Raw genomic sequence first — 57671 nt, 5'->3', positions numbered from 1 at the left:
CGGTGTGCGGGATCCCGGTTACCGGGGGTATCTGACGTGCCAGCTGGCCGGCAAATACATGGCGCTTGATGAGTATGAACAGGCCGAGGTCGTGCTTTCCGATTTCATGGAAAAATTCCCGGGCAACCCGTATACCGGGCAGGCCCGGGACCTGTTTGAGCGGATCGCAAAGGAGTCGGTGTACGAACGTTATACCATCGGGTGCCTGCTGCCCCTGACCGGCAAATATCGCCGTTTCGGGGAACGGGCACTCAAAGGGGTGCAGCTTGCGTTTCAGTCCTTTATGGCCGCTTACGGCACGCAAAACGCGCCGCCTGTCCGTCTGCTTGTCCGCGATACCGGTTCCGACCCCCAACTGGCCCTGGCCGCAGTGAAGGAGCTTGCGGAAAACCGCGTGGCGGCCATCATCGGCCCCCTTGTTTTTTTTGAGGAGGCCATTGTCGAGGCGCAAAACCGCCATATTCCCATTATCACCCTGACCCAGGAACCGGATGCGCCTGGCCTGGGAGGATGGGTGTTCCGCAACTTTCTGACGTCGCGCATGCAGACCCGCGCCCTTGTTTCTCATGCCCGGGATGTGCTGGGCATTGACAGATTTGCCGTGCTCTATCCGGACGAGCCCTACGGCAGGGTCTTTGCCAATGCCTTCTGGGACCATGTGGAAGAATCCGGCGGACAGGTTGTCGGATTTGAATCCTATGATCCTCAAGAGACCGATTTTGCCGGCCCCATCAAAAAACTGGTGGGCCTCTATTACGACGTGCCTGAGGATCTTCAGGAAACGGTTGACGCCCAGCGGGAGTTCTGGGCCCGGGAAAGAGGATTGTGGGTGGAACCGGAGCCCGGTATGGATATGCCGGAAGCGGATCAGGCAACAGGCAGGCAACCGGAGGAGGAGAAAGAGGAAACGGCCATTGTGGATTTTGACGCTCTTTTTATTCCCGACGGTCCCTCAAATGCAGGGCTGATCATTCCGCAGCTGGTCTATCACGACGTGGTGGATGTGCTGTTCATGGGTACCAACCTGTGGCACTCCCCCGAGCTGGTGAATATGGCAAAAAAATATGTCAACGGCGCGATACTGCCCACCGGGTTTCCGGAAACAGGCAGCAATCCCGAGGTAAGGCGGTTTTCAGAGGGGTTTGAAAATCTGTTTGGCGAAAAACCCGATTTTATTGCGGCAGTGGCCTATGATACGGCAAACCTGCTGTTTCCCATCATCACCGATTCCGACCTTCGGTATCGCAGCTCCATCAAAAGAAGGCTGGGCCAGTTGACGGGATTCCCCGGTGTGACCGGTGTCACCGCGTTTGACGAAACCGGAGAGGTCCACAAGCGGCTTCCCCTGCTGCAAATCCAGGGACGCCGGTTCGTGGAAATTCCGCCATCGGCCCCTTCACAGAAAGATCACTGACCCGATGCATCCGGCCTATTTCCTTTATACCCTGGCGGGCACATCCCTGTTTCTGCTGCTGTTTCCCCTGTTTCTGTTATACAGCCGCCTGACCGGAAAACACAGGTATGGCCTGGACCAGCGGCTGGGCCGCTATTCCGGAATCGTCGATTTGCCGAAAGGTCCCACCCGCATCTGGATTCATGCCGCCTCCGTGGGCGAGGTACGGGTGGCCGAGGCGGTGATCGATGAGTTTCGCCTGGCCATGCCCGGCTGTACCATTGTGCTCTCGGTGATGACCGCATCGGGTCATGCCGTGGCCGAGACGGCTTTGGCCGGCAAAGCCGTCTGTGTTCTGGTGCCCCTTGACTTTATTTTTACCGTTCGGCGGGCCATGAAAACCGTGCGGCCGGATATTTTTGTCTGCCTGGAAACCGAAATATGGCCCCACCTTATTCTTGAGGCAAAGCGGTTCGGGGCTGTCACCGCCATCCTCAACGGCCGGATTTCCAGGCAGGCCTGCCATCGATACCGGTTCATCGCCCCCCTGGTCGCGGAGACCCTGCGCCACGTGGACCTTTTCAGCATGGTCAGCCGGGAGGATAGCGATCGTATCATCTCTCTGGGAGCGCCCGGGGACCGGGTGTATGTCGGCGGCAATGCCAAGTTCCGGTTCCTGGCGGACCTGGGAAAGCCGGCGGTGCGGGACCGGATGCGGCAGGTCTTTTGCGTGAAAGAGGGACAGCCGGTGCTGGTGGCGGGCAGCACGCGAAAAGAGGAGGCCGGCATCGTCATTGATGTCTATCAGGCCCTGCGGGTCGAGTTTCCGGAAATGGTGTTGGTCCTTGCGCCCCGGCACATTGAAAGGGTCGATGCCGTTCTTGCGCTGCTGCGGGAGCGGGGCGTGAAGGCTGAAACAAAGCGCGACCTGGAGAAGGCGACGGCTTTTCGGCAATGCCCGGTGGTGGTGATCGACACCATGGGAGAGCTGCCAAATATTTACAGCGTGGCCACCGTGGCCTTCTGCGGAGGCAGCCTGGTGCCCCTGGGCGGACAGAACCCGCTGGAGCCGGCGGCATGGGAGGTGCCGGTGCTGTACGGGCCTCACATGGATGATTTTATAGAGGCCCGGAATGCCCTGGAAGTGGCCGGGGGCGGAATGTGCGTGACCGGCCGGGAATCACTGGCCCAGGCGGTGGCCAATCTTTTTCGCTTTCCGGAAAGAGCGGCGGCCATGGGCCGTGCCGCCGGAAAAACGGTGTCGCTCCATTCCGGAGCGGCCAGGCACCATGTGGACCTGGCGCGAAACGGGTTTTCGGCCTTACGCGCAGGCAGAAGATAGGTCAACAGCGCCCCGTCGTTCAAACACCTTGCGTCCGTGGGCCGAGAGAATGGTTTTTCTCAGCCGAATGCTTTTCGGGGTCACTTCAATCATTTCATCGTCACCGATAAACTGAATGGCCTTTTCCAGGGTCATGGGCGTCACCGGGGTCAAGGTGACGGCCTCGTCCTTGCCCGAGGCCCGCATGTTGCTAAGCTGTTTGGTCTTGCAGGGGTTGACATTCAGGTCGGTGTCCCGGTTGCGCTCCCCGATGATCATGCCCTCATACACCACCTCGCCGGGCCGGGTAAACAGCTTCCCCCTGGCCTCCAGGTTGAACAGGGCAAAGGCAACGGCCTTTCCCTGGCGGTCCGATACAAGGCTGCCGGTAAACCGCCCGGGAAAGTCGCCCCGGTAAGGTTCGTAGCCCGCAAGGGCGCTGTTCATGATGCCCGTGCCCCGGGTATCAGTGAGAAACTCGTCCCGAAACCCGATCAACGCCCGGGAGGGCACTGAAAAAGCCAGGCGGGTCCGGTCGTTGTCCTGGCGTTCCATGCGGACCAGGGTCCCTTTCCGCTGCAGAAGTTTTTCCGTCACAATGCCGCTGTAGGCGGCCTCACAGTTGACCAGCAGGTCTTCAATCGGCTCCAGTCGCCGGCCGTTCTCATACCGGTAAATCACCTGGGGCCGGCCCACGCAGAGCTCAAACCCTTCGCGCCGCATGGTCTCAACAAGAATGGCCATCTGGAATTCCCCCCGGCCCTTGACGATAAAGCTTTCCCTGTCGTCACCGGCCTCCACCCGAATAGAGACGTTCATGAGGGTTTCCTTGACCAGGCGGGCATAAATCCGGCTGGCCTGTACCAGCTTGCCCTCCATGCCGGCCAGGGGAGAGGTGTTGCCGGCAAACCGCATGAAGACCGTGGGTTCATCAACCCGTATGCGGGGCAGGGCAATGGGCGTTTCATCGGTGCAGATGGTGTCGCCGATGTGTACATTTTCGATGCCGGACAACACGACAATATCGCCGGCATCGGCCCGCTGGGCATCCTTCAGGCCCGGGCCGCTGTATACCTGGAGCCTGGAAATTTTTAAAGGGGCCTGCTCTCCGTCTTCCTTCAGGCAGACCAGGTTTTTTCTGGATTCCACCGACCCGTTGACCACCCGGCCCACGGCCAGGCGGCCCAGGTAATCCGAATACCCCAGGTCCGATACCAGCATCTGAAAGGGGGCTTCCGGATCGGCCGACGGCCCGGGAATTTCGTCTATCATCATGTCCAGCAGCAGGTGCAGGTTTTCTCCTTTGTCCACCGGCGACTTCATGGCAATACCCTGCCGGCCCACGGCATAGAGGCAGGGGCACTCGATCTGCCGGTCTGTTGCGCCAAGGTCGATGAGCAGGCTGTATATCTCGTCCAGCACTTCAGCGGGACGGGCATCGGCCCGGTCGATTTTGTTGATGACCACGATAATCGCCAGCCCGCTTTTCAGGGCCTTGTCCAGAACAAAACGGGTCTGGGGCAGGGGACCTTCGGAGGCGTCTACCAGGAGAATGGCGCCGTCGGCCATGGAGAGTGCCCGCTCCACCTCTCCGCCGAAATCCGCGTGGCCCGGCGTGTCAATGATGTTGATCTTGGTGTCTCTCCAGTGGATGGCGCAGTTTTTGGCGGCAATGGTAATGCCCCGCTCCCGCTCCAGGTCCATGCTGTCCATCAGCCGCTCATCCACTGCCTGCCCCTCACGGAACAGGCCGCTCTGCCGGAACATGGCATCCACCAGTGTTGTCTTGCCGTGGTCTACATGGGCGATGATAGCGATGTTTCTGATGGGAATATTGTTTGTCTTCTTCATTTTTACAGCCGCCGTTGTGTCTCTGTTGTTTATTGAAATAACAAAACCCGTCATGGCCACATGACGGGCTGTTTTTAACCTGCGCGATTTTGTTCATGGGCGGTGTTGCCGCAGCTTTTAAGAACCGCAAGCACCGCCCGAACTGCTCTTTCCATGCTTTGTAAAATGGAAAATGTCCGGGTTAAAACAGGTAAGCGCCTCACCAATACGCTATTTTGTTAAAAAAAGAAACCTTTTTTATTGCGGAAGTCTTTCGGGTCCCCGGAATTTAAAGTTTATCCTCAAAAACATTGACATATCATTCATCTGTTGTACAATTGTCATACTTACAACACGGAAAGGGAAAATGGATATCGTAATTGATACGTCCGCACTGATTGCGGTGATTGTGGGTGAGCCCGAACGCAAACGAATCATCGAAAAGACAAAGGGGAATATGCTTATCGGCCCTGGTTCAATCCCCTGGGAAGTGGGAAACGCCTTTTCAGCGATGTTCAAACAGAAACGGTTAACGCTTGAAGAAGCGAAAAAGGGGCTGTCGATTTTCAAGAGCATTCCCCTCCGGTATACCGAACCGGATTTTACCGCCGCATTAACGCTTTCAAGACAGGCCAATATTTATGCATATGACGCCTATTTTCTGGACTGCGCAACCAGACACAAGTCGCCTTTATTAACGCTGGATCTGCGATTAAAGGCCGCGGCCCAAGCCCTGAACATTGAAACCCTGGAGGTCTGACATGCAGGTTTATACATATTCCGAAGCCCGGCAGAAACTGGCCATGGTCCTGGAGCAGGCGGAAAAAACCGGCAAAGTCCTGATTCGAAGAAAGGATGGCAGAACCTTTTCCATGGTTCCGGAAAAAATCACCGCCTCTCCGCTGGATGTTCCCACCATTAGAGCAAAAATAACCTCTCAGGAAATCGTGGATATTGTCCGGGAGGGAAGAGAACGGTGATTAACGCCTTTCAGGCTTTTGTTTTTGGCAGATAGAATAAAGACATTGGGACCGGAGCAGGAGACAGGCGTCTGTCTCCGGAACCTCCCGTGAGACCTGACCGGACAGGTGTTTTCCCTTTATCGAAATCGCTATCGGGATCGGGATCGGGATCGAAACTCGGTGGTGGCAAAAAGCTTAAAAGCACCTTTTGATGCCTCAAAAGGCCCTTTTAAGCCTGTTTTAACGGTGTTATTTAAACCTTTAGTCTATCTATTCAGAATGTTAGCGTGGGCGACCCCAGCGCACCCCAGCGCTAGCTCGCAGCAGCGCTCGGCAGCGCTCCAGCGCCATCTGTTGTATCCCGCCTGTCCGCTTTTGCCGCCTTTGACAGATGTACGCGGGCATTCTTGTCCACCAGGATGCCGAAAAGCTTTTCCCTGTCCAGTTCGTTTAATGCCTCGTCAAGCGGCAGGCACATCAGAAAGGTGCCCCACATGTCGCAGAACTCGCAGGTTTCACCCTGGACCGTGGCGGCCATGACCTCCTGCCGGTCGGACAGAATATGCCCCTTTTTTAAATAATTGCCGCTGCTGGCCAGGGCATTCTGCCGCATCATCACCATGCCGATCTGTTTTTGCGGATCAAAGGGGTTCTGTATGCCCATTCGCCAGGGCCGGGGCGCGTTGGGCAGGGAGTGGACCCGCAGGTCGCCGGAACCGTTGACCATGAAGTTGACCAGCCCGTTTTTCCGCAGAAACCCAAAAGCCTGGTCCACGGCATACCCCTTTCCGATACCGCCCAGGGAGATGCGCATGCGCCGGTCCGGCAGAAAGATGGTCCGGGCCGCCTCGTCCAGCTCGATGTTGCGAAAGTCCGCCAGTTTTTTGAGCGCCGGATCGTCCGGGGTTTTTGATCGCATCACCGTTGCAAAGGCGATGTTGAACACGCCGTTGGTCCGGCGGCCGAAGGTGATGGCCCGCTGCACGATTCCCCATATCTCCTCGTCCACGGCCACCGGTGTGATGCCGGCCTGGTCGTTGATGCGGTTAAACGGGCTGGCCGCAAACTCGGTCAGTTTCGTCTCAATCGCCGTCACCACTTCAAAGGCTTTTTTCATCAGGGCTTCGGCGGCGGCCAGGTCCCGGTCCGGCTGGGGAAAGCACTTCATCTGCCAGGCGCAGGCCATGTGTTTTTCGCGAACCAGTGCGTGCATGGGGGCAGCCTCCGGCTTTGTAAAAAGCCGAATCAAAACGGATTGTAAACAAAAAAGGAGGGCCTGAAAAAGGCCCTCCTTTTTGTCATATGGTCTTTCCCGGCCTTACCGGATCAGGGCCGTTACCGCGTCATAGACCCGTTTTGCGGCCCGGGTAAAAACGCCGGGAATCGTATCGGACCGGGTGGTGTCGATAAAACAGGCATCACCGTCGGTCTCGGAAAGGCCCAGGTCGTCGGCTGTAGTGCCGCCCCCCGATGCCGGCTCGTTGGTGTGGTTTTCAAAAAAGAGGAACCGGCCGGATTCCTCTCCCATAAACACGTCCAGGTCACCGTCACCGTCGATGTCCACAAACACCGGGGTCAAGTCGTAATAGGGCTCTTCCTGGTCAGCCAGTGCATCAAATGTGTTGTCATCCTCCACCAGTGTAAAAACCGGGTCGGTATCACTGCCGGTGTTTTCATAGAGCCGGAGGCCGTGTACCCATCCTTCGTTGTAAGAGGACTCACCCACAATGGCGTCCATGTCGCCGTCGCCGTCAATATCCGCAAAAGCCAGGCTGTAGACATTGGAATTGGAGGTGCCGGCCAGGACCATGTCCAGGGGGTTGTCACCGGCCGGAGTAAACCGCGGTGAGGTTTCCGTGCCCACGTTTTCATAAAAATAGACGCCACCGCCGGTATAACCGTATCTGCCGGTAAAGGCGTCCATATCGCCGTCGCCGTCAATATCCACAAACTGCAGGGCGCCCCGCAGCCATGCATCCACAAAAAAGAGGGGGTTGTTCCCTTCGGCCTGTTTTTCAAACACCGGGTTTGTGGCGCTGCCCGTATTTTTGTAAAAGGAGATGGCATTGTCATCATACTTGGAGTATGCAAACAGGTCCAGGTCCCCGTCACCGTCAATATCCACCAGTGCGGCCACATCCTCCTCGCCTGTTACCACCCCGTCAAACGGATTGTCTTCTCCCATCCGTTTTTCAAATACCGGGGCAGAGGTGGTGCCGGTGTTTTCAAAAAAGTCCAGGGATTGGCCGATCTCGCCGCCCACAGCGCCTTCGCCCAGTTCGTTGGTATTGATTTCACCGCCGGAGACCATGTCCATGTCACCGTCACCATCAATGTCGGCAAACACAGGCTGGCTGCTTTCGCCGATGTCAAATCCGGTAAATGGGCTGTTGGCGCCGATTCGTTTGGCAAATACCGGGGCCGCGTTGGTGCCGAAGTTTTCAAAAAAGGTCAGGCTTCCTTCACCGCCGCCGATGATCCCGTCCAGGTCACCGTCATTGTCCAGATCGGCAAACGCAGGCGCCGGATAGTAGTATGGCACATCGGCCATGTAAAAGGGGTTTTCCGTGTCATATAGATTATAGACGGTAAACGTGGGGCCTTCAGGACCCGGGGTTGTCCCCAGGTTTTCCAGCAAACTGATGTGGCTGCTGTTCTCGCCGCCGAACAGGTCGATGTCACCATCATTGTCAATGTCGGCAAAGGCCGCCGGGGTGGTGTAAGAGTCATCATTGGTCATAATCTGATAAAACGGGTTGGCGTCATTGTTCGGTGCAAAGTGGTCGAATACCGGCATGGTATCAGTCTCTGTGGTGACGTTTTCAAAATAGTGAAGGCTGCCGTATCCGTATCCGCCGTCTTCCCCCTTTTCCCCAACGATGGCGTCGATATCGCCGTCGCCGTCAATGTCGGCAAAGGTGGGTGCCATGTTGTAGTACCCGGAGGCAGCCGCGTCAAAGGGGTTGGCGGTGCCGTTTTGCAGGGTAAACACAGGGGCCGAGGCGGTACCGGTGTTTTCAAAATAGGCAAGTCCCGGACCGCCGTCACCATCGCCGCCCACCAACGCGTCCATGTCGCCGTCGCCATCCACGTCGGCAAAGGCCGGGGCAGCGTATTCCGCCAGATCCAGTCCATAGAAGGGGTTGGCCGTGCCAATGCGTTTCACGAACTCAGGCGTGTCAGCATCCCCGATGTTTTCAAAATACGCGACAAAGCCCTGTCCGTCGCCTCCGTATGAACCGCCGATGAAAATGTCGATGTCCCCGTCGCCGTCAATGTCCACCAGCGCGGGTTTGGCATACTGCCAGTCGGACAGGCCGATGGGCGCCTTGAGCGGGTTGTCCTTGCCGAAAGTAAGGGTAAAGGGATTGTCGGCAGCCACTGCCTGGTGGGCTGGGGATGCCAGAAAGACCAGGCCGGAAATTGATGCCGCCATCGCGCCCCGGGCCAGATGACCAGCGCATGCGCCGCCTTTTTGCCGGTTTGGCGCCATTTTATCTTGAGTCGTCATATTCTCCTCCATCCTGTGTAAGGGTTGGTTTTATATTTTATCGCAAAAAAGAGACCAGCGACGCATAGATGTTTTTTACCGTTTGAAGGGGCGAAAAACCTGCTTTTGACTGGCTGGCCGTCTGAATAAAACAGGTGTCGTCATCACTGGCAACCGCAGGTGTGGTGCCGCCGCCCGTCCCTTCGATCTCCGTGTTTTCAAAAAACAGAAATCGGCCGTAGGCTTCGCCCACAAACAGGTCCATGTCCCCGTCTCCGTCGATGTCCACAAAGGTGGGGGCAGTATCATCCACGCCTTCTTCCAGGTACAGAAGATAGTCGGCAAGGGGATGGTCAGTGCCGGTCAGTTCGGTGAAAAAGGGCTCGTCCGCTGTGCCGGTGTTTTCAAAATAGTGAATTGCGCCTTCAGGCGTTCCCACAACCAGGTCCAGGTCCCCGTCACCATCGGCATCCACAAAAGCGGGGAAACCGTACTCGTCGCCCGTGGTAACCTCGGCCAGCGGCAGGCCAAAGGTAAAGTCGGGCGCCGTGGCAGTGCCGATGTTTTCGTAAAACACCAGTGCATCATAAAAATTGAAGGCGTCCATGTCGCCGTCACCATCAATGTCGGCAAAAACCGGTGCCCAGCGATAGGTGTCTGCGGCATAATCGGCCAGGGGGTTTTCAAGGGGCATTTTGACAAAGTCCGGGGCAGAGGCTGTGCCGATATTTTTAAAATAGTTTACCGAATTGTTAGCAGTCCCCACAAAGGCGTCCATGTCGCCGTCACCGTCAATATCCACGAACGCGGGCGCAGAATCCCAGTTGTCATCCACACCGTAAAAAGGATTGTCCGGGTTGTCAAAACCGGCCGGGGCGTTAAACACCGGATCGTTCGCCGTGCCGGTGTTTCTCATAAAATAGATATACCCCTGATCCGAACCGGCAAAGGCGTCCATGTCGCCGTCACCGTCGATGTCAACGAACGCGGGCGCGCTTTCACCCCCGACGTCAAACCCCCAGGTGGGGCTGGCCTTTCTTTGCAGTTCGGTAAAGGCGGGGTCATCGTCGGTGCCGGTGTTTTTCATAAAATGTACAAACCCTTCGCCGTTACCGATCAGGGCGTCCATATCGCCGTCACCGTCCATGTCCCCAAACACAGGCGCGCTGTAGCTGCCTGCATCAAAGTTGTCCAGGGGATGGCCGTCGTCGCCCCCCTGCTCTTCAAATTCAGGAGACTGGGCCGTACCGATGTTGCGATAGAGGTATAGAGACCCACCATCACTTCCAACAAAGGCATCCATGTCGCCGTCACCGTCGATATCCACAAACACGGGAGTGGGGCTATAGTCTCCTGAATAGCCGTCAAGCGGGTTCCCGTCGCTGTTGTATTCCACAAACGCCGGTGCCGATGCAGGGCCGGTGTTTTCAAAAAAGAGAATCTCACCACTACTAATAGAGATCTCTTGCCCGCTCCTGGAGCCTCCGCGGCTGACACCGACAAACAGGTCCATATCGCCGTCGGCATCAATATCTACAAAGGCCGGCGTGGTTTCACCGCCCACAACAGCCTGATTATAATCAGTGCTGGTGCCCACCTGCACCCAAAAGGGAGACGGGGCGTCGCTGCCGGTACGCTCGGTAAACAGAGGGGCCGAGGCGGTGCCGGTATTTTCAAAGTAGTTGATAACGCCATAACCCTCCCCAACAAAAGCGTCCAGGTCGCCGTCGCTATCCAGGTCGGAAAAGGCCGGAGACGGCATGGAACCTATATTATAAGGAAGGTAGGGGGCCTCAATGGTAGTGTCGGTGTTGGCATACCAGAAGGGGTTGTCTTCTCCGATGCGCATTTCAAAATCGGCGGCTGTGTCGGTGCCGATGTTTTCAAAATAGTAGATCGTGCCTTCGTAGGTGCCCACAAAAAGATCCAGGTCCCCATCGTCGTCGATATCGGCCAGAGCCGGGCGGCTGTAAGAATCAGCCCCGGCCGGAAGCATCAGGGGGTTGTCCTGCCGGAATTTTAACTCAAAGGGGCCGATGTCGGCCACCGCTTCATGGGCCGGCGAGGCCGCAAATACAAGGCCGGCCAGGGAGAGCGTTGCCGCGCTTTTTGCCATAAATGAAAAAGGCATGAAATTCTTGTCATGCCCGGTGATGGCGTAAATTCTGGGTGTGGTCTGTTTCATGGTGTCCTCCCTCAAGGATGTGGGTCGGTTTTGGTTAAAACGTTATGGGCTTATCGGTCGTTGTTGTAAAGGCTTGAAAATGTGGTACCCCTTGTTCACATTTCGGGTGTTTGGATTCTTTGCTTATATAAAATGCAGGCCTGATTTGTCAAGTAAATTTATGGTTAGGCCGGTAAATAGAAGAGGGGAAAATCCGGGTGTATTGACGAGACGCCATACGGGTATGGACAGGTTTAAACGCCTGACGGCGTCACTACAAACCGGAGGATGAAAAATCCGTTTATCGTGCGCCCGAAAGGGCATCACAGCAGGGTAAAGCAGGAATGATGAGTGCGGAATGATGAATGATGAACAGGATGAGGTAGTTCGTCATCGTCCAACCCCCTCCGTCATCGCCCAACTTGATTGGGCGATCCAGACCAGGAATAACACAATATCCTGTTATGCCGAGTAGGCTGCTCCAGTGTAAGTCGCGCCCGGGGCGACCGTTTCTTCGGCACGCAGCAGGCGCACCGAGTGGCGCAGCTCGGTCATGGAGACCAGGTATTTCTTGAGGTGCCGTTCGGTAAACTTTCGCATGGCCGTGTTCTGGGTGTCGATCATCCAGATGCCGTTGGGCACACCGGCCTGGATCTGGCGGGTGACCGCCTCGACGATTAAAGGAAAAACAGCCCTTTTGCTCCTCAGGTCCGGCTCCACAAACAGGCTGGTGTACTGAATGGTGTCCGCCGTGGTCCGGTGGGTGATCATCCAACCGGCCACCTGCCCGTTTCTGCGCAGCCCCACGCTGTTGGCATGTTCCAGGCTGGCCTCCTCCTGAAAAGGGGTGAGTACCGGCGGAAACCAGTTTTCCTTTTCCTGGCGGTTTCGGATATAGTTTCTGTCCGCGTCGGTGAGTTCAGACCAGGGGAAAAGGCCCAGTCCATCGGGCAGGGTGGTGTGTTTCATCCAGGGGGCGCCGGTGATCCGGTCGATGCTGGATTTGCAAAGAATCCGGGGGGTTTTCGGGGGCAGCCACCCCTGCTGGGCGATGATTTTTTCCACCGGAGCACATCCTTCCCAATCGGTGCGGAAATTGATCTCAATGGAACGGCATTTTTTGTGGGCCAGGGCGCTTTCCATCAGGCTCACCAGCCGGGCGCCGATGCCCTGTTTGCGAAATTCCGGCGCTACATAAAGGGAGAGAATCTCGGCGTGCTCCCCGTTTTTTCGGATTTCCGCCACTGCCGCGGCCACGGGGCTGCCCTTTAAAGAGGCGGTGACCAGCACCAGGGGCAGGCCGGCGGGCTTGACCTGCCACCGCTTCTGCACATTTGGAAAGGTGATACCGCTGATTTTAATGATGTCCACAGCTGTGGCATCCGGGTTGATTTTGAATTCAAATTCATTGGCCGGCGGTACTGCCGAAGACGGTGTATTTCCCGCCGGAGGAGGGGCCGGACTGGAGACCGCCGGATTGTTGGCTGCCCGGTGGTCCGGTGGCAGGGTGATGATGGTCTTGATCTCGTCAGTTTTATGGCCCAGGGCCATGGGCCGGTGAATACCGGGCAGCACCTGGACATCGTAAAGCTCTGTGGTGACCCCTTCCAGCATCATCCAGTGGACCGTGTCGCCGGTGTTGATGTCGATCACCATCAGGCCACAGCAGGGTTCGGTCTCCTTGGTTGCCAGCCGCTCGTCCAGGGGCAGGCCGGTAAAGGTTCGGTTGGCCCTGGGTTTGGAAAGCCCTACAATGGCGTAATTTTCGTAAAAGGCAAGGCCCCGGGTGTATCCCCGGCAGAAGGCCACCGGCTCGAAAGCGCCTTTCTGTGTGTCCACATATCCCAGTTCACCGGTGCCGGAATTGAGCAGCCAGACCCGTCCCTGATAGATACGCGGGGAGTGGGGCATGGACAGGCCGGTGACCACCGGCTCACCGGAAGGAATCTCCATGAGGAGACCGCCGGAGGACCGTTTTTCCCGCCACCCCTCGAACATGTCGGACCGGCTCACCGCCGTGACATAGCGGGGCCGCCGGTTTTCGTCCACGGCCAGGCCGTTTAAGTGGCACCGGTCTTCCGGGGCCAGCTTGGTGATAAAGGGCGGCTTCCACAGGGGGGTGAAGCTGTAGGTGTCGTGAAGGGTGGCCAGGCAGCTGTAGAGGGTGTTGACAAACATCACCCGGTTGGTGTCGTCCACCACGATGTCATGCACGTCCAGGTCCCCGGTGGTAAATCCGATGCGGGGCACGTAAAGCCGGTCGTATCCCTTGTAGGTTTCTCCCTGTGCCAGCACGTTGTCAAACTGCCAGATCTGGTACCGGGAACTCATGTAGAGCCGTTCCGGGGAGGTGTAAAGACCCATGGCCCGGTCAAAGAGCCGTTCAAAGGCCGACAGGGTGCCGTCGGGTTTCAGGCCGATAAAAAAGAGGCGGCATGACTGGTAGGTGGTAAAGGCCAGGCTGATGCCATGTTCATGAAGCCACGGCAGAAAGTGGCGGGAGCAGACGATTTCAAGGGGCGGTTTTTTCTGGGCGGCATTCATGCAGCGGCTCCTCTGTTTCCAGTAATGGTGTTGATGAGGAAAAAGAGCATAACGCTTTTTACCGGTCAGTTCAACCCCTGATTCCAGCCCTGCCTCGACCTTTTTTCAAAAGAAGGTTTCTGCCTGTTTTAACCGAATGCCGGATCAGGGGCGGCATTCGGAGGGCTAAGAATGATGAATGATGAGTGGGAAAGAAAAAAAACGTTGCCAAGACACAAAAAGGGAGGGGCAAAGCGCCCCTCCCTTTTTGAGGTTGTCTGTTTCTGCTCTATCTGAACAGGGATGTCATGGCATCATAAACGCGCCTGGCATTTCGGACGATGAACGACGGGTTGCTATCGGCCCGGGCCGCCTGAACAAAGCAGGTGTCGTCATCCTCAACAGGCAGCACCGCCGGAGTATCGTCATCATCGTCAGCCGGCGTCTGGTTCTCGATAAACAGGAACCGGCCCATGGCCTCACCGGCAAAGATGTCGGTGTCACCGTCGCCGTCAATGTCGGCAAAGGCGGGAGAAAGCGCCATGTAGGGGCTGTTTTCCGTCATCCGGGCAAACAGGTCATCGACCTTGGGCACCGGCGCAAAGGCCGGGGCCGTGGCACTGCCCACGTTTTCATAGTACGTAATGCTGTTATCCGTATCGTCATCATCATCGACAACAGATGCGGAGAATTTTGCCCGGCGTATGTAGTCCCTGTACTCGCCCACCACCGCGTCCATGTCGCCATCACCGTCGATATCGGTAAAGGCCAGGCTGTAGACCCCGCTATTCGGCGTGTTTTCGAGAACAAACCCCAGGGGATTATCATTGTCATCCAGCGTAAACACGGGGTCCTGGGCGGTGCCGCTGTTCTTATAAAACTGAATGGGCGCGCTTTCTTCGCCGATTTCTCCGTCCTCATATCCTTCGAAGTATTTCCGGCCGACAAAAGCGTCCAGGTCGCCGTCACCGTCGATGTCGACAAAGGCAATGGCCCGGGGCAGGGTGGTTGTGTCGCTGTTGACCGCGGCCAGGGGGTTGTCTTCCTCGGCCCGCTGGGACATCACAGGAGCCGCGGCAGTGCCGGTGTTTTCAAAAAAACGCAGAAAGGTCTCAAAAGACTCTCCCTCCTCAAATTTTGTAACTGTGACGAAATCATCCGTGGGCACGCCGCCGACAAAAGCGTCCATGTCGCCGTCGCCGTCGATGTCGGCAAAGGCCACAAAACTGCCTACCCCCGGGGCCACCTCAAAGAAGGGGTTATCGACCTGGTCACTGTTGTCCATAAAGGTCGGGGCCGAGGCAGTGCCGGTATTTTCAAAAAAGTGGATGCCGTCATTCACGGAAGGCGTCTCTTCAGCGAGTGTTGGACGCAGGAGGCTGCGATAGTCAAATCCCAGCTTGCCGGAAAAGGCGTCCAGATCTCCGTCGCCGTCGATGTCCACAAAGGCCGGGGTGCTGAGGTATCCAACGTCAAACCCGCTAAACGGGCTTTTCGCGCCGGTCCGCAGGGCAAAGGCCGGGGCGTCGGCATCACCGACGTTCTGATAGTAAGTCAAAGACCCTGCCGAACTACTGGCAGTGACGTCGCTAAAATCGTCGTCATCATCACCATAATCGTTGTAAGCGCCGACAACCATGTCCATGTCGCCGTCGCCATCGATGTCAACAAAGGCAGGGGAACTGTAATAGCCGGGATTCTGGCCGTAGAGGGGGTTGCCTGTGTCAGTCGGGTAGAACTTGGTAAAGTCTATTGATTCGCCGCCCACGGTGTTGTTTTCAAAAAAGTTCAGATACCCTTCGGCTTCTCCCATCACCGCGTCCATGTCACCGTCGTTGTCAATGTCGGCAAACGTCGGTGTGCTGTAGGGCCCGCCTTCATACAGATCAAAAGGGTTGTCCACGGCCGAGTTGAACGCCGGGTCCGTGGCTGTACCGATATTCTCTGAAAAACCGAGGCTGCCTGTGTTGTATTTTCCGAAAATCAGGTCCATGTCGCCATCGCCGTCGATGTCAACAAAGGCCGGCGTGGCGTACGTGCCAAATGGATCAAGGAAGGCAAACGGATTTTCAATTACGGAGATATACGGGTAGTAGGCGGTAAAGGCGGGAGCCGAAGCTGTACCCGTGTTCTGAAAATAGATAAATCCCTCATCCCCTTCACCACCGATGGCGTCCATGTCGCCGTCACCGTCGATATCGGCAAAAGCCGGGGCCGGGCCATATCCTACATCCATGCCATAAAAAGGATTGCCGCCCGGGCCGGAGCCGGTGCGTTCCACAAAGCCGGGGTTGGCGGCGGTGCCGGTGTTTTCAAAAAAGCGGATTTCACCTTCATCACCGTAGCCTTCACCGCCGATGAACATGTCATAATCGCCGTCCCCGTCAATATCCACAAAGGAGGGATGAATCAGCAGATACTGGCTGACATCCACCGGGGCTTTGAGCGGGTTGTTTGCGCCGAACTGCTGGACAAAAGGGCCTGCGGAAAGGTCGCAGTGGGCCGGGGAGGCGGCAAAGACAAGGCCGGCCATGGACGCGGCGGCCACTCCCTTTACAAGGCAGGACGCAACGGGAAAAGGCTTTCCTTCGTCTGTCCGTAGGGTCTGATGTTTCATCATTATCGATCCTCCATCACTTTTAAGTAAGGGTATTGGTTCTGTTTTTACGGCCGGAGCATGGAGCGCACGACTCCATATACCTGACCGGTTATTCTGGAAAAAAGACCCGCCTGCCCGCTGTCTTCTGCTCCGGCAGCGCTGTCGATAAAGCAGGTGTCGTCATCATCGGGCACAACCACCGGGGTGTCGTCATCATCATCATCCGGCGGCGCCGGAACGATGGCCCGGTTTTCAAGAAATCCGATGCGGCCATAACGTTCACCCACAAACAGGTCCATGTCGCCGTCGCCGTCAATGTCGGCAAAGGCCGGGGCCGCGGCATAGATGCCCGACACCTCGTCACCGTAATAGCCAAAGGGGTTGTCTTCTCCTGTGCGCTGGGTGAATACCGGCTCGGTATCCGTGGCTGTGGTGGTGTTTTCAAAGTAGTATATAATACCGCTCTCGTATTCGACGTCGGCCATTCCGCCGTATTTCACACCTACCACCGCGTCCATGTCGCCGTCACCGTCTACATCGGCAAAGGCCGGGTTGGCACCAGCAGGAAAAGGCCCGAGGCCGAAGGGGTTTTCCACCGGTTCTTCAATAACAGAGGCGGGCACAAAGCTCTCGAATTCGGGGGCCGATGCAGTGCCGATGTTTTCAAAATAGAAAATGTCGCCGGACGGGACGCCAACAAACAGATCAAAATCCCCGTCAATGTCGATATCAACAAATGCGGGGGAGACGCTGTCGCCGTCGCCGTAGGGGGGAATATCCGCCAGCGGGTTTTCCCCGGGCATGGCAACCAGGTCGGGGGATGTGGCAGTGCCGATATTCTTAAAGTACTGCATTGCAACCGGCAGAGCCGGCTCTTCCAGGCCAGTGGTGCGGGGGCCGCTGTACTTGGAGCTGATAAAGGCATCCATGTCGCCGTCGCCGTCAATATCAACAAACGACAGGGAACTACCCACCTCAAACAGGCCCAGGGCACCGCCTAAGGGGTTGCCCTCGCCTTCACGCTGCACAAAGTCCGGGTTTTCGGCTGTGCCGGTATTTTCAAAAAAATTGATGTTGCCGTAGAGTACGGGCATTGGCTCAGCCTCGGCCATTCTAATGGGGGCGTCGTAGGCAAAACCCGCTAAAATGCCGAACTCACCCACAAAGGCGTCCAAGTCCCCGTCTCCGTCGATGTCGACAAACGTCGGTTTGCTGTAAAAACCCACGTCCGCGCCCCAGGCCGGGTTGTTTTTGCCATGGCGTTCTGTCATGACCGGGCTGTCAACCGTACCGGTGTTTTCAAAAAATTCCAGGTTGCCGTACATCCCGCCCACAAAGGCATCCAGGTCCCCGTCGCCGTCAATGTCGGCAAAAGCCGGCGCACTGTATTTGTCTGTCTCAAGGCCGTCAAAGGGATTATCTGGATTACAGGAAGTAAACATGGGCGCTGATACGGAGCCCAGATTTTCAAAATATGCGATGCCAGCGGTGAATGAGTAGACATTGCCCAGGATGCCGGAAGAGACATCATAAGATTGGTATTTGCTTCCCACAAAAGCGTCCAGATCGCCATCGCCGTCGATATCGGCAAAGGCAGGGGCGCTGCTGTCCCCGACATCCACGTTCAGGGGGTTTTGAGTTCCCGTAAACATGGCCGCGGAGGCGGTGCCGATGTTTTCAAAGTAGGTGATTCCACCGGATTCGGATCCGATAAAGAGGTCCATGTCACCGTCGCCGTCAATATCAACAAAGGACGGAGTGGACTCTGAAGGAGACCATATACCAAAGGGATTGTTAAAGGTCTCGGTTCCGGCATAGGGGGTAAATTCCGGTGCGGATGCGGTGCCGATGTTCTCAAAGTATTCGATCGATCCGTATCCGTAACCGCTGCCCACAAAAGCGTCCATATCTCCGTCATTATCGATATCCACAAAGGCAGGGGCCGCATCTTCGTCAACACCATAGGGGTAGTAGGTTTCACACCCGGTATCGTAATACCAGAAGGGACTGTCCGCACCGGTTCGGATTTCAAAGGCCGGTGCCGAGGCGGTGCCGATGTTTTCAAAATAGTGAATGGAGCCTTCCTTGTCGCCCACAAAGATGTCGATGTCACCGTCGGCGTCGATATCAACAAGGGCCGGCCGGCTGAGCATGGGCGCTCCCACGGGCAGGGGCAGGGGGTTGCCCTGAATGCCGTGTGGCAGAAAGGGTCCGGGCGCGGCCAGTGCCTGGTGGGCCGGGGAGGCCAGAAAAACGCAGCCTGCCACGGAAGCGGCCAGTGCGCCGGTCTTCAACATGCCGGGCGAAAGGAACTGCCCTTTGATCATGCCGCCTGTTTGCGCGGCTGTTTCATTTAAACGATGAGTTACCATACACGCCTCCCTTAGGTTTTGAATAATCTTATGGTAAAAAAAATGAAATTCCCCTGTGTTTTTTTTGAGTGTGAATAAGCTTGTTTATAATACTGAAGGCTTTTTTTTGTCAAGATGTTTCTTGCGGCCAGGCAATACGCACATTATCGAAACCGGACAAGAGGTTCCGGCTGGTTTCCCGCCCCCGGTGGTTTTATTAATCCGAAAGTGAAATCAGGCTGTTCGGCGGACTGCCGGTGATTGTGGTCAGGGCGTCATTTATCTTTTTTAACAGATCCTCGCAATTGACACCCTTTTCGGCTGATTCCATAACCCCCATGCTGATGGTAACGGGCCGGCCGGTTTTGTCCGGGCAGAGGGCGGCTTGGGCTACTTTCTCCCGAAGCTGGCCGGCCACCAGCATGGCCGCGCTAAGCGGTGTTTCCGGTAGAATAACGCAGAACTCGTCGGCGCCGTACCGGGCGATGGTGTCCACAGTGCGCAGCCGTCCGGTGAGCAGGCCGGCAATCTCCACCAGGGCCGTGTCGCCGGCATGGTTGCCCAGGCTTTCGTTGATCGGTTTCAGGCCGTCGATGTCGATGACAATGACCGACAGGGCGCCGCCGTACCGCCGGTGCCGTTCCAGGTCTTCTTTGAGTTTTGTCTCAAAATAGTTCCTGTTGTAAAGGCCGGTCAGGGGGTCCCGTGTGCTGATAGCCAGAAGCCGGGTTTCAAGGGAAGCCACCTCTGTGGCGTCCTGGATCATCATGCAGATGTAATCCACCTTGTGGTCGTCTGAATAGACGGGGCCGATGGTGCAGTTCTGGCGCATGAACTTGAATTCCGGGGAGAGGTGATGGGCCGCGGTGATGGGCAGCACGTGGCGGTGGAGCTTATGGGAAAAAAAGGCCACATTGCCCAGGGTAAAAACGGTTTTGCATCCCCGCAAAAACCATTTCTGGTTCAGGTTGGGAAAATGATCCAGCAGCGGGGTGTTTTGAATCGTTTTTTCAGGAATGCCGGTGTGCATCTCCAGCCACCGGTTCCAGTGGCACACCCGCAGGTCCTTGTCCAGAACGGCGATACCGAGGTTGACCATATTAACGACTTGCGAAAAGATCATCGGGACCTCCTTGAAAAGAATGGTTGTACATATCATGGCGGGGCTTTTTCGTCAATTTCAATTCGTGGAACTGGTTATTAAACCGTTGCCCTTGAATTACTTTTCTGCAATAGTGGCGCTGTTGTTCAGACCTATACAGGCGTTTTTGGGAGGCGAAGCATGATCAGGAAGAGACAGATGGGGGTTCGGGCCAGGCTGATTTTTATCTCGGTATCCGGTGTGCTGATCATGGGCATGATCGGCATTCTGATTTCCGGGTCTTTTCTGTCCTCCCGGGGACGGCAGGAGGTCGCGGAGACGCGCCGAATGATGGTGGAAAACGAAAAGCAGAAACTGGCCGACCATGTCGGTATGCTTCACGCGTTTTTCTCCCGGCTGCATGCGACGGACGCCGCGGAAACGGTTCAAGGGCATGTGGACCTGGCCTGCGGTATGCTGGCCCATATCTATGAAACCGCGGGCATGCCGGCCGCGACCTCCCCGGATACCGCCGTTCCCCGAAAGCGGGCCCTGCCGAAGTCAGGATACGCTGGGGCCGATACCCGCATGGACCCGGGCCAGCTGCGGCAGGAGATGCTGTCGGCGGTGGAGCGGCTTCGGTACGGCGACAACGGTTATTTTTGGATCATGGACCTGCATCCCCGAATGATCCTGCACCCCGGCCGGCCGGAACTTGAGGGCCTTGACGTGACCGACTTTACCGGGCCTGACGGCACCAAGCCCTTTGCGGCCATTGCCGATATGTGCGCGGAAACGGATGAAGGCCGCCTGAGTTTTCTCTGGTCTGACGACGATCCGGCCAACGCCGTTCCCGTGACCGCCTATGTGAAACGGTTTACCCCTTTAAACTGGATCATCGGTACCACTGTGCCGGCAAACAGCCGAACCGGGACTGCGGCCATGCAGCAGGCACTGGAGACGCTTCGGTCCATGAGCGGTGATGCCCGGTCCCACTCCTTTTTCTGGGTGCTCGACGACCAGGGGGCAATTGTCCTGAACCCTTTTGGCGCCGGAAAAGAGACGGACACGCGGGCCGGCGGGCCGATAGCGGCCCTGGCCGCCATTGCCGAAAAGGCGGCGGAAAAAGGGCCTGTCACCGTTGAGCAGTTGCTGACAAGGCCGGGGGGAGCAACGCCTGACCCGGTGGTGATTCACGCCCGTTCCCTCGAGCCGTGGGGCTGGACCCTGGGGGCCGTGACCTGGCTGGACAGTGTTGAATCCGAGATGGCGGGCAAACGGTCCCAGATCATTGCCCAGAAGACCGGCCAGTTTTTGCGGCTGGCCGTGATTACCGTTCTGGTCTGCATGGCCATGATTCTTTTTGCCGTGATTGTGTCCCGCCGCATCGTGGCGCCCATGCGGCAGACCACGGCCATGCTGGAGGATATTGCCCAGGGCGCCGGAGACCTGACCCGGCGGCTGGAAGTGACCGGCACCGACGAGATGGGCATGATGGCCGTGTGGGTAAACCGGCTGATGGAACAACTGGCCCGGATCATGTCCGGTGTTACCCAGCGGGCGGAAACGTTCATCGGCTCCTCGGCATCGCTGCTGGACATCTCCAGGGAGCTGGAAACCGGGGCACGGCGCACGTCACGGCAGTTGAACACCATTGCCGCTTCAATGGAACAGTTGAGTTCCAATGCCCGCTCCATGGCTTCTGCCATGGAAGAGTCGGCCACCAACGTGGATATGGTGGCCACATCGTCGGAACAGATGACCGCCACCATCAACGAGATCGCGCAAAACAGTGAAATGGCCCGCCAGGATATCAGCCGTGCCGCGGCCCGGTCCAAAGAGGCTTTTGACCGGATCGCCGACCTGAGCCAGGCGGCCGGGGAGATCGACCGGATCACTGAAACCATCACCGAGATATCGGAGCAGACCAACCTGCTGGCCTTAAATGCCACCATTGAAGCGGCCCGGGCAGGAGAGGCGGGTAAGGGGTTTGCCGTGGTGGCCGACGAGATCAAGAAGCTGGCCGGCCAGACAGCGGACGCCACCGAGGAGATCAAGGACCTGATTCGAAACATTCAGACCGCCACCGGTGCCACTGCCGCGTCGGTGGAAGATGCCTCCAGTGTCATATCCGGGGTCCAGGAGGTGGTCTCTTCCATATCCGCGGCCATGGAACAGCAGTCTGTGGGAACCCGGGAAATCACCGCCAACATCGCCCAGGTGGCCCTGGCGGTGCAGGAGGTCTCCCGGAATGTGCAGCAGAGTTCCTCTACCAACGCCGAGGTGACCCGTGACCTGGCCCGGGTAAGCTTGTCCTCCGGTGAACTGGCCGACATCAGCACCAAGCTCTCTGGAAACGCTCAGTCCCTCTCCACGGTGGCGGAAGAGCTTAAACAGCTAGTAGACCAGTTCAAGGTGTAGCCCGAATATTTCATGAAATTTTTCAACATTGGTAAGTTTTTTATAATATACAGAATGTTGTAATAGATATCAGCCTTTTTTGAAAATACAAACTGTCATGAATGGCTTAAGGTATTTTGTGTCAATTTTATGTCGAAAAATTTCACCCTTCGGGCGAGTCACCTTGGTCCCGCCATCGGCGGGACTGTGTTGCGGAACATTCGCGGTAGATTGACTACAGCTTCATGTCCCGCGCCTTGCATCTGCGGCCAAATCAACTCGTGAAATATCCGGGCTGGCAAGTTAAGGGTTCGAGGAGTCGAGGATTCAAGGGTTCAAGGAACCAAGTGAAATACGATAAACAAAGACTTGAGGAAACCTCGAAAAATTAAATTTTTCGCAAAGACGCGAAGGCCGCAGAAGAAAATCAATTTTTAGAGATGCCCCTGATGAACCCCTTGAACCCTTGGCCCCTTGAATCCTCGAACCCTTTGATTGCCGTTCTTGTCAGCGGCGGAATAGATTCTCTGGTGGCGGCCCACCTGCTGAAACAGTCCGGGGCTGACGTGACGGCCATCCATTTTCTCACCGGGTATGAACCGGAAGACCGGGCAGGACGGCTTGAAAAGCTGTTTACGCAAATGGATATTCCGGTTTTCATTTTTGACTGCCGGACCGTGTTTCAATCCAATGTGGTGGACTATTTTACCGCTGCCTACCTTCGCGGTGAAACACCCAATCCCTGCATGGTGTGCAACAGCCGCATCAAGTTTGGGGCCTGCATGGACTACGCCCGTTCCCTGGGCGCCGATGCCGTTGCCACGGGCCATTACTGCCGGACAACCAAAGACCCGGACGGTGTGCGGCTCTGGAAAGGGGCGGACCCGGCAAAGGAGCAGAGCTATTTTCTTGCCTTTCTGTCCCAGGATCAGCTTGGCCGGGCCCGGTTTCCCCTGGAGCGGATGACAAAGGACCAGGTGCGGGCCCACGCGGCCCGGCACGGTCTTGTTCCCATTGAGAGCAAAGAAAGCCAGGATGTCTGTTTTATCAGGGGCGAAGAATGCGCCGATTTTATAGAGGCCCAGGTTCCGGCCATCCCGGGCCCGGGCCCGATTGAAGACATGACGGGCCGGTTGATCGGCACCCATTCCGGGCTGCACCGGTTTACCGTGGGCCAGCGCAGGGGAATCAACTGCCCGGCTGAACAGCCCTACTATGTGGCGGCCCTGGACATGGCGCGCAACTGCCTGAAGGTGGGGTTCCGGCAGGACCTGTTTGTCCCGGTCTGCCGGGTGGCGCAGGTAAACTGGATTCCGGACAGGCCGAAAGGTTCCATGAACGTGTCTGTAAAGATCCGGTACAATCAGACAGAAGTGCCGGCCCGGCTGACGGCCCTGGGCGAAACAGACGCGGTTGTTGAGTTTGTCACGCCCCAGTTTGCCGTGGCCCCGGGCCAGGGAGCGGTTTTTTATGACGGGGACGCTGTTCTCGGCGGGGGTATTATCAGGGCGGAATGAGAGCAAGATTAGGATTAGACGAAGGATTAAGGGTAAGATGAAGAGAAAGATGAACTGTATGTGGATACACAGGATTCAAGGATTCAAGGGTCCAAGGGGAAGAGTGCAAATTGCTCACTACCATCAATTGATGGATAAACGAAAGATTTGAATTATTTAATCATAAGTACCTGATGAAAAGCTTTATCATTAAAACCCTGGGGTGCAAGGTTAATCAATTTGAATCCGAGGCCATTGCAGCGGCCCTGATCTCCGAAGGATGGTGTCTGGCCGATGCCGGCGGCCCTGCTGATCTTTGCATTGTCAACACCTGCACCGTGACCTCCAGGGGCGCCATGCAGTCCCGCCAGCTGCTCCGCCGGCTCCGGCGCGAACACCCTTTTGCCATGGTCCTTGCCACGGGGTGCCATGCCACCCTGAACGCAGAGGAGCTGGCCGCCACCGGTGCGGTGGACTGCATCGTGTACCACTGCGCCAAGTACCGGATTCCTGAGACCGTCCGGTCCATGGAAGACGCTTTTACGCCTGGCGGCCCTGTTCGCATCGTGGACCAGGGGGAGCGCCGTGACCTGTTTACCCGGCTTTCCCCGGCGGCGGTGACCGGGTTTCGGACCCGGGCCTTTCTGCGCATCCAGGACGGGTGCAACGCTTTTTGCGCCTACTGTATCGTGCCCCATGCCCGGGGCCCCAGCGTCAGCATGACGCCGGACCGGGTGATGGCAGCCCTTGCCGCGCTTGACGCGGACGGCCGCCGGGAGGTGGTGCTGGCCGGCATTCACCTGGGCCTTTACGGCGCCGATCTGTCGCCCTCGGTCTCCCTTCTGGAACTGCTTACAACCGTTGTCCGGCGCCGGCTCGTATCCCGGCTGCGGCTCAGCTCCATTGAGCCGTGTGAGCTCACCGATGACCTGCTGGACCTGGCGGCCGGCACCGACATGATCTGCGACCATTTTCACCTGCCCCTGCAAAGCGGTTCCAACGATGTGCTGGGCCGCATGGGCCGGCCCTACACCGCTGAAGTTTATGCCGACCGGGTGGCGGCGGTGCGAAAACGGGTGCCCCATGCCGCCATCGGCGCGGATGTGCTGGTGGGGTTTCCCGGTGAAACCGCCGCCCTGTTTGAAGAGACCTTTTGCCTGGTTGAAACCCTGCCGGTGAGCTACCTGCATGTTTTTCCCTTTTCGTCCCGGCCCGGCACCCGTGCCGCGGCCATGGACAACCCGGTGCCGGCAGAAGAGATCAAGTCCCGTTGCGCCCGGCTGCGGAATCTGGGGGCGGAAAAGAAACGGATTTTCTGTCAAAATAATTACGAAAGAATGGTGCCGGCCCTGGTGGAGGAGACGCCGGACCGCAAAACCGGCCTGCTCAAGGCGGTTTCCACCAATTACCTGTCTGTTCTGGTCAAGGGGCCGGAAGCGCTTCGGGGGCAACTGGTGAATGTCCGGATCGGGGAGCAGGTGGAGGGGTTGCAGGTAAAAGGGGAAATCGCGACCCCGGCGCGTGCGGCACGGGAAGAAGCCGACAAATGAATATTTTTCGCAAAAAAATGTTTGGACCGGTGGTGGCGTATGAGGCAGGGTATGGCCCTGTGGGCCGCCCCCTGATGACTGTCCATTTTTACCGGACCGGCAATGTGCTGATCGACACCGGCCAGAACCACATGCGAAAGACAATTACCGCGGCCCTGGCCAAAGAAGATGTTTGCGCCATTCTGTTGACCCATTACCATGAAGACCACAGTGGCAATGCCCGGATTCTCTCCCTTCAGCATGGCGTGCCGGTGCTCGGCCATTTTCTGACAGCGGAAAAACTGAAAACTGAATATTCAATCTTTCCCTACCAGCGCCTGATCTGGGGAAAAACCGACCCGGTGGCGGTATCGCCCCTGCCGGCGGTTGTGGATGCCGGCGACTGCACCCTGACGCCGGTTCACACGCCGGGCCACAGCAAAGACCACACCGTTTTTCTGGATGCGGACAACGGCCGGCTTTTTTCAGGTGACCTCTATCTTGGGGACCGCATCAAGTATTTCCGGGCCGATGAAACCTTTGTCGACCAGCTTGCCTCCCTGCGCAGGGTGCTGACCCTGGACTTTGACTGGCTGCTCTGTGCCCACCGGCCCTGCATCGGCAACGGCAAGGCCCATATTCAGCGAAAGCTGGCCTTTCTGGAAGATCTGCAGGGCGAGGTCCTGGGACTGGTTGAAAAGGGGGATGACGCGGACGCTGTCATTCAACGGATGAAAGACCGGGAGGTGCGGTTTATCAAGTGGCTCTGCATGGGCAACGTGAGTTTTGCCAACATGGTCCGGGCCATTATACGGGAGGCCGGCCCGGCCTAGAAACCCCGCTCCCTGCGAATGGTCTCGTAGGCCTCGTGGATTTCGCGGAATTTTTCAGCGGCAAAGGCGGTAAACTCGTCGGGCAGGCCCTTGGAGGCGATTTTGTCCGGGTGAAATTCGGACACCAGTTTACGGTACTGCTTTTTTATCTCTTCATCGGTGTTGCTTCTTTCACTCTTGAGCACGGCATAGACCGAATCCGAGCTTTTCACGTATCGCTCTTTAATCCGGCTGTACGCGGCCTCGCTGTATTGAAAGATCCGGGCCGCGGACTGAATCAGGGCCTCTTCGTCCGGGCTGATATGGCCGTCGGCCAGGGAGACCCGCAGCAGGATATCAAGCATCAGGTCCAGCAGTTCGGGTTTGTCGGCAAATCTTTCGTGGAACTGGCGGGCAAACTGGTCAAACGTGTTGCTCGAGGCAGCGGCCTGGCGAAAGATGCGAAAGGCCACCTGCTGGTTTTTTTCGGTCATGGAAAGGTCCTGAGCCATGAAGCGCTGGACCGCTTCCATTTCTTCTTTCGTTACCCGGCCGTCCACGGCGGCCAGTTTGGCCAGCATGGAAAAACCGGCCACAAAAAAGGTCATCTGGGCCTCTTCCTCGGGTGAAAGCAGGGTGGGGCCGCCGCCGGAAAGCGCCCGCTCTTCCTTCGTGTCAAAGGCGTGGCCGAACACCCCGCCCAGAATCGCGCCCACCGGGCCACCCAGGGCAAACCCGAGGGTGCCGCCCACCATTTTACCGATCCAGCTCATTGATCCTGTCCTTTTTTGATTCTGATAAAAAAACACAAGTTAGAGGATGTGGCGGGGTTTGTCAATCCGGGCCGGCCGGCACGGTCATTACATCGGCCGGCGGTGGAGTGTCCGGCAGGAACCAGCCTTCCAGGGCCTGCTGATATCCCGGGGCATCAAGCGCGCCCATGGCGGCATGGTAAAATGCAAAGGTCTGTCCCGTGATGGCGTCGGGCTTTGCAAACCCGTTGTAGGCGGCCATATACCGGTCGGCCAGGGCGGGGGTATCTTTCATCTCCTGCCAGAACCGGTGCAGGGTTTTGCCGGTGAGGGGGCGGGGGCCCCATGCTGCGCCCCGCTGCCATTTCCCGGTGAGAAGGTCCAGAAACCACTCTTCCATGCCGGCAATGGTAAAACCGGCCGGATCAACCGTTACCACTCGAAACACCGGGTTGTTGTCAAATACCGGGGAGACCGCGGCCGTCACCAGCACCACTGCCGGCGGGCCGGCATCCGTGCGCAACAGGCGAAAGTCGTTCCGGTGAATGTGGCCTGCAAAGAGGGCTGCCACGGTATCTGGATATCGTGTGAGGATCTGTTTCAACGGTGCAAGGTACGTCTGATTGAGAAGCAAGACCGGTTTTTTCGGAACCGCGCGGCCGGGATTTTTTTGCAGGGTGGAATAGACGCTGATGCCCGGCGGTATGTGCATCAGCACCCAGACCTTTTCCTTGCGCCGGGCCGCATGGTCTATGCGGTCTTCCAGCCACGCCAGTTGTTCGGCGGCCGGACCGGGGCCGGCTTTCGACGTTTTTCTGGAGAAGAACGTGGTGTTGAGAGAAAAAACGCGAAGGTTTTTTCGGCCCAAAAGGCGGGTTTCAAAATAACCGCCCTGGCGATAGGTGGCGGCAAACGTTTTTTCGTCCTGCCCGGTCTTGAGAAACGCCTGCCCCAGAAGCGGGGCTGAGGCCTTGAAAAAAGGGCTGTGAGCAGTGGCGCGGTAGTCGCCTTCATAGCTGTCCGTGTTGCCCAGAGAGAAGAGAACCGGCGCATCCGGAAAATAGAAGGTAAAACGGGAGACGAGAAAAGAGAGGGTTTTGTCGATAAAGGCGGAACAGGCCGCCGGATTTTTTTCCCCTGTGATGGCCGCGTATTTTTCATTAAAACCATGGGCCAGAAAATCGCCGGAGCAGATAATAAATTCAGGCCGGGCAAGCCGGGCGCGCATCGCCTGCAGGGTGGACTCCAGAAGGGCAAGGCCGGTCTGTTCCCCGGCTTTTGGAAGACGGCCCTGAAGGGGGGAACCTGCCAGGATGGAAGGCCACTCTTTTTCGGGCCGGCGATTGAGCTCCGGCACAATGGCCGGATCGAAAAAGGGATCAAAGTGAATGTCCGAACACCACAGGCCCTGAAAATTCTGTCCGGCCCATACGGGGCAGGCCCATGGAATAGAGAGCAGCAGCAGAAAGAAAAGAACCGCCAGCCGTATCTGCCGCTGTTTTGGCGATTTCCGTCGGGTGCTGTGGTATGCGTTCGATTCCAAGCGCGTATCCGGTCCGGTGTGTGGAAATAAAGCCTGTGTATGGATAGCAATGGCGCAAAACCGTGTCAACCGGTTTTGACAAAAGGCGTGCCCGTATTTCGACAGTGTGCGTTTTTTTGCGCAACAGGCATAAAACACTGTTTATTATTTTACACTCTTATGGTATGTTGCCGAAACAGATCAATTTTCACATTTGAAAGTAGAAAGGGTTGGAATGCATATGCACAGGGTAGAGGCCAGGGATCTGCCGGATCTCTGGTTTCAGGCGGTTTACGATATTCTGGACCATGGTCGGCGGTTTACCATCGACCGGGGCTCTTTTGCCGGCCAGACCCGGCTGGAGTACGACTATTTTACCGGATATGTGAAGTTTCCCGGCACACCCCCCATTCTGCCTGATATTCCGGCCTCCTGCGGCATTCCCAATCCCGTGGAGGAGGCCTATGTTTACGGCGGTGACGGTTATGACCGTGCCTACATCGAATACCTGATGACCCCCCGAAAAGAGCCGGGGGAGTCCTACACCTACGGCGAGCGGCTGACCCGGGCCCCACTTTACGGCGACAAGCTGGCATGGTGGCACGAAAATGCTTCGGAAATCGTGGACCGGCGGGAGCCGGACGGCAAAATCGTGTTTGAGGAGGACGGCCGGCTTTACATCAACCAGATTGAATGGGTCATTGACACCTATAAACGGTTCGGCGCCCGGAACAACCAGATGGTGCTTCAGGTGGCCGAACCCTCGGACCTGGCCCTGCTGGACCCGCCCTGCCTCCGTTCCATCGACACCCGGATCCAGGACGACCAGTTGATTTTCTTTGTTTATTTCCGTTCCTGGGACCTGTGGGGCGGGCTTCCCGCCAACCTGGCGGGCATTCAGAATTTAAAAGAGTACATGGCCGGTGAGATCGGCGTGGCCGACGGCCCCATGATCGTGGAGAGCAAGGGGCTGCACCTGTATGGATATGCCGAGGATCTGGCCAAATTGAGATGTCTCAAAACATAATGGCCACAACAGAAAGATAATGATGTTGGACGTCCTTGAAAGGGAGGGCGAAAAATTATGCATTCAATCCGTGCAGACAAGGAAAAAAACAGGCTCTACCTCACGCTGGGCAAACTGGACAGCCTGGAGGAGATGATGAAGGTGGCCGAGGGAATTCGTGACGTTTGCAAAGACCTGCGTTCCGGGTTTACCTGCCTCACCGACCTGAGGGATTTTGAGCTGCTTGATGAGCAGTACGAATTTCTCATCAGCGGCGTTCAGGAGTTTCTGGTTGATGCCGGCGTTTCCGAAGTGGTCCGGGTGGTCCGCAAATATGGAAGCTGGGGCCATATTCAGTTTGACAAGACCTCCATGAACGTCGGATACCGGGGCCGGTATGCCAATGATATGCAGGAAGCCGAAGACATCCTGGACGGCAAGGTCGATTGATGTTCCGCTGTTTTTTTGACGCCAGCCCGCGGCCGGTTCACCCCAATACCTGTTCCACACCTGATCCATGCGTATTTACGCTGTTGCCGACATACACGGCAGGTCCCACCGGTTTGACATGATCCGTCGCCGGGTGGCGGACCTCAACGCCGACCTGCTGGTGGTGGCCGGTGATGTGGCCGGCTGGTTTTCCGCAAACCGTTCCATGGAAGAACTTTCCCGCATGCCGGTGCCAGTGCTGGCTGTGCGGGGCAACAGCGACGGCCGACGAATGGAACAGACCGTTTTTCACCGGAAAAATATCTCCTGGCTTCACCTCAACCGGATGAACGTGGAAGGCCTTGTTTTTTCCGGGATCAGCGGCACCTTTCTGCTTCCTTTTGACTCCCGGCTCTGCCTGGCGGAACAGCGGATGGTTGCCGGGGTCGGCAATCAGTTTACAGGCGTATCGGTACTGGTGGCCCATCCGCCGCCCAGGGGTGTGCTGGACCGGGTGTTCGGCCGGTGGCATGCGGGCTCGGCGGGGTTACGGCAGATTATTACAGAGAACCGGATTCCGCTGGTGATTTGCGGCCATCTTCACGAGATGCCGGGTGTGGCCCGGCTGGAAGAGACCCTGGTGGTCAATTGCAGTATCGGCGGAAAAGGGCAGGGGGCATTGATTCAATATGAGCCGGGCATGTCCCCGCAGGTGGAGATGCTGCCGGTATGACAGGCCCGGTCTACTGGACAAGGGCGGTCAGAAAACGGGCACCAACGGTAAAGGGTTTTGACTGCATGGTCTTTTCCCGTCTGCACCAACGAACTTCGGCCAGGTAAATCATCATTTCATGGCCGGCCTGGGGCAGGGGGCCCAGTTGCACCCGGATCATCGTGCCCGGCGTCAGCCGGGTGTCGGCCTCAAAACAGAGCCCGCCGGTGCTTTCGTTGATCAGGACCGCGTTGTGAAAATCAGGAGTGTCGGCAACGGCGTATCGAATGTGGGCCTGTCGATATCCCCGGGGATAGGTCCGTCGGGTATGGAGGATGACGGGCCGATGAGTGCCCTGGAATGCCGCGTTTTTTGCGGTAAATGCCGGTTCGGCCGGGGACGCGGGAAGCCGGACAACGGTGTCGTCATGGATGCGGGAATAGGTCATATCGCACCTCCTGTGCTGACGTATTGAAACGATCCCTCTGGATGACGGCGGGTCCGGACAGAGCAGGGGTAAAAACAGGTTGCCGAACGGATTGGGAATTGATTCCACCATACCAATGGCATGAAATAAGGTCAAGCAGGAAATGACGTGGCATAAAGCAAAAATCGGGGGGCCGGGTTCGGGCAAAAATGCTTGCTCAAGGAAAAGGAGATGCCGGTGATGAAATGCGGCCCCCTGCGTCCCATTCAGCGGGTGATGCTGATTTTTCCGCCTTTTTTTGACGTAAAACATGTATTTGATCCCATGGTGTGCCCGCCCCTTGGCATTGCCTCCCTGGCCGCCTATATTCGGGACCGGGTGGATGTGGCGATTCTCGACTGCGTGGCAGAGGCCCCCGGCCAGCGCGAGCCGGAAGGTGACCTCTATGAGCGGGTGGGGCTCTCCTGGGATCAGATTTTAGATTGTATTCGGGCGTTTGCTCCCGACATGGTGGGCATCTCCTGCCTGTTTTCCAACCAGTTTGCCTGTGTCCGGGTGTTGAGCGAAAAGATAAAGCGGGAGATTGACCCGGACATGGTGGTGGTTGCCGGCGGCACCCACCCCTCTTTTCTGGCTGAGCAGACCCTTTTGAAAACAGCGGTGGACTACGTGGTGCTGGGTGAAGGGGAACTCGGGCTGGCCGGTATTCTCGACGCCCACAACCGGGGCGAACGAGTTGAAGAGATTGACGGTATCGCCTTTCGTGGCGAGAACGGCGCGATTCGCGTAAACCAGCGGACTACCTGGATCGAGAATCTTGATGATCTCCCCCTGCCGGCCCGGGACCTGCTGCCCATGGAGGCCTATTTCAAAGCCGGCAAGCCCATGGCCTACCATTGGCGAAAGCGGCGCAACACCCCGATTGTCTCCAGCCGGGGGTGTCCCTTTGGCTGCCCGTTCTGCTCCTCCTATCTTCACTGGGGAAAGCGGTTCCGCACCCGGTCTGCTGAAAACGTTCTGGCGGAAATCGCCCACCTGAAAAGCCGATACGATATTCAGGAACTCAAGTGGCAGGACGACAACCTCACCGCCGACCGGAAACGGGCCATGGCGATTTTTCGCGGCATGGTCGACCGTGGCCTTACCATGCCATGGAACACGCCCAACGGCATCGCCCTGTGGACCATCGACGATGAGCTGATGGGCCTGATGAAACAGAGCGGCTGCTACCAGATCACCCTGGCTGTGGAGTCCGGAGATCCGGACACCTTTGCCGCTTACGTGAAAAAGCCCTTTTCCCTGGACAGGGCCAGAGAGGTGGCCCGCCTGGCGAAAAAACACGGCATATCCACAGTGGCCTATTTTATTATCGGATTTCCCGGCGAGACCCTGGAGCAGGTCCAGCGTTCCATGCGGTTCGGCCTGGACCTGGGCGTGGACTACCTGGTGCCGTTTGTGTTCAACCCGCTGCCCGGCTCTGATCTGTGGCGAACCTGCGTTGAAAGCGGGCGGATCACCGAGGATTACGCCTATGAAAAGGGCAACCACTACCACCAGGCCCGGCTCAACGTGGCCGCGTTTGACGCCAGGGAACTGGAGTTGATTCAGCGGCGCACCTATTTGCGGAACCTGCTGCGCATGCCCCTGCGGAATCCAAAGGAATTCGCGGCCTGGTACGGACGCCAGCTTTTTTTCCAGCCCGACTTTCTGGCCCTTTTTGCGGCCAACATCATGGACACCGGAAAGCTGCTTTTTCAGAAGGCCATGGGCCGGCCGGCCGGCACTTCCTCCTCCTGACGGCCCGGTACAAAAACATGATCCACTTGACAAACAGGGGTGTTTTGGTAATAACCTGTTCTATTATTTTGAACAAAACAGTTGCTATCAGGGGGTGCCATGGAAGACGCCATTCAGTCCGCGCAAGCCCCGGCCAATGAGCTGGAAGACCTGAAAGCCCGGTATGAAAAGCTGGTGGAGATCAACAGCAGCTTGAACGAACGGGTGCTGGAGCTTTACACGCTTTACAACGTGAGCCGGACCCTGAGCACATCCCTGCACGTGGCCGACCTGTTTGAGGTGGTCATGGGCCTGATCGGCGAGGCCCTTAACGTGGACCAGTACTGCCTGATGTTTCTGGATGACGAGCTTCAGAAACTTCAGATCCGCGCCAGTCACGGCATTCCGGAAACGGTGGTCATGCATGGCGAAATCAAGGTCACGGCCGGGGTTTCCGGAAGAGTGGTGTCCGGCGGACACCCTGTGTTGATTGATGACATCAGCAAGGAAAGCGATTTTTTCTATTTTCCCGGCAGCGGCATAAAGCAGGGCAGTTACCTGGGCGTGCCCCTGAAAAACCAGGAAGGTGTTATCATCGGCGTTCTCAACGCGCATAAACCCATGGTCAACGGGTTTTCAAAAAACGACCTGCGGCTTTTTGCCGCGGTGGCGGAAAACGTGGCCATTGCGGTCAGCAACGCCATGACCCTGCAGCAGACCCGGGAACTGATTCGAAAAGATGAGCTGACCGGCCTGTACAACCGCCGCTATTTTTTCGAACGGTTCGAGCGGGAGGTCTACCGGTCCCGGCGTTACGGCCGTACCATCTCCCTTATGATGATCGATATCGATCACTTCAAGGAGTACAACGACAGCTACGGTCACCTTCGGGGGGACCGGGTGTTGAAGACCATTTCCCGTATTTTTGAGTCCAGCCTGCGAAAGATTGACGTGGTGGCCCGTTACGGGGGCGAGGAGTTCCTGGTGCTGCTGCCGGAGACCAGCCGGGAGAACGCCATTCGTGTGGCGGAAAAACTGCGCCAGGCCGTGGAAAAGGTCGACTTCAACGAAGACGCCCCCAACCTGGGCCCTTGTGCCCTGACCATCACCATCGGTGTTTCAGCGATCCCCGACGATGCCAACGAGCCGATTCTGGCCCTGGACCTGGCCGACAAGGCCCTTTACATGGGCAAGGCCCAGGGTCGCAACCAGGTGTGCAGCAAGGTGCCAAAAGAGACTGTCTGACCGAACGCGGCGGTCCGCCGTTTTCCATCAGTCCAGCGAGTCGCCACGATTATCTCAGTTTTTTATCGGTATTTTTCAATTGTGAAAGGAAGGAACGCATGAACCAGCAAACGGTTTACATTGTCTATTTTTCTCCGGCCGGCACTACGCGGATGGTGGCCCAGGCCCTGGCCCACGAGGCCTCTACCGCCGGATATCCAGTGGTGAGCCTGGACCTGGCGTCCAGGAGCACTGATGTAAAAGTGGTACAGTCCCGGATCAGTAAAGGGGATATCCTGTTTGCCGGGACACCTGTTTATGCCAACCATCCGGTGCCGGTGGTGATGGATTTTCTGGCAGGCCTTTCTGAAACAGAAGGCGCGTATGCCGCGCCCTTTGTCACATTCGGCGCAGTCTCCAGCGGTGTGGCCCTGCGGGAGATGGCCACAATGGCAAAAGAAAAGAAAATGACCGTGCTGGGCGGGATCAAGGTGGCGGCCCGGCACTCCATGCTGTGGCAGTCTGACGCGCCCCTGGGCAAGGGCCGTCCCGATGAAAAAGACATGGCCGAGGTGGCCCGGTTTGCCCAGGCCGTTATGGGCAAGGCATCCGCGGACGGTAAAGCCGGGCCGTTACCGGAGGACGCGTTGAACTATCAGCGGCAGGAAGTTCAGGAAGCGGCAAAGGCAGCGGGGCTGCACGTGATAAAACCCATGCTGCTTCCTTTTGACGTAAACATCGATGCCTGCACCCAGTGCGGCCTGTGCGTGGAAAACTGTCCCACGGCCAACATCACCCTGGAGGAGGGGCCGGTGTTTGCCGACCGGTGCGTGGTCTGCTTCAACTGCGTCCGGGTGTGCGAACCCGGTGCCATCAGCAGCAAAGTGCTGCCCTTTATCGAAGCCGACCTGCACAAGCGGTTGGACTTTTTCAGGGAGCCGGCCGAAACCGTGGCGTTTGTCTGAAGAATATGCCGGGTCAGGGCTGCACGCTGTTCCCGGCGCCGGGCCACCACAGGTAGTACAGGCCCGGCTTAAGCGCGGGCATGCTCTCCAGCAGATCAATGTTGACCAGTGCCCCGGAATGGGCCCCGTATTGTGTCACCAGGGTATTGTAGATGGTGTCGTTGGGATAGTAGGTCCGGCGATAGGTCACCACGGCCGCGTTGTCCGGCAGCCCGGCCATCTTTTTTGCCTGGGCCAGGGCGTCTTCAAGATAGCCGACCTGGTCAACCAGGCCGGCGGAAAGGGCGTCGTCAGCCGTAAAGATGCGGGCTGTTTTGATTTTTTCCATGTCTGGCTTCTGATCGGCCCGGTGCTTCTCCACCAGCCCGGCAAACCGCCCGGCCATGTCGTCGATGATACCGTCAAACAGAGCGTCCTCCTCCGCCGTGGTATCCCGGAAAGGGGAGCCCATGTCCTTGTGCTTGCCCGATTTGCGGATTTTCATGTCCAGCCCCAGCTTGTCCATCAAACCGCTGACCCGTGGCGTGACAAAAATCACGCCCACTGACCCGGTAAGCGTGGTGGGATGGGCCAGGATGTGGTCCGCCGGCAGGGAGATGTAATAACCGCCGGAGGCTGCCACATCCATCAGGGCCGCCACAACGGGTTTGCCGGTCTGCTGTTTGAAATCCATCAACTCCTTGTACATGATGTCGCTGGCCGTGATGGTGCCGCCCGGCGAATTGACCTTCAGCACCAGGGCTTTGATGGATGGGTCCTCTTTTGCCAGTGCCAGCTGGGCCACGAATTCGTCCAGCATGCCCGGATGGTTGCGGGACATGAAATCCCTGGTGGGCTTATCTGTAATGGCGCCGTTGACTGAAACCATGGCGATTTTCTGGGGGCCTGAGCCCTCCAGTACGAACTCCCGCAGCGGGTCAGTGGCATCGGCCGGCAGTTTGAGGCCGGGCAGGCTGCATCCCGGCAACACCATGGACAAAATTCCCGCGATAAGAAATGCGATAAGAAGGGCAGGGGTCTTTCCGGTAACGGTTGAAAAGGATTTCATATGGATGCCTCATGTGTCTGGGTTGAAAGGTGAACCACCATACCACGATCCGGGTGATTCGAGCAACAGGAACCCGTACTCATCTGATAAAGTCCTTGACATTTGGAACCGGCTTAACTATTCAATTTAATTGTTATCAGGTGCAATCAAGCATAAAAGGGAATCCCGTGAAAATCGGGAGCGGACCCGCCGCTGTAATCGGGGACGAAAGCCGCAGAATGTCACTGCTTCATTCAAGTGAAGTGGGAAGGCGCGGCCGGTAGGATGATCCGGGAGTCAGAAGACCTGCCTGGTGACGGGTTTTCCGCCTATGGGAATAGATGGAAAACCAACGGATCTTGAGGATAAAAAAGGGAATCCCCGGGTCGATGAATGTCGATCCGGGGATTTTTTTTGGCACGCGGAACAAGGGAAAAAATCATGAAGCACCGAAAAACGCGCCGAATGAAAACGCTGTGGGTTGTTCTGGTATGGCTGGCCTGTTGCGCGGCATGGCCGCAAGCCTGGGCCGGGAATGAAGAAGGTGAGCTTCGACTGTTATTAAAAGAGACCTGTGGCCGTGTTGAGTCCTTTGTGCAAACCGACCTGCCGTTTTTGATCGACGAGCGACAGGAACGGCTGGACCGGGTACGGCAGATGGTGACGGATGAAGATGTTCCCTTCTCAGACGCCCTTGACCGGCTGATGGAGACACTCTTTGCGGAGGTCGAATACGGTAACACCGTTGATGTTTACCGGGAAACCATCATGATCGATGATCGCAAAGCGGTGGTAGACGTGCTGCGGCTGGGCCGGGCGGCCCTTTTTTACCAGACCCTGGACGGGACGCAGGCCGGTCGTTACAGCAGGGAGCGGGCCGGGTGGGAGCCGCTGGATGGCCGGTGGCGGCGCGGCGTGAGTGCGGCCATGGAGATGGCCCTTAAAAGACGGCCCGTGGAACTGCTTTGCCTGCCCATGGGACGGCCTGTAGAAAACCGGCCGTCGGCGGAAGGTTCCCCTTCTGTAACCGCACCAGAGGACACTGAAACTCAAGTTGTGCCGGTTGCCGCCAAAGACATGGATGCCGTGGCCGGGCAGATCCGCCGGTATGCCCAGGAAGCACGGGTGGTGATTAACAACAGCCCCCAGAGCGGCACAGAGAAAAACCGGGGCGCTTTTCTGGAACGCCTGGCCGGCATGGAGAGCATCCCTTCTTTGTCAGACCTGGAGGCCATGGTTGACCTGCTGATGGACGAGGCCGTCAAATCCGGCCGGGTCCGCCGGGTCAAGGGGACGATCATCGACCCGGCAGGCCGGGAAAAGGCAGCAGACCTGCTGATGGCCGGCAACCTCACCACGCTTTACCATACAGCGGATGACACCGGTTATGCCCTGTATTCAGAAACCGGGAACCGGTTTTTTGCCCTTTCCAGGTCTGCCGGCTGGCGGGTGGATCGTGTCAACCGGCAGTATATTTCCGGCAACAGAGACGCTTTTTACATGGACATCACCCAGGGCGCGGCCCTGCGGGAAATGGTCCATCGGCCGGGCCTGGCCGGCCAGATTGCAAAGGGCGGCCCCATTGTGTGGCCGATTCTCGCCATCCTGGTGATGGGCCTTACCATCATCATTGAAAGGGCCGTCTACCTGTGGAAGCGGACCTGTGACGCGGAAACCTTCATGGCCCATGTGGGCCGCTGCATTGCCGGCGGCCAGTGGGACGCCTGCCGGCTGGCCTGCGAAAAAAACCAAAAACAGTCGGTGCCCCGGGTGATCGGCACGGCCGTGGCTTTTGGACAAATGGACCGGGAGTCCATGGAAAACGCCCTTCAGGAGGCGATCTTAAACGAAGTCCCCCGGCTGGAGCGGTTTTTGTCCACCCTGGGCCTGCTGGCGGCCATTGCGCCGCTGCTGGGCCTGCTGGGCACGGTCACGGGCATGATCCAGACGTTTCACGTGATCACCTATTACGGTACCGGCGATGCCCGCATGCTGTCCGGCGGTATTTCCGAGGCCCTGGTGACCACCATGCTGGGCCTGTGCGTGGCCATTCCGTTAATGCTGGGACACACCCTGCTCACCCGGAAGGTGGAGACCCTGATCGGCCAGATGGAGGAAAAGGCCGTGGCTTTTGTCAACATGATATTCAAGTCCCGGACCATTGCCCCATGAACATGGTGATGGACCACCTGTTCCGCGTGGGCGAATACCTGGCCGGCGGCGGGCCGGTCATGGTGCCGCTGCTGGCGGTTTCCTTTGTGCTGTGGCTGCTGATCGCGCACAAAAGCCTGGTGCTGCGCCGGCTGAACGCCACCGGCATCTCCCGCCGGCAGGCCGGGGAGCTGATCACCGCCGGCAGAACCCCACCCGCGAAGTGTGCCGGTATCAATGCCGTGCTGGTCCGTCATTTTCTGGCCCGGCGCACCGGAAGCGCGGCTGTGGACGGGTACATCCTGGACGAAATCGTTCTGCACCTGGTGTTTTCTCTGAACCGCCACCTGTCGGTCATTGCCGTGCTGGCGGCCATTGCGCCGCTGCTGGGCCTGCTGGGCACGGTCACCGGCATGGTGGCCACCTTTGACGCGCTGACCCTTTTCGGCACCGGTAATGCCCGGGCCCTGGCCGGTGGTATTTCCGAGGCCCTGATCACCACACAGGCCGGTCTGCTGGTGGCCATTCCCGGCTTTTACATGAGCGGGTTCCTGGCCCGGCGCACCGCCCTTCTCAAACAGCGGGCCGCGGCTCTGGGCATGTATATGAAACGTTTTTTGTAACCACGGGAGAAGGCAATGCTCAATATTTCAGCGGCCCGGCGGGCCGGAAAAAGAGGGGTGGAACTCAACATGGCGCCCCTGATCGACATGATTTTTATCCTGTTGATCTTTTTCCTGGTGACCACCAGTTTTGTCCAGGAGACCGGGCTGGACATTGACAAGCCGTCCGCCGCCACCGCCGTTGTCCGGGAAAGCGCTGACCTGGTGATCGGCATTACCCGTGAGAACCGGATTTTTATGGGCAGACGGGAGATTGACGCGGACCGCCTGCGCCTGGCCGTGGAACGGGCGATCACGGAAAAGCCCGAAGCCGAGGTGTTGATCGTGGCCGACACCCAGAGCGCCACCGGCACGGTGATCGAGGTGATGGATGCCTGCCGGCTGGCCGGGGCCAGGGCCATATCCATGGCCGCGGGCATACCGGAACAGCAATGAAAGGCGAAAGCTGCAGATGAAAGCCACCCCTGTGATTCATGCCGGGAATTTTCAGAAAGGCCGGGATTGGGCCGCTGCCGCCGGCCTTGCGCTGCTGATCAACCTGCTGCTGTTTGCGGCCCTGCCGGCGGTGAAACTGCCGCCGGCGCCGGCTGCAGAACCTTACCGTCAGCCCGGTCCGGTCACGGTCACCCGGCTGCGCCCCTCCCGCCCCCTCCCGGCACCGGCCCCTTTGGTAAAGCCTTCAGTGCCTGAAAAAAAACCGGAAGCTACGGCGCCCGCCAGGTCCGTTCCTGCCGTGAAAAAAGTTCCTGCCGTGTCACCGGAACCGGTTGAAACGACCCGGCCGGATTCCGGCGCTGAAACCACACCTGAAGCCCCGCCGGTGCCTGCCGGGCCACAGGTGTTTGATGCCATGGACCTGGACAGCCCTCTTGTGCCTGTATTCCGAAAGCCCCCGGTTTATCCGGCCCATGCCAAACGGCGGAACATCCAGGGGTGGGTGACGGTCTCCTTTCTGGTGGACGCAAAAGGCCGGGTAACGGATGTGACTGTGACAGAATCCGATCCTGAATCGATTTTTGACGACAGCGTGATTCAGTGCGTGAGTGGATGGCGGTTTAAACCCGGCACCATTGCCGGCCGGCCGGTGGTCACAAAGGTCACCACCACCATCCGGTTTGAGCTGAAAGCAGACGAATGAAAAAATCCCCAAAAAGCATCATGTTTCTCGGCACCGGCTCGGACGTGGGCAAGAGTGTCATCACCACGGCCTTTTGCCGGATATTAAAACAGCGGGGCGTGCGCGTGGCCCCCTTCAAGGCCCAGAACATGTCCAACAACGCCTACGTGACCCTGGAGGGCGGGGAGATCGGCCGGGCCCAGGCCGTGCAGGCCGAGGCCGCCGGCCTGCTGCCCTCGGTCCACATGAACCCGATACTGCTCAAGCCCGTGTCTGACCGCGGGGTTCAGGTGGTGGTGCAGGGCAGGGTGGTCGACACCCTGTCAGGCCGGGCCTACTACGAATCCCAGGACCAGGTCCGAAGCCGGATCATGGAAAGCTTTTCCCATCTGGCCGACCGGTACGAAGCGATCGTCATGGAGGGGGCCGGCTCCTGCTGCGAGGTCAACCTGCGGCCCCGTGATGTTGTCAACTTTGAGATGGCCCTGGCAACCGGTTCGCCGGTGGTGCTGGTGGCAGACATCGACAGGGGCGGGGTGTTTGCCCAGATCATCGGCACCATGGAACTGATATCGCCAAAAGAACGTGACCTGGTGGCCGGTTTTATCATCAACAAGTTCCGGGGCAATCCGGATCTTTTTACCGACGGTATCTCTTTTATCGAACAGCGTACCGGCAGGCCGGTACTGGGGCTGGTGCCATACTTCAAGGATATTCATATCGACATGGAAGACTCCATGTCCCTGGACGAAACGATTGCGCGCACCGGCCCGGTAAAGGGAAAAATCAATATTGCCGTGGTAAAGGTGCCGCACGTTGCCAATTTTACCGATATTCACGCCCTGGAGCAGGAGCCGGAGACAAACATTGTCTGGTTGTCGTCTCCGGTGGATCTGGAACCATACCAGGCCGTGATCCTGCCGGGCAGCAAGAGCGTGATCGCCGACATGACGGTTCTGCATGAACAGGGATGGCCCCATGTCCTTGCCCGTTACCTGGAAGCAGGGCAGGGAAGGGTGGTCGGCCTGTGCGGGGGCTACCAGATGCTGGGCCGGACCATTGAGGACCCGGAAGGGGTGGAGGGCGCGTCCCCTCACGCTACAGGGTTTGGCCTGCTGGATATCGCAACCCGCATCGAAGCGGTCAAGCAGGTGCGCCTGTCTTCGGGCCGGGACCGGCTTTTCGGCGCCCAAGTCCACGGCTACGAAATTCACATGGGCCATACCCGGATGGGGGAGCAGGCCCTGCCGTTTATTAATTTTGATCATGAGCCGGACGGGGCCGTTTCCGCGGATGGCCGGGTAATGGGCACCTACCTTCACGGCCTGTTTGATTCCGGGGTGTTTCGCGGCCGGTTTCTGGCAGCCCTGGCAAAAGCCGGTCATATCCTTTTTGATCCATCTGCTTTGCGGGAGGATTATGACCAGGTCCGGCAGCGCAACTACGACCTGCTGGCCGGGCACGTGAAACACCATGTTGACGTGGATCGCATACTGGCCCTGATGGGGATATGAACTTTGCCAAAAGCAAAAGGGCCGGGCAAAAGCCGCGACCCTTTTGTGGTGGTGCCGAGGGACAGAATTGAACTGCCGACACAGGGATTTTCAGTCCCCTGCTCTACCGACTGAGCTACCTCGGCACGATTAGGTGCATTTTAGAGAACAATCCGGGTTTGTCAAGAGGTTTTAAGCCGAATCTCTGATATATCGCCATTCTTTTTAAAACCCGGTTACTGTTTCAACAAAACAGCCCGATCCGGAGCCCCCGCCGGAGGGCACGACCGTTTCCACAACCAGGCCGGCGGGATCAACAATGACACCGTTAACCACCCCGTCCGCGTCTCCGGTACCGCCGTCCGTCAGGGTAAATGACAGGGATTTCCGGTTGGCGCTGAAGGTCACCTGCCCGGTAAAGTCATACCAGCCATTGACATTGTCATACTTATACCAGAAGGCGCTGTCCGGTGCCCTGTCCGCCATATAAACTGTAAAGTTGACGGTTGCGCCGAGTGTGGCGGTGTTCACCCTGAAGCCGATCAGGCCGTAAGGAAAGTCGCCGGACAGGTCTCCGCTGATTTCGGTTTCACTCATGGCTTCAACGGCAATGGCCAGAATATCCTTGCCAAACTCCAGGCCGATATCGGCGGTCCCGTCCGCCGTCAATAACGCCCTGAGGCTGGTCTCTTCCGAATCGGGTGTGCCGTTGTCGTTGATATCGGTATTCGGGGAAGACTCCTGGTCATCCGGCACACCATTGCCGTTGGCGTCCCGGTTGTCCGATGCGGTGGTAAAGGTCCACACGTCGGACCACTCCGATTTCAGGCCGTGGTCGCCCCAGTACCTGACCCGCCAGTAGTAGGTGGTAGCGGGTTCCAGCACCATTTTGGTTACCTGGTGGGAGGTCAGGGCAGCACCAAAGGTGTTGGCGTTATAGGTCAGGCCGGAGAAATCGGCCTGGTCGCTGATCTGCCAGCGGGTTTTAAAATGGGTGCTGCACGCGCCCGGATCGTTGTATGCGTCGGCCTGCAACGTCGGGGTCAGGCTGACATTGACGGCGCCGTCGGACGGAGAGATCAGTAACGGCTTGTCCGGCAGCGTGATGCAGGCAAACTCCGTCACGGTCAGGGTGACGCTGTCCGTATCGCTTGCCCCGGCATAATCGGTGACCGTCAGCGCAAAGGTCAGGGTCTGCCCGAGAATGCCGGCGGGAACCGTAAAGGTCGGCTGGGCGGCGGTTTCATCGGACAGGGTCACCGCCGAACCACCGGTCTGCTCCCATGCGTATGTCTCAATACCGTCATCCGGATCAAAGGAGCCGGAACCGTCCAGCGCCGCCACGGTGCCTTCCATGACAGCACGGTCTTCTCCGGCATCGGCCGTGGGCGGGATGTTTTCGTCCTGCCCGTCACGGACTGCGCGTACATAATATGAACTGGATTTGTCAAACCAGCGGCTCCAGCCAGACATAGACAAAATGCCCCATGCGACATCCTTGGAAGAGGCATAGGTTGTCGATGACCAGTAGAAATTGTCCGGCACCGTATCCGGGAAGAAGGTTGTATCAAAGGCCGGTGCGTCAGTGCCGGAGTCAACTATCGATTTCAATTCCTTGATGGTCGGCAGACGCCAGTCGGAATGGCCGGCCAGATCCAGGCTTTCGCACCAGGCCAGCGCCTCCCGCCAGTCCATTTTGTCATTTGTATCAATAACCGTGTCATCGTTCAAATCGGCAGTAAACTTGTTCCACATCAGGCCGGTACTTTCATCCGTGATCGTACCGTCCTCGTTGTCAACCAGGCTGGCCGACCCAATCGCTTCTCCGCGAACAGCACGTACGCTTACGGTGTTTGCAGGAGAAGCAAAAGAGTCATGGCCATAGAAAAATTCGACCTGCCATGAAGGGGTTGTTTCGTCATTGGGTCTTGGCGTCGATGACCAGTCGAAATCATAAGTGGTGAACGGGAAATAATTGATATCAATGGCGGGATCGCAGTAACTGTAATCCACAATATAAGTCAGTTCCAACCTTGTCGGCAGACGCCAGTCAGTATATCCGCCGAACTGGTCGGTATTTAGCTGGGCGATAAAAGAAAGAGCGGCCGCAAGGTTATATCTATTGTCCTTGTCATGAATATCTCCGTCATCGGTTTTTACTTCCCAGATCAGGCCGGTCAGACTGTCTTTTACCATAACCCAGTCGGTGGCGTCATCGTCCAGTGCCTGCCCGCTTGCATTCAGTTTGATATAGGATGGTGGGTTGATGGTGTATTGTGCATCCTGGCCGTAAAAATTTTCACCCTCTGCGGGGCAGGGATCAAGCACATTGCCATCCGCGTCATAGCAGGTGGCCTGGCCGGTATCGGGCACCGGAAAGGGGGCTGCCGGGAAAGCGGCTATCGGCCAGAAGATCACCACCATGGCCAGGGACAAAATCAGGTAAAACTGGTTTTTGGTTTTCATCTCACCCTCCTTCCCCTTTATCCGCTAAAATAAAAAGCCGGACTGTCCTGGTTTCAGAGACAGCCCGGCTTGAAATACCTTATCTTCATGGCAGCCCGGCTGTCTTTATATTAAGACCCGTTGCTTTCCGTCCTCCGGTCGCCCGGAGTTTGGCTTTAGCATGAATTGAATGATTAGAGCTTTTAAATGTTGTTTAACATTTTTATACCACAATTTTTCCCGCAAAACAAAATATATTATGGAGAGGCCATGTTTTTACGAAAGCATACAGAACAATTCCAACCGGGAAAGAAAAGAGCGGCTTCGGGCTACATGTCGCCCAGCAGGTGCTGCACAATAGCGCAGGCTCCAACAGTGGCGGTGTCGGCCTTCAGGATGCGGGGGCCAAGGCTTGCGGCGATAAACCCCTTTTTTATCGCGCGGTCGATTTCCTCAGGCGTAAACCCGCCTTCCGGCCCGATCATCACCAGCACCCGGCGGACGGTAGCCTCCTGAGAGGGTAGCGTGTCGTTCAGTCCCGGTGCCTTAGCGTCGGCAAAAATGATTTTCAAAGACCAGTCATCACTCCGGGAGAGCAGGTCCTCAAACAGGATCGGCGGCTCAATTTCCGGAAGCCGTCCTCTTCCGCACTGCTTCAGGGATTCGGCGGCAATGGCCTGCCACCGTTCCATTCTTGATGACACCCGCCTGGCATCGGGCCGGGGAATGGTCCGCTGTGTAAACACCGGTATCCATCGCGTGACGCCCAATTCTGTGGCCTGGCGCACCAGGGCGTCCATCTTTTTGTCCTTGAGAAAGGCCTGGGCCAGGGTCAGGCGGATCGGGGATTCCGTGGCACAGGAAAAGGCACCGGTGATTTCCACCGTGACAGCCTCGCTGTCAACGGAGTGAATGACGCCTTTGAATTCCATACCCGCGCCGTTAAACAGCCATATTGCGTCGCCGGGCTTCATGCGAAGCACGTTTTTGATGTGGTTGGCGTCCGGCCCCGTGATGGGGCAGATGGCACCCGCGGCCGCGGCCGCGTCAATAAAGAATCGTCTCATGCGCTCCTCTGTCAAGGATGGTGATGTGCATTGTATCAGGCCGAATCATGCTTTTCAATTACGCCCCGCGACAACGATTTACCACTGTCGCAATGTGGGCGCAAGGGCTCAAATACCTTGACACAAAGTCACTGAACTGGTAAGTGTATCCAGAAAAATCAGACCTTTTCAATCAGCACGATTTTTGCACCCGCATGAGAGGGGACATGAGCAAAAGCAAACAATCAGGCCGGCCTTCGGGAAAGGCAAATCAGAAAAAAAAGGGGGCGCAGGCTTCGAAAAAACAGGCCAGTCCGAAGATCCCGGACTTTTTTGACGAAACCGACGATGACCAGGAGATTCTGGAACTGACCGAGGAGACGATTGTGGTGGCGTCCGAAGAGGATGACGGGGAGACCGTGGACCTGGCCGATATTGTGGATGACGGATCGGATCATGACGAAATACTGGATCTGACCGACGACGCGGATGATGATGTTGATGAAGACGCATTCGACACGGATGGGGACGTGGATGACGAAGACCTGCTGGAGCTGACTGAAACAAGCGGCATGGACGATTACGACGTCAACAAGGAAGACGCGCTCAACCTGACAGTAGAGGCGGATGAAGACGAAGAGCTTCTCAAGCTGACCGAAACCGTGATGATGGACATGGGCAACGGCGAAGAGACCGTGGACATTGATGATATCATGGCCGAAGATGATGAAGAGGTGTTTGACCTGACCGAGGCCGTGGAAGAAGATGATGTAAACGAAGGTACACTGGGGCTGGGCGGAGTGGAGGATGAAGACGACATCCTGGACCTGACCGAACCTGCCGGCGAAAATGCCGGAGAGGATGACGAAATCCTCGATCTGACCGAAGAGTTTTCTGAAGAAGAGGACGCGGTTTTGGACTTGACGGAGGAAGCCGGGGATGAAGACGACGAAATTCTGGACCTGACTGAAGAATCTGCAGAGGGCGAGGATATTCTTGACCTGACAGAAGAGGCGGCGAAAGAAGATGACGAAGTTCTTGATCTAACGGAAGAAGCTGCAGAGGAAGAGGACGAGGTCCTGGATCTGACCGAAGAAGCCCCAGACGAGGAAGACGAAATTCTGGACTTGACCGAGGAATCTGAAGGTGAAGATGAGGGGGAAGAGATTCTGGACCTTACAGAAGAGACGCCTGAAGAAGAGGACGAGGTGCTTGACCTGGTAGAAGAGACCTCTGACTCGGAAGAAGAGGAAATCCTTGGCCTGGCGGAATCGATGGTGGAGGACACGGACGAGGATGTTCTGGATCTGACCGAAGAGACAGAGAGTGCTGTTGCCGAAGAAGACGATGATGAACTGGTGCAGCTGACAGATACAGTGGATGACGAGGAAGAAGAGATACTTGACCTGACCGAAAAAGCCGCTGAAGCAACCGAAACCCCGGTTCAGGAAGAAGAAGTTGAAGAACCAGCGGCAGCACCCTCCACTCAATCTGGAGGGAGGGCTGTTGAAGAGGATGTTCTGGATCTGGTGGCAGAGGCCGCCAAAGAAGAAGAGGATGTTCTGGACCTGACCGCCGAGCTGGAGCCTGTGGCCGGAGAGGAAGATGTGTCCGAGGTCTCCATTGTGCTTAGCGAGGAAGAAACCAGCGCGGGGTTCCTGGATCTGGCTGAAGCCGCTGAAACGGATGAGGTAGAAGCAGGGATGGCCGCTTCTGCCGGAGAGCGACCGGACGACGACATGATGCTTGAGTTTACCGATACCGTCGAGCTGGACGACATTTCAGACACCGGTGTTCAGGAGGCGAATCCGGAAAGCGCGGTCGAGGAAAACGGAGCGTTTGACAAAACACTGGATCATGCGCTTCATTCGGCCCTGGATTTTTCAGAAGTGGGGTCGGTTTCGCCGGAAGAAGAAGAGATTCGGCTGCAGCGGGCCGCCAGGGTCTCGGTCCATGTTCATAACCGGCGCGAGGTGGATAAGCCCACGGATTTTAATTTTGATGCCATGCATGCCTGGCACGACAGCGTAAGGCGCCAGATTTCGGAATCGGGCGGTGACCTTCTCAGCGAGCAGCAGCTTGAAGCGGCCCTGGCCAAGGTTATCAAAGAGGTCTATGCGGAGAAGTTTGAAAAGATGATTGAGCAGGTCCTGGAAAAGACCATTTTAAAAGAGATTGATCGGTTAAAGAAACTGGTGACCGGCGATGAATAAGCTTTTTTAAATTTTTGCAGCCTTCAAAAATTATTGAAAAAAAAGGGGGATTAGTGAATAATCCCCTTTTTATTGGCACATACGGGCGCCTGCCCGTTCTAAAAAACGCAGTGTTGGTTTTAGCGGGGTTTCTTTTTGCACCGCAAAGGCGCAAAGAGCCCAGAGGATTGTGTTTTGCCTTGCGGCAACGCGACCATTTTTTTTCGCGCAATGCCCTTGTTGTTCTCTGCGTGCTTTGCGTCTCTGCGGTGAAATAAAATTTTTCGGGGTTCTCTTATTATTTTGAGTATGTGGAGCAAAACAGATGAGCGGCAGTGAACTGGACAAGGGATATGTGGCCCAGGGTGTGGAGCAGCGGTGGTATGACTTCTGGGAAAAGGAAAAACTGTTTGCCGCAAGCGAGGAGGGCCATGGCAGACCCGGCTACTCTATTGTAATTCCACCCCCCAACGTCACGGGCATGCTGCACATGGGCCATGCCCTGAACATTACCCTTCAGGACATTCTCTGCCGCTACCGGCGGCTGTGCGGAGACAACGTGCTCTGGGTGCCGGGCACCGATCATGCCGGTATTGCCACCCAGAACGTGGTGGAAAAAAAGCTGATGGCCGAAGGCACGGACCGCCACGCCCTTGGCCGGCAGGCGTTTATCGACCGGGTGTGGGCATGGCGCAAGGAGTACGGCGGCACCATCATTCGCCAGCTCAAACGGCTGGGGGCCTCCTGCGACTGGGACCGGGAGCGGTTTACCATGGATGACGGTCTCTCCAGGGCCGTTCGCGAGGTGTTTGTCCGCCTTCACCGGGAAGGGCTGATCTACCGGGGTGAATACCTGATCAACTGGTGCCCCCGGTGCCACACCGCCATTGCCGATATTGAAGTGACCTATGACGAGCGCCAGGGCGCCCTCTACCATATTCACTACCCTTTTGAAGACGGCAGCCAGGGGCTTGTGGTGGCCACCACCCGGCCGGAAACCATGCTGGGCGACACCGCTGTGGCGGTAAACCCGGATGACGAACGGTATGCCCACGCAAAGGGCCGTAAGGTGCTGCTGCCCCTTACCGGCCGGACCATTCCGGTGATCGAGGACCGGTACGTGGACACCGCCTTTGGTACCGGGGCGCTCAAGGTAACGCCGGCCCACGATCCCAACGACTTTGAACTGGGCCGGGTCCACGGCCTGGACACCATCAAGGTGATTGATGACCGGGGGTTTATGACTGAAGCCGCAGGCGATCGGTTTGCCGGCCTGGAGCGGTTTGCCTGCCGCAAGGCCGTGGTGGCGGCATTAGAAGCCGAAGGACTGCTGGTAAAGGTTGAAGACTACACCCACAGCGTGGGCACCTGCTACCGGTGCCAGACCGTGATTGAGCCCAACCTCTCCAAACAGTGGTTTGTTGCCGTAAAGCCCCTGGCCGAAAAAGCCATCGAGGCGGTGGCGCAGGGCCGGACCCGTATTGTGCCCGACACCTGGACCAAGACCTATTATGAGTGGATGAACAACATTCGGGACTGGTGCGTCTCCCGGCAGATATGGTGGGGCCACCAGATTCCGGCCTGGTACTGCCAGGCCTGCGGCGAGGTGATCGTGGCCGAAGAGACGCCAACCGCCTGCACCGCCTGCAACAGCACCGACCTGGTCCAGGAGAGCGACGTGCTCGACACCTGGTTCAGCTCGGCGTTGTGGCCCTTTTCCACCCTGGGCTGGCCCGACCGGACCCGGTTGCTGGAGACTTTCTATCCCACCAGCGTGCTGGTCACCGGGTTTGACATTCTCTTTTTCTGGGTGGCCCGCATGCTGATGATGGGGCTTCACTTTATGAAGGAGATTCCCTTTCACGATGTCTACATTCATGCCCTGGTGCGCGACGAAGAGGGCAAGAAGATGAGCAAGTCCACGGGCAACGTGATCGACCCCATCGACATCATCAACACGTACGGGGCCGACGCCCTGCGGTTCACCCTTACCGCCTTTGCGGCCCAGGGCCGGGACATCAAGCTTTCCGAAAGCCGCATCGAGGGGTATCGCCATTTTATCAACAAGCTCTGGAACGCGGCACGGTTTGCCATGATGCACGTGGACCGGGGATACGAGGAACCGCCGCCCGCGAATGCCGGCCTGGCCGACCGGTGGATTCTTTCCCGGCTGGATAACGCCCGAAAAAGCACGGCCGACGCCCTGGACACCTACCGGTTCAACGATGCCGCCGGCGCCCTCTACCAGTTTGTGTGGCACGAACTGTGCGACTGGTACCTGGAGGCGGCCAAACCCGATCTTTACGGGAAAAACGGGGAAGAACAGAAGGAAAAGACAAAACAGGTGCTCTGGCACGTGCTGCGTGACACCCTTGTCCTGCTGCATCCCATCATTCCTTTTGTCACCGAAGAGATATGGCACGCCCTGCCCGGAACCCAGGGGTCGATCATGAAGGCCTCATTTTCCGGCGCCGGCGGCACAGGATCTGATGTCGATGCCGAATCCCGCATGGCCCTGGTCATTGACGTGGTCACCGGCATTCGCAACGTGCGGGGCGAGATGAACATTCCACCTTCAAAAAACCTGGACGTGGTGGTCCATGTGGCGGATGAGACGGTCCACCGGCACCTGGAAGAGCAGCAGGAGATGATCATCAACCTGGCCCGGCTGGCATCCTTTTCCATTGCCCCGTCCGGTGAAAAACCCGGGCACGCGGCCGTTTCAGTTGTAGGAGAGGCGTTGGTCTACGTGCTGCTGGAAGGAGTGATCGATTTTGCCGCAGAACTGGCCCGCATTGAAAAAGAACTGGCAAAGGTGGAAAAGGAGCTGGACGGGGTGACCAGAAAGCTTTCCAACAGCGGGTTTCTGGAAAAGGCCCCGGCTTCGGTGGTAGACGCCGTCAAGGCCACCTCCGGCGAACTGACCGAAAAACAGGCCAAGCTCAAGGCGGCCCATGAGCGGATTCGGGCGTTTGTCTGATCCGCCGCACCGGCGCATGGGTATTCGAAGCGGTTGTACGGAATTGGTAATGGGCTGTTGGTTTCGATTCCGATAGCGATCCCGATTTCGATTCAGGCGTAACGTATAAACAATTAAAGGTGTTAATATGGAACTATTAATCCCATATATTATTGAAAGCGGTCTTTCTGAAGACATTGGCGCCGGTGACATCACCACGGACGCGCTCATCGATGCCGAGGCCATGGGCCGGGGGTATATTGTTGCCAAGGAGGACCTGGTGATCGCCGGCCTGAACGCGGCGGCCGCGGTTTTTGAGACCCTGGACCCGGAAATGGCCTGCCTCTTCATGGCCACGGACGGCGACAGAGTAAAGACCGGCACAAAGGTGATGCAGATGGAAGGCAGCATGCAGGCCCTGCTCAAGGGTGAGCGCCTGGCCCTGAACATCCTTCAGCGGCTCTCCGGCATTGCCACCTTTACCCGGGCCTGCGTTGATGAACTGGCCGGAACAACGGTGCGCCTGGTGGACACCCGGAAAACCACGCCGGGCCTGCGCGTGCTGGAAAAGTACGCGGTGCGCGCGGGTGGCGCCGCCAACCACCGTATGGGCCTGTTTGACGGTGTCCTGATCAAGGATAACCACATCGCTGCCTGCGGCGGTATTGCTCAGGCCGTGGCAAAAGCCAGGGCAGCGGTTCATCACCTGGTAAAAATCGAGATCGAAGTTTCTAATCAGGATGAGGTGGCCCAGGCACTTGAGGCCGGCGCGGATGTGATCATGCTGGATAACATGGACATGGAGGCGATCCGGCAGGCGGTAAACACCATTTCCGGCCGGGCACTGGTAGAGGTGTCCGGCTCCGTGGCACGGGAGAACCTGCGGGCACTGGCCGACACCGGCGTGAATATCATCTCCATGGGCAGCCTGACCCACTCGGCCCGGGCCGTGGACCTGAGCATGCGAATTGCCGCCGAAAAGTGACCCCGCTTGCAACCTCCTTGGTTTGACAGTGTAAATGCTGCCCATTCGTGACTCAAACCCGTCCCGCACCGTTCCGGTGGTCAATAACACCATCATCGGCATCTGCGTGGTGGTGTTTCTGATCGAACTGGGGCAGGGCAGTGGCTTTGACGAGTTCCTTTATCTTTACGGGCTGGTGCCGGCCCGCTATTCCGTGCCGGAAATGGCCGCTTACTTTTCTTTTTTTCAGCAGGCGTTTTCTTTTCTCTCCTTTATGTTTCTGCACGGCGGGTTCTGGCACATCCTGTTCAACATGTGGGTCCTCTATATTTTCGGCGACAATATTGAGGACCGGCTGGGCCATGGCCGGTACGCGGCTTTCTACCTGCTCTGCGGCCTGGCATCCGGCCTGGCCCACATGATTCCCAACATTCAGTCCACGGTTCCGGTGGTGGGAGCCAGCGGCGCCATCGCCGGGGTGATGGGCGCCTATTTCATCCTCTACCCCAGGGCAAAAGTGCTGACCCTGGTGCCCCTGTTGTTTATTCCGCTGTTTTTTGAAATCCCGGCCTTTTTCTTTCTGGGGTTCTGGTTTGTGATGCAGGTGTTAAGCGCGGCCGGTTCCTCCGGCGGTATCGCCGGGGGCGGTGTGGCCTGGTGGGCCCACGTGGGCGGATTTGTGGCCGGCATTGTGCTGCTCAGAATGTTTAAGGTCATGCCGGCCCAGGCCCTTTCGGAGAGGCCGAAAAACATCACTACAAGAAGAAAAAGTCCCCGCATTCAGGTGATTCACCCCACCGGACCGGGCAACGAGCCCAACCTGTACGGCGACATCACCATCACCAGCCTGGAAGGGGTGACCGGCGCCACCAAGACCGTGAACATTCCCTGGGGCTTTCAATCCCGGCTCTACAAAGTGGCGGTACCGCCGGGCACAAAACCCGGCGCCACCCTCCGGTTAAAAGGCCTGGGAAGGATCGCTTCCGACGGCACCAGAGGAGACCTGTTTTTAAAGGTCAATTTCATGTAAGATACAAATCATTATCTTTGCGGCTTTGCGAGAAACATAAGATCTCTCGCCAGGATGCAAAGGCGCAAAGAAAAACATAACCTTTTATAGAGATTTTTATGAAAAGAGCAGTTAATGAACCGTATTCGTAATTTCAGCATCATCGCCCACATCGATCACGGCAAGTCTACTTTAAGCGACCGGCTGATTCAGGTCTCCGGCATTGTGGCGGCCCGTGATTTCAGGGACCAGATTCTTGACTCCATGGACCTGGAGCGGGAGCGGGGCATCACCATCAAGAGCCAGACCATCTGTCTGCCGTACAAGGCCAAAGACGGGGCGGTTTACTCCCTTAATCTGATCGACACGCCGGGACACGTGGATTTTTCCTACGAGGTCTCCCGGGCCATTGCCTCCTGCGAGGGGGCCCTTATCCTGATCGACGCCAGCCAGGGTGTGGAGGCCCAGACCGTTGCCAACCTCTACCTGGCGGTTGACCATGACCTGGAGATTATTCCGGTGATCAACAAGATCGACCTGATCTCCGCGGACGTGGAACGGGTGATGGAACAGATAGAAGAAGACCTGGGCCTGGACTCCAGTGCCGCGGTAAAGGTCTCGGCAAAAGAGGGCGTCGGCATCGAGGACCTGATGGAAACCATCGTGGCAAAGCTGCCGCCGCCCAAAGGCAACCTGGAGGCCCCGCTTCAGGCCCTGATTTTCGACTCCACCTACGATGATTTTCGGGGCACCGTCATTCATGTCCGTGTTTTCGAAGGCAAGGTCAAACCCGGTGATATGATCATGTTCATGTCCAACGACTCGGTTTACAAGGTGGAGGAGGTGGGCATCTTTCAGATCGTGCGCAAGCCGCGCAAAGTGCTGGCCGCCGGGGAGGTGGGGTATATCATCGCGGGCATCAAGTCGCTTTCCGACACCCGGTGCGGCGACACCATCACCCTGAAAACCAACCGGTGCGCGGCCGCCATGCCCGGGTTCCGGGAGGCCAAGCCCGTTGTCTTTTCCTCCATCTTTCCCATCGGCTCCGACGAGTACGAAGACCTGGCCACTGCCATTGACAAGCTCAAGCTCAACGACGCCTCCCTGGTGTATGAAAAAACATCCTCCCTGGCTCTGGGGTTCGGCTTCCGGTGCGGGTTTCTGGGACTTCTGCACCTGGAGATCGTGCAGGAGCGGCTGGAGCGCGAATACGACCAGTCCCTGATCATCACGGCCCCCACGGTGCGCTACGAGGTGGTGTACCACGACGGCACCTCCATGTTTATCGACAACCCGGAACTTTTCCCGGATCCCACCCTGATTCAGACCACCCGTGAACCTTTTATCAAGGCCTCTATCATTATTCCCGACAAGTACATGGGCGCGGTCATGACCCTGTGCATGGAGCGGCGGGGCATCAGCACCACGTACCACTACCTGACCGGGAGTCGCATGGAGATGGTGTTTGAGCTGCCCCTGGCCGAGGTGATGTACGATTTTTACGACAAGCTCAAAACCGTGACCCAGGGCTACGGCTCCTTTGATTACGAGATGCTGGACTACCGGGATTCTCGCCTGGTCAAACTGGATATTCTGGTCAACGGCGAGCGGGTGGACGCCCTGTCCCAGCTGGCCCATGAGGACAAGGCCGTGGAGCGGGCCCGGCACGCGTGCAAGATGCTTTCTGAAGAAATCCCCCGCCAGATGTTCAAGATTCCCATTCAGGGCGCCATCGGTGGCAAGATCATCTCCCGGGAAACCATATCGGCCCTGCGAAAGGACGTGACCGCCAAGTGCTACGGCGGCGACATCTCCCGAAAACGGAAACTTCTGGAAAAGCAGAAGAAGGGCAAGAAGCGGATGAAGACCATCGGCAAGGTGGCCATTCCCCAGTCCGCCTTCCTGGCCGTGCTCAAGAGCGACCAGACGTAATCCCCGTCTCAATCGCTGCAGAAAAGTGTGACGCATGCTGACCATCAGCCGAAACATTGCCATTGATGAAAACGAACTGACCTTCAAGTTCATCCGGGCCTCAGGTCCCGGGGGCCAGAACGTGAACAAGGTGGCATCCGCTGTTCAACTGCGGTTTGATGTGGCCCACTCCCCATCCCTGCCGGGGCCGGTGAAAAACCGGCTGATAAAGCTGGCGGGCCGGCGGATCAGCGAAGAAGGGGTGCTGGTCATCGAGGCCAAGCGGTTCCGGGAGCAGGGCAAAAACCGGCAGGACGCGATTGACCGGCTGGTGGCCCTTGTTGCCAGGGCCCTGGTTGTGCCCCGGGCGCGAAAGAAAACTGCGCCCACAAAAGCCTCCAAGCGGCGGACAGTGGATGAAAAGGTCTACCGGGGAAGGGTAAAACAGCGGCGGGGCAGGGTACGGGGAGAAGAATAGGTGTAATAAAAAAGGGGACCGCCACGGCGATCCCCTTTTTGCTTTTGTAGAGTAAGTGTTGGGTTTTAATCCCGCGATGCTCCCAGGATGCGCAGCAGGAACAGAAACATGTTGATAAAGTCAAGATAGAGGGTCAGGGCGCCCATGATGGCGCCTTTTCTGGCCACTGCCGGGTCCAGCCCCTCGGGCTGGGTCAGGGCCATGTGCTTGAGCTTCTGGGTGTCGTAGGCGGTGAGGCCCACAAACACAAATACACCGATATAGCTGATGATCATGTTCATGGCCGGGCTGCGCAGAAAGATGTTGACCACGGACGCGATAATGATGCCGATAAGGCCCATGAACATGAACTGGCCCACGGAGGTGAGGTCTTTTTTGGTGACCATGCCGTAGATACTGCACACCCCAAAGGTGGCGGCGCACACAAAGAAGGTGGACGCAATCGACGCGGCGGTGTAGGCGATAAAAATAAATGAAAGGGTTACGCCGTTTAACATGGCGTAAATAATGAAAAGGGCCGTGGCTGTTGTGGCCTCAATTTTCTGAATGCGGGCGCTTAAGTAAAAGACAAGCCCCAGTTCGGCGATAATCAGACCGAAAAAGAGGGCCTGGTTTCCGAATACAATGCGCAGCATGGTTTCGTTGTGGGCCACGTAGTAGGCCAGAAAGCCCGTAAGGGCCAGGCCAACGGCCATCCAGTTATACACGCTGCGAATAAAGGTGTTGACCACAACCTGGGTCTGGGTTGCTCTTGCCTGAATCGGTTCTGCCATTTTCACGCTCCTCTGAGAAAGGTTACATCCTGTATGGTTTCAACTGACTGACTTGCAAATTTTTAATGTTCCTAATATAACAGCTTCTGGCCGCTTTTCAAGCCAATACGGCAGGAAAACGGGCTGAAAACAAACCCGGACGCACAAAAAATGTGTTGTCATATCAATGAAGAAGGGGCCCATGAGACCGGATAACCTGTATAATGAACTGAAAACCATTGCCGAAAAACTGGGCATTGCCGTCAAGGAGCACAACCTGCGCAACGCCGGCATTCATGTTACCAGCGGGCTCTGCCGGGTAAAGGACCAGGATCTTTTTGTCATGGACAAGCGGCTGCCGATCCGGGAGAAAACCGAAAACCTTGCCGAGTGCCTGGGCCGCCAGAACCTGGACAATGTTTACATCGTTCCGGCCATTCGCGAGATGCTGGACAAATACAAGGGGTGATCTTTTTAACGAAACGGCACATGACAAATGACAACGCCTCTTCCCCCGCTTGACGTCTGGTACTGCTGTGATCAGACCCTTTGCAATTTCAACTGCCCGTATTGCGCCGCCGGTCTTGTTCGCTCCGCCCATAAAGGTAAAATGTGGGCCGGTAATGAGAGCGCCGCTCTTTATAAAAAGGTAATAGAGTGGATCGCCGCGCAATCCGGTTTTGAAAAAGGGGTGCGGCTGCAGACCTTTGGGGAGCCTTTTCTCTGTGACGCGTTTCTCGAAGGTGCTGCATGGCTTTCCCACCGGGCCAACATCCGTTTTGTCGAACTGGTCACCAATGGTTCAAGGCTTTTACAGGAGTATGGGCCATTTGCCGAGCGGGCCGAAGCAGACAGGATTACGTTGTGGATTACCTACCATGCAACCGAGTGCGACGCGGAAACAATTTTAAAGGGCGCGCTTTTCGCCCAATCCCTTGGCGCGCTTGTGATTATCAACCTGCTGTTGTTTCCCCAGACACTGCAAGCCGTTCTGGTAATGCGGGATCGCTGCCTGGAAGAAGGGCTGAAGGTCCATGTTGACCTGGGGTATCTTCAACAGAATATTCCGATTGTGCATGAACGGCCGGATATTGTCTCCCGGCTCTATCAATGGCCGGATGTGCTGGCCATGCACCTGACCGCCGCCATAACCCCTTTTGGCCAGGCGTGTCACGCGGGCCAAGCCTTTATCCGTATTCTTGAAAACGGTTATGTTGCGCCATGCGGGCCCCTGGGGCAGGGTGCCGGTCATCCCGTTCGTTTTGGCCATGTTCTGGACCCGGATTTTCATCTGGCAGAAAGTTTATACAAAACGCCAAAAGCATGCACGCACAGGGCAGCGTGCCGGTGTAAGGAGGAGTTTTTAAACTTTGCGGTGCTTCAGAAAAAGTATGTGCGGCAGCGCAGCATGGGGCTGGTGGAGCCCAGAGATCCCGGACCCGCAACAAATGACACGGACGCCATTGTCGGCCTGGGGGCCGCGGGGTTAAAACTCAAAAAAGCATTGATCCATCACCATCGTTTAACACCGCCAGGGTCCGGGCAATAAGAGCAGTTTTTTACGCTATGCCGGAGTCTTTTTCTTTTTTCGAATCTGAAATCTTGAAAATATTTCCACTTTGAGCCGGTATTGATCATCCATGCCCCGCCGTTTAAGGGCCGCTTCCACAGCCCTTCGAGAGGCATCAATCTGTTCGTAGCCCATTTTTGTTGACGCGTTTTGTTCGTGAACTCTGTACTTATAAAGGGGCCGGGGCAGGTGGACGATCGGAAAATTTTCTGAAACCCGCAGGCAGAAGTCATAGTCCCACGCCATGTCGAGCTCCGGATCAAACAGGCCCGTTCGGTCAAAAACAGTTCGCCGGACCATGCGGAAATGAAAAATCATCATCTCCACCAGCAGCCGATCCGGAGAGTAGGGGGCGGCGCACCGTTTTCCATATCGCCACTGCCGGTTATCCGGTGAAACCTCAAGGTAGTCGGTATAGACCATGCCGGCATCCGGATTGGCCTCAAACGCGGCCACCGTCTCCTCAAGGGCGGTGGGGGCCAGCAGATCGTCACCGTCAAGAAAGCCGATATATGCTCCCCGGGAGTACTCGACCATTTCATTAAGGCCTTTGGAAATTCCTGCATGATTTCCGGCAATGACCTGTATCCGGGGGTCAGATTCAGAATATTTTTTTATTATTTCCAGGGTATTATCACTTGAACCATCATCCCTTACAATATATTCAAAATCCTCCATTGTTTGAAGCTGTACGGTTTTAATGGTCTCTTCGATATACGCCCCGTTATTATACGCGGGGGTCAGCAGGGAGACTTTCGGTGGGGATGAAGTCGCTTTCATCAGGCTTTTTTCACCAGGGTAAATTTTGAAGAAAGCTGAACAAAGAGTTCATACTCCCGGTCCAGGCCCCGCCGTTTCAAAGCCTGTTCCACGACGAGTTTCGATTCATTTATCTGGTCCAGCCTTTGGGAGGTGGAGATGGATTTGTCATGGACCCTGTATAAATAAAGGGGCCTGGGCAGATGAACAATCTGACACTGCTCGGAGACTCTCAGGCAGAGATCATAGTCCGGTGCCGCTTCCAGGCTGGGATCCAGCAGCCCCACTATATCAAAGGTTGAACGCCGGAACATTCTGAAATGAAAGGTCATCATATCAATCAGCAGCCGTTCTTTGGAGTAGGGAATCCTGCAGCGAAACCCAAGCCCCCTGACGGTGCCGTCTTCGGCC

The 57671-nt window shown here is 57.1% G+C and carries 44 protein-coding genes, 1 tRNA gene and 2 riboswitches (2 of these 47 running past the window's edge); of the genes, 27 read left to right on the top strand and 18 right to left on the bottom strand.

Annotated features, from left to right (window positions below):
• Together DOLE_RS09065 and DOLE_RS09060 are read left to right on the top strand one after the other, a co-directional pair.
• Nucleotides 1-1414: the 3' portion of an ABC transporter substrate-binding protein gene (locus DOLE_RS09065; protein ID WP_012175183.1), read on the top strand. 620 nt of this gene lie to the left of the window's left edge; only the last 1414 of its 2034 coding nucleotides appear in the window; its start codon lies off the left edge, out of view; the stop codon is at nucleotides 1412-1414.
• A gap of 4 nt (nucleotides 1415-1418) precedes the next feature.
• Nucleotides 1419-2735, top strand: a complete 1317-nt coding sequence (locus DOLE_RS09060) for a 3-deoxy-D-manno-octulosonic acid transferase (RefSeq protein ID WP_012175182.1) — start codon at nucleotides 1419-1421, stop codon at nucleotides 2733-2735.
• Here DOLE_RS09060 and typA read toward each other — a convergent pair.
• Nucleotides 2715-4565 (bottom strand): translational GTPase TypA, encoded by a 1851-nt coding sequence (gene typA / locus DOLE_RS09055; RefSeq protein WP_041280462.1) that lies wholly within the window; start codon nucleotides 4563-4565, stop codon nucleotides 2715-2717. The genes DOLE_RS09060 and typA overlap by 21 nt on opposite strands.
• A 346-nt stretch (nucleotides 4566-4911) precedes the next feature.
• Between typA and DOLE_RS09050 the strand changes: the two genes are divergently transcribed.
• Together DOLE_RS09050 and DOLE_RS09045 are read left to right on the top strand one after the other, a co-directional pair.
• Nucleotides 4912-5304: a type II toxin-antitoxin system VapC family toxin gene (locus DOLE_RS09050; RefSeq protein ID WP_012175180.1), complete on the top strand. Its 393-nt coding sequence runs from the start codon at nucleotides 4912-4914 to the stop codon at nucleotides 5302-5304.
• 1 nt (nucleotide 5305) lies between these two features.
• Nucleotides 5306-5524 (top strand): type II toxin-antitoxin system Phd/YefM family antitoxin, encoded by a 219-nt coding sequence (locus DOLE_RS09045; RefSeq protein ID WP_012175179.1) that lies wholly within the window; start codon nucleotides 5306-5308, stop codon nucleotides 5522-5524.
• 295 nt (nucleotides 5525-5819) lie between these two features.
• Here the strand turns inward: DOLE_RS09045 and DOLE_RS09040 are convergent, their stop codons facing one another.
• The 7 genes from DOLE_RS09040 to DOLE_RS09010 form a co-directional block, all read right to left on the bottom strand.
• Nucleotides 5820-6719: an FAD:protein FMN transferase gene (locus DOLE_RS09040; protein WP_012175178.1), complete on the bottom strand. Its 900-nt coding sequence runs from the start codon at nucleotides 6717-6719 to the stop codon at nucleotides 5820-5822.
• 105 nt (nucleotides 6720-6824) lie between these two features.
• On the bottom strand, nucleotides 6825-9017 hold the full coding sequence (locus DOLE_RS09035) for an FG-GAP repeat domain-containing protein (protein ID WP_012175177.1): 2193 nt from the start codon (nucleotides 9015-9017) through the stop codon (nucleotides 6825-6827).
• A 37-nt stretch (nucleotides 9018-9054) separates the two neighbouring features.
• Nucleotides 9055-11181 (bottom strand): FG-GAP repeat domain-containing protein, encoded by a 2127-nt coding sequence (locus DOLE_RS09030; protein WP_012175176.1) that lies wholly within the window; start codon nucleotides 11179-11181, stop codon nucleotides 9055-9057.
• Between the two features lie 441 nt (nucleotides 11182-11622).
• Nucleotides 11623-13704 (bottom strand): TIGR03032 family protein, encoded by a 2082-nt coding sequence (locus tag DOLE_RS18440; protein ID WP_012175175.1) that lies wholly within the window; start codon nucleotides 13702-13704, stop codon nucleotides 11623-11625.
• A 268-nt stretch (nucleotides 13705-13972) separates the two neighbouring features.
• Nucleotides 13973-16303: an FG-GAP repeat domain-containing protein gene (locus tag DOLE_RS09020; RefSeq protein WP_012175174.1), complete on the bottom strand. Its 2331-nt coding sequence runs from the start codon at nucleotides 16301-16303 to the stop codon at nucleotides 13973-13975.
• 44 nt (nucleotides 16304-16347) lie between these two features.
• Complete coding sequence (locus tag DOLE_RS09015; RefSeq protein WP_012175173.1) at nucleotides 16348-18654, bottom strand: FG-GAP repeat domain-containing protein; 2307 nt, start codon at nucleotides 18652-18654, stop codon at nucleotides 16348-16350.
• A gap of 196 nt (nucleotides 18655-18850) precedes the next feature.
• Nucleotides 18851-19756 carry a sensor domain-containing diguanylate cyclase gene (locus DOLE_RS09010; protein WP_012175172.1) on the bottom strand — a complete coding sequence of 302 codons (906 nt, stop codon included), beginning with the start codon at nucleotides 19754-19756 and terminating at the stop codon, nucleotides 18851-18853.
• Nucleotides 19757-19915: 159 nt separating this feature from the next.
• Between DOLE_RS09010 and DOLE_RS17345 the strand changes: the two genes are divergently transcribed.
• The 4 genes from DOLE_RS17345 to DOLE_RS08985 all read left to right on the top strand — a co-directional run bounded on the left by DOLE_RS17345 (nucleotide 19916) and on the right by DOLE_RS08985 (nucleotide 25972).
• Nucleotides 19916-22135, top strand: coding sequence for a methyl-accepting chemotaxis protein (locus tag DOLE_RS17345; protein ID WP_012175171.1), 2220 nt, complete (start codon nucleotides 19916-19918; stop codon nucleotides 22133-22135).
• A 428-nt stretch (nucleotides 22136-22563) separates the two neighbouring features.
• On the top strand, nucleotides 22564-23631 hold the full coding sequence (mnmA, locus tag DOLE_RS08995; RefSeq protein ID WP_167320867.1) for a tRNA 2-thiouridine(34) synthase MnmA: 1068 nt from the start codon (nucleotides 22564-22566) through the stop codon (nucleotides 23629-23631).
• 173 nt (nucleotides 23632-23804) lie between these two features.
• Entirely contained in the window at nucleotides 23805-25160 is a 1356-nt protein-coding gene (gene mtaB / locus DOLE_RS08990; RefSeq protein ID WP_012175169.1) for a tRNA (N(6)-L-threonylcarbamoyladenosine(37)-C(2))-methylthiotransferase MtaB, read from the top strand.
• Nucleotides 25157-25972 (top strand): MBL fold metallo-hydrolase, encoded by an 816-nt coding sequence (locus DOLE_RS08985; RefSeq protein WP_012175168.1) that lies wholly within the window; start codon nucleotides 25157-25159, stop codon nucleotides 25970-25972. Before mtaB ends, DOLE_RS08985 begins: the two co-directional genes overlap by 4 nt.
• On the opposite strand, the gene DOLE_RS18675 is transcribed toward DOLE_RS08985, so the two are convergent.
• A complete protein-coding gene (locus tag DOLE_RS18675) occupies nucleotides 25969-26724 on the bottom strand; it encodes a TerB family tellurite resistance protein (RefSeq protein WP_012175167.1) in 756 nt (251 codons plus the stop codon). The two genes, DOLE_RS08985 and DOLE_RS18675, sit on opposite strands and share 4 nt — an antisense overlap.
• Before the next feature lie 61 nt (nucleotides 26725-26785).
• Nucleotides 26786-28246 carry a metallophosphoesterase gene (locus DOLE_RS08975; protein WP_041280457.1) on the bottom strand — a complete coding sequence of 487 codons (1461 nt, stop codon included), beginning with the start codon at nucleotides 28244-28246 and terminating at the stop codon, nucleotides 26786-26788.
• Nucleotides 28247-28460: 214 nt separating this feature from the next.
• Between DOLE_RS08975 and DOLE_RS08970 the strand changes: the two genes are divergently transcribed.
• The 3 genes from DOLE_RS08970 (at nucleotide 28461) to DOLE_RS08960 (ending at nucleotide 30393) form a co-directional block, all read left to right on the top strand.
• Complete coding sequence (locus DOLE_RS08970) at nucleotides 28461-29252, top strand: thymidylate synthase (RefSeq protein WP_012175165.1); 792 nt, start codon at nucleotides 28461-28463, stop codon at nucleotides 29250-29252.
• A 57-nt stretch (nucleotides 29253-29309) separates the two neighbouring features.
• The gene (locus DOLE_RS08965; protein ID WP_012175164.1) at nucleotides 29310-29681 is read left to right on the top strand and encodes a hypothetical protein; all 372 of its coding nucleotides are present in this window, start codon (nucleotides 29310-29312) and stop codon (nucleotides 29679-29681) included.
• 67 nt (nucleotides 29682-29748) lie between these two features.
• Complete coding sequence (locus tag DOLE_RS08960; RefSeq protein WP_012175163.1) at nucleotides 29749-30393, top strand: metallophosphoesterase family protein; 645 nt, start codon at nucleotides 29749-29751, stop codon at nucleotides 30391-30393.
• Between the two features lie 10 nt (nucleotides 30394-30403).
• On the opposite strand, the gene DOLE_RS18435 is transcribed toward DOLE_RS08960, so the two are convergent.
• Nucleotides 30404-30820 carry a PilZ domain-containing protein gene (locus DOLE_RS18435; RefSeq protein WP_041280456.1) on the bottom strand — a complete coding sequence of 139 codons (417 nt, stop codon included), beginning with the start codon at nucleotides 30818-30820 and terminating at the stop codon, nucleotides 30404-30406.
• Nucleotides 30821-31030: 210 nt separating this feature from the next.
• Here DOLE_RS18435 and DOLE_RS08950 point away from each other — a divergent pair, with 210 nt between their 5' ends.
• The 3 genes from DOLE_RS08950 to DOLE_RS08940 all read left to right on the top strand — a co-directional run bounded on the left by DOLE_RS08950 (nucleotide 31031) and on the right by DOLE_RS08940 (nucleotide 34764).
• Nucleotides 31031-32596 (top strand): B12-binding domain-containing radical SAM protein, encoded by a 1566-nt coding sequence (locus tag DOLE_RS08950; RefSeq protein ID WP_012175162.1) that lies wholly within the window; start codon nucleotides 31031-31033, stop codon nucleotides 32594-32596.
• 99 nt (nucleotides 32597-32695) lie between these two features.
• Nucleotides 32696-33820: a sensor domain-containing diguanylate cyclase gene (locus DOLE_RS08945; RefSeq protein ID WP_012175161.1), complete on the top strand. Its 1125-nt coding sequence runs from the start codon at nucleotides 32696-32698 to the stop codon at nucleotides 33818-33820.
• A 98-nt stretch (nucleotides 33821-33918) separates the two neighbouring features.
• Nucleotides 33919-34764: an EFR1 family ferrodoxin gene (locus tag DOLE_RS08940; protein WP_012175160.1), complete on the top strand. Its 846-nt coding sequence runs from the start codon at nucleotides 33919-33921 to the stop codon at nucleotides 34762-34764.
• A gap of 13 nt (nucleotides 34765-34777) precedes the next feature.
• Here the strand turns inward: DOLE_RS08940 and sppA are convergent, their stop codons facing one another.
• A complete protein-coding gene (sppA, locus tag DOLE_RS08935; protein ID WP_153304399.1) occupies nucleotides 34778-35812 on the bottom strand; it encodes a signal peptide peptidase SppA in 1035 nt (344 codons plus the stop codon).
• A gap of 121 nt (nucleotides 35813-35933) precedes the next feature.
• A riboswitch (cobalamin riboswitch) is annotated at nucleotides 35934-36119 on the top strand.
• 113 nt (nucleotides 36120-36232) lie between these two features.
• On the opposite strand from sppA, the gene DOLE_RS17340 reads away from it, so the two are divergent.
• The 5 genes from DOLE_RS17340 to DOLE_RS08910 are packed head-to-tail and all read left to right on the top strand — an operon-like array spanning nucleotide 36233 to nucleotide 41196.
• On the top strand, nucleotides 36233-37963 hold the full coding sequence (locus tag DOLE_RS17340; protein WP_012175158.1) for a DUF3450 family protein: 1731 nt from the start codon (nucleotides 36233-36235) through the stop codon (nucleotides 37961-37963).
• On the top strand, nucleotides 37960-38565 hold the full coding sequence (locus DOLE_RS08925) for a MotA/TolQ/ExbB proton channel family protein (protein ID WP_012175157.1): 606 nt from the start codon (nucleotides 37960-37962) through the stop codon (nucleotides 38563-38565). The genes DOLE_RS17340 and DOLE_RS08925 overlap by 4 nt, the downstream gene beginning before the upstream one ends.
• A gap of 15 nt (nucleotides 38566-38580) precedes the next feature.
• A complete protein-coding gene (locus tag DOLE_RS08920) occupies nucleotides 38581-39000 on the top strand; it encodes an ExbD/TolR family protein (protein ID WP_012175156.1) in 420 nt (139 codons plus the stop codon).
• A gap of 16 nt (nucleotides 39001-39016) precedes the next feature.
• On the top strand, nucleotides 39017-39703 hold the full coding sequence (locus DOLE_RS08915; RefSeq protein ID WP_012175155.1) for an energy transducer TonB: 687 nt from the start codon (nucleotides 39017-39019) through the stop codon (nucleotides 39701-39703).
• A complete protein-coding gene (locus DOLE_RS08910) occupies nucleotides 39700-41196 on the top strand; it encodes a cobyric acid synthase (RefSeq protein ID WP_012175154.1) in 1497 nt (498 codons plus the stop codon). Before DOLE_RS08915 ends, DOLE_RS08910 begins: the two co-directional genes overlap by 4 nt.
• Nucleotides 41197-41245: 49 nt before the next feature.
• Here DOLE_RS08910 and DOLE_RS08905 read toward each other — a convergent pair.
• The 3 genes from DOLE_RS08905 to DOLE_RS08895 form a co-directional block, all read right to left on the bottom strand.
• Nucleotides 41246-41321: transfer RNA gene (locus tag DOLE_RS08905), tRNA-Phe, on the bottom strand.
• A gap of 79 nt (nucleotides 41322-41400) precedes the next feature.
• Nucleotides 41401-43641, bottom strand: coding sequence for an Lcl C-terminal domain-containing protein (locus DOLE_RS08900; RefSeq protein ID WP_012175153.1), 2241 nt, complete (start codon nucleotides 43639-43641; stop codon nucleotides 41401-41403).
• A gap of 86 nt (nucleotides 43642-43727) precedes the next feature.
• Nucleotides 43728-43805: riboswitch (cyclic di-GMP riboswitch) on the bottom strand.
• 144 nt (nucleotides 43806-43949) lie between these two features.
• The gene (locus DOLE_RS08895) at nucleotides 43950-44687 is read right to left on the bottom strand and encodes a 16S rRNA (uracil(1498)-N(3))-methyltransferase (protein WP_012175152.1); all 738 of its coding nucleotides are present in this window, start codon (nucleotides 44685-44687) and stop codon (nucleotides 43950-43952) included.
• A gap of 206 nt (nucleotides 44688-44893) precedes the next feature.
• Between DOLE_RS08895 and DOLE_RS17335 the strand changes: the two genes are divergently transcribed.
• The 6 genes from DOLE_RS17335 (at nucleotide 44894) to arfB (ending at nucleotide 54179) form a co-directional block, all read left to right on the top strand.
• Nucleotides 44894-46879, top strand: coding sequence for a midas domain-containing protein (locus tag DOLE_RS17335; protein ID WP_012175151.1), 1986 nt, complete (start codon nucleotides 44894-44896; stop codon nucleotides 46877-46879).
• Between the two features lie 304 nt (nucleotides 46880-47183).
• Nucleotides 47184-49838, top strand: coding sequence for a valine--tRNA ligase (locus tag DOLE_RS08885; protein ID WP_012175149.1), 2655 nt, complete (start codon nucleotides 47184-47186; stop codon nucleotides 49836-49838).
• Between the two features lie 127 nt (nucleotides 49839-49965).
• Complete coding sequence (gene nadC / locus DOLE_RS08880; RefSeq protein WP_012175148.1) at nucleotides 49966-50802, top strand: carboxylating nicotinate-nucleotide diphosphorylase; 837 nt, start codon at nucleotides 49966-49968, stop codon at nucleotides 50800-50802.
• A gap of 34 nt (nucleotides 50803-50836) precedes the next feature.
• Entirely contained in the window at nucleotides 50837-51811 is a 975-nt protein-coding gene (locus DOLE_RS08875; RefSeq protein ID WP_012175147.1) for a rhomboid family intramembrane serine protease, read from the top strand.
• Nucleotides 51812-51925: 114 nt separating this feature from the next.
• The gene (gene lepA / locus DOLE_RS08870; RefSeq protein WP_012175146.1) at nucleotides 51926-53722 is read left to right on the top strand and encodes a translation elongation factor 4; all 1797 of its coding nucleotides are present in this window, start codon (nucleotides 51926-51928) and stop codon (nucleotides 53720-53722) included.
• Nucleotides 53723-53756: 34 nt separating this feature from the next.
• The gene (gene arfB / locus DOLE_RS08865; protein WP_012175145.1) at nucleotides 53757-54179 is read left to right on the top strand and encodes an alternative ribosome rescue aminoacyl-tRNA hydrolase ArfB; all 423 of its coding nucleotides are present in this window, start codon (nucleotides 53757-53759) and stop codon (nucleotides 54177-54179) included.
• Between the two features lie 65 nt (nucleotides 54180-54244).
• Here arfB and DOLE_RS08860 read toward each other — a convergent pair whose 3' ends face one another.
• Nucleotides 54245-54952 (bottom strand): Bax inhibitor-1/YccA family protein, encoded by a 708-nt coding sequence (locus tag DOLE_RS08860; protein WP_012175144.1) that lies wholly within the window; start codon nucleotides 54950-54952, stop codon nucleotides 54245-54247.
• A 181-nt stretch (nucleotides 54953-55133) separates the two neighbouring features.
• On the opposite strand from DOLE_RS08860, the gene DOLE_RS08855 reads away from it, so the two are divergent.
• Both DOLE_RS08855 and DOLE_RS08850 read left to right on the top strand, forming a co-directional pair.
• Nucleotides 55134-55400 (top strand): hypothetical protein, encoded by a 267-nt coding sequence (locus tag DOLE_RS08855; protein ID WP_041280455.1) that lies wholly within the window; start codon nucleotides 55134-55136, stop codon nucleotides 55398-55400.
• 27 nt (nucleotides 55401-55427) lie between these two features.
• Complete coding sequence (locus DOLE_RS08850; protein WP_012175142.1) at nucleotides 55428-56480, top strand: radical SAM protein; 1053 nt, start codon at nucleotides 55428-55430, stop codon at nucleotides 56478-56480.
• A gap of 15 nt (nucleotides 56481-56495) precedes the next feature.
• On the opposite strand, the gene DOLE_RS08845 is transcribed toward DOLE_RS08850, so the two are convergent.
• On the bottom strand, nucleotides 56496-57281 hold the full coding sequence (locus tag DOLE_RS08845) for a glycosyltransferase (RefSeq protein WP_012175141.1): 786 nt from the start codon (nucleotides 57279-57281) through the stop codon (nucleotides 56496-56498).
• Nucleotides 57281-57671, bottom strand: partial view of a glycosyltransferase gene (locus DOLE_RS08840; RefSeq protein ID WP_012175140.1) — the 3' portion only. 377 nt of this gene lie beyond the right edge of the window; only the last 391 of its 768 coding nucleotides appear in the window; its start codon lies beyond the right edge, outside the window; it ends in the stop codon at nucleotides 57281-57283. The genes DOLE_RS08845 and DOLE_RS08840 overlap by 1 nt, the downstream gene beginning before the upstream one ends.

The sequence above is a fragment of the Desulfosudis oleivorans Hxd3 genome (genome assembly GCF_000018405.1).
Lineage (GTDB): Bacteria > Desulfobacterota > Desulfobacteria > Desulfobacterales > Desulfosudaceae > Desulfosudis > Desulfosudis oleivorans.
Note: the sequence above shows the minus strand (reverse complement) of the source record. Positions and strands in the feature narration are given on the sequence as shown.

What these genes read in the sequence shown, in the direction of transcription:
- DOLE_RS08945 (WP_012175161.1), top strand. Translation starts at nt 32,696, where the DNA reads ATGGAAGACGCCATTCAGTCCGCGCAAGCCCCGGCCAATGAGCTGGAA.
- DOLE_RS17345 (WP_012175171.1), top strand. Translation starts at nt 19,916, where the DNA reads ATGATCAGGAAGAGACAGATGGGGGTTCGGGCCAGGCTGATTTTTATC.
- DOLE_RS08960 (WP_012175163.1), top strand. Translation starts at nt 29,749, where the DNA reads ATGCGTATTTACGCTGTTGCCGACATACACGGCAGGTCCCACCGGTTT.
- DOLE_RS09050 (WP_012175180.1), top strand. Translation starts at nt 4,912, where the DNA reads ATGGATATCGTAATTGATACGTCCGCACTGATTGCGGTGATTGTGGGT.
- DOLE_RS08900 (WP_012175153.1), bottom strand. Translation starts at nt 43,641, where the DNA reads ATGAAAACCAAAAACCAGTTTTACCTGATTTTGTCCCTGGCCATGGTG.
- DOLE_RS08885 (WP_012175149.1), top strand. Translation starts at nt 47,184, where the DNA reads ATGAGCGGCAGTGAACTGGACAAGGGATATGTGGCCCAGGGTGTGGAG.
- DOLE_RS08985 (WP_012175168.1), top strand. Translation starts at nt 25,157, where the DNA reads ATGAATATTTTTCGCAAAAAAATGTTTGGACCGGTGGTGGCGTATGAG.
- DOLE_RS08855 (WP_041280455.1), top strand. Translation starts at nt 55,134, where the DNA reads ATGAGACCGGATAACCTGTATAATGAACTGAAAACCATTGCCGAAAAA.
- DOLE_RS17340 (WP_012175158.1), top strand. Translation starts at nt 36,233, where the DNA reads ATGAAGCACCGAAAAACGCGCCGAATGAAAACGCTGTGGGTTGTTCTG.
- DOLE_RS09045 (WP_012175179.1), top strand. Translation starts at nt 5,306, where the DNA reads ATGCAGGTTTATACATATTCCGAAGCCCGGCAGAAACTGGCCATGGTC.
- DOLE_RS08845 (WP_012175141.1), bottom strand. Translation starts at nt 57,281, where the DNA reads ATGAAAGCGACTTCATCCCCACCGAAAGTCTCCCTGCTGACCCCCGCG.
- DOLE_RS09035 (WP_012175177.1), bottom strand. Translation starts at nt 9,017, where the DNA reads ATGACGACTCAAGATAAAATGGCGCCAAACCGGCAAAAAGGCGGCGCA.
- DOLE_RS09015 (WP_012175173.1), bottom strand. Translation starts at nt 18,654, where the DNA reads ATGGTAACTCATCGTTTAAATGAAACAGCCGCGCAAACAGGCGGCATG.
- DOLE_RS08910 (WP_012175154.1), top strand. Translation starts at nt 39,700, where the DNA reads ATGAAAAAATCCCCAAAAAGCATCATGTTTCTCGGCACCGGCTCGGAC.
- mnmA (WP_167320867.1), top strand. Translation starts at nt 22,564, where the DNA reads ATGAACCCCTTGAACCCTTGGCCCCTTGAATCCTCGAACCCTTTGATT.
- DOLE_RS08860 (WP_012175144.1), bottom strand. Translation starts at nt 54,952, where the DNA reads ATGGCAGAACCGATTCAGGCAAGAGCAACCCAGACCCAGGTTGTGGTC.
- DOLE_RS09010 (WP_012175172.1), bottom strand. Translation starts at nt 19,756, where the DNA reads ATGATCTTTTCGCAAGTCGTTAATATGGTCAACCTCGGTATCGCCGTT.
- nadC (WP_012175148.1), top strand. Translation starts at nt 49,966, where the DNA reads ATGGAACTATTAATCCCATATATTATTGAAAGCGGTCTTTCTGAAGAC.
- sppA (WP_153304399.1), bottom strand. Translation starts at nt 35,812, where the DNA reads ATGAAATCCTTTTCAACCGTTACCGGAAAGACCCCTGCCCTTCTTATC.
- mtaB (WP_012175169.1), top strand. Translation starts at nt 23,805, where the DNA reads ATGAAAAGCTTTATCATTAAAACCCTGGGGTGCAAGGTTAATCAATTT.
- DOLE_RS09030 (WP_012175176.1), bottom strand. Translation starts at nt 11,181, where the DNA reads ATGAAACAGACCACACCCAGAATTTACGCCATCACCGGGCATGACAAG.
- DOLE_RS08850 (WP_012175142.1), top strand. Translation starts at nt 55,428, where the DNA reads ATGACAACGCCTCTTCCCCCGCTTGACGTCTGGTACTGCTGTGATCAG.
- typA (WP_041280462.1), bottom strand. Translation starts at nt 4,565, where the DNA reads ATGAAGAAGACAAACAATATTCCCATCAGAAACATCGCTATCATCGCC.
- DOLE_RS09020 (WP_012175174.1), bottom strand. Translation starts at nt 16,303, where the DNA reads ATGATGAAACATCAGACCCTACGGACAGACGAAGGAAAGCCTTTTCCC.
- DOLE_RS08920 (WP_012175156.1), top strand. Translation starts at nt 38,581, where the DNA reads ATGCTCAATATTTCAGCGGCCCGGCGGGCCGGAAAAAGAGGGGTGGAA.
- DOLE_RS08965 (WP_012175164.1), top strand. Translation starts at nt 29,310, where the DNA reads ATGCATTCAATCCGTGCAGACAAGGAAAAAAACAGGCTCTACCTCACG.
- DOLE_RS08875 (WP_012175147.1), top strand. Translation starts at nt 50,837, where the DNA reads ATGCTGCCCATTCGTGACTCAAACCCGTCCCGCACCGTTCCGGTGGTC.
- DOLE_RS09040 (WP_012175178.1), bottom strand. Translation starts at nt 6,719, where the DNA reads ATGCACGCACTGGTTCGCGAAAAACACATGGCCTGCGCCTGGCAGATG.
- lepA (WP_012175146.1), top strand. Translation starts at nt 51,926, where the DNA reads ATGAACCGTATTCGTAATTTCAGCATCATCGCCCACATCGATCACGGC.
- DOLE_RS08950 (WP_012175162.1), top strand. Translation starts at nt 31,031, where the DNA reads ATGCCGGTGATGAAATGCGGCCCCCTGCGTCCCATTCAGCGGGTGATG.
- DOLE_RS18675 (WP_012175167.1), bottom strand. Translation starts at nt 26,724, where the DNA reads ATGAGCTGGATCGGTAAAATGGTGGGCGGCACCCTCGGGTTTGCCCTG.
- arfB (WP_012175145.1), top strand. Translation starts at nt 53,757, where the DNA reads ATGCTGACCATCAGCCGAAACATTGCCATTGATGAAAACGAACTGACC.
- DOLE_RS09060 (WP_012175182.1), top strand. Translation starts at nt 1,419, where the DNA reads ATGCATCCGGCCTATTTCCTTTATACCCTGGCGGGCACATCCCTGTTT.
- DOLE_RS08895 (WP_012175152.1), bottom strand. Translation starts at nt 44,687, where the DNA reads ATGAGACGATTCTTTATTGACGCGGCCGCGGCCGCGGGTGCCATCTGC.
- DOLE_RS18435 (WP_041280456.1), bottom strand. Translation starts at nt 30,820, where the DNA reads ATGACCTATTCCCGCATCCATGACGACACCGTTGTCCGGCTTCCCGCG.
- DOLE_RS18440 (WP_012175175.1), bottom strand. Translation starts at nt 13,704, where the DNA reads ATGAATGCCGCCCAGAAAAAACCGCCCCTTGAAATCGTCTGCTCCCGC.
- DOLE_RS08915 (WP_012175155.1), top strand. Translation starts at nt 39,017, where the DNA reads ATGAAAGCCACCCCTGTGATTCATGCCGGGAATTTTCAGAAAGGCCGG.
- DOLE_RS08970 (WP_012175165.1), top strand. Translation starts at nt 28,461, where the DNA reads ATGCATATGCACAGGGTAGAGGCCAGGGATCTGCCGGATCTCTGGTTT.
- DOLE_RS08925 (WP_012175157.1), top strand. Translation starts at nt 37,960, where the DNA reads ATGAACATGGTGATGGACCACCTGTTCCGCGTGGGCGAATACCTGGCC.
- DOLE_RS17335 (WP_012175151.1), top strand. Translation starts at nt 44,894, where the DNA reads ATGAGCAAAAGCAAACAATCAGGCCGGCCTTCGGGAAAGGCAAATCAG.
- DOLE_RS08940 (WP_012175160.1), top strand. Translation starts at nt 33,919, where the DNA reads ATGAACCAGCAAACGGTTTACATTGTCTATTTTTCTCCGGCCGGCACT.